48 protein-coding genes and 1 pseudogene (2 of these 49 only partly in view) are annotated in these 57,671 nt (G+C 66.0%); 30 read left to right on the top strand and 19 right to left on the bottom strand.

Annotated elements, in window-relative coordinates; all coding sequences use genetic code 11:
* From XH93_RS31025 to ligA, 17 genes and pseudogenes are all read left to right on the top strand, one after another.
* Positions 1–1,058: the 3' portion of a UDP-N-acetylmuramoyl-L-alanyl-D-glutamate--2,6-diaminopimelate ligase gene (locus XH93_RS31025; protein WP_194470371.1), read on the top strand. 400 nt of this gene lie to the left of the window's left edge; the window shows 1,058 of its 1,458 coding nt (coding positions 401–1,458); the start codon falls outside the window, past its left edge; it ends in the stop codon at positions 1,056–1,058.
* Positions 1,055–2,488 carry a UDP-N-acetylmuramoylalanyl-D-glutamyl-2,6-diaminopimelate--D-alanyl-D-alanine ligase gene (locus tag XH93_RS31020; RefSeq protein WP_194470370.1) on the top strand — a complete coding sequence of 478 codons (1,434 nt, stop codon included), beginning with the start codon at positions 1,055–1,057 and terminating at the stop codon, positions 2,486–2,488. Before XH93_RS31025 ends, XH93_RS31020 begins: the two co-directional genes overlap by 4 nt.
* A gap of 10 nt (positions 2,489–2,498) precedes the next feature.
* Positions 2,499–3,605 carry a phospho-N-acetylmuramoyl-pentapeptide-transferase gene (mraY, locus tag XH93_RS31015; RefSeq protein WP_139480077.1) on the top strand — a complete coding sequence of 369 codons (1,107 nt, stop codon included), beginning with the start codon at positions 2,499–2,501 and terminating at the stop codon, positions 3,603–3,605.
* Between the two features lie 145 nt (positions 3,606–3,750).
* Entirely contained in the window at positions 3,751–5,151 is a 1,401-nt protein-coding gene (gene murD / locus XH93_RS31010) for a UDP-N-acetylmuramoyl-L-alanine--D-glutamate ligase (RefSeq protein ID WP_194470369.1), read from the top strand.
* A 254-nt stretch (positions 5,152–5,405) separates the two neighbouring features.
* Positions 5,406–6,557 carry a putative lipid II flippase FtsW gene (gene ftsW, locus XH93_RS31005; RefSeq protein ID WP_139480079.1) on the top strand — a complete coding sequence of 384 codons (1,152 nt, stop codon included), beginning with the start codon at positions 5,406–5,408 and terminating at the stop codon, positions 6,555–6,557.
* A gap of 49 nt (positions 6,558–6,606) precedes the next feature.
* Positions 6,607–7,707 (top strand): undecaprenyldiphospho-muramoylpentapeptide beta-N-acetylglucosaminyltransferase, encoded by a 1,101-nt coding sequence (gene murG, locus XH93_RS31000; protein WP_139480081.1) that lies wholly within the window; start codon positions 6,607–6,609, stop codon positions 7,705–7,707.
* A 120-nt stretch (positions 7,708–7,827) separates the two neighbouring features.
* A complete protein-coding gene (gene murC, locus XH93_RS30995) occupies positions 7,828–9,231 on the top strand; it encodes a UDP-N-acetylmuramate--L-alanine ligase (RefSeq protein WP_194470368.1) in 1,404 nt (467 codons plus the stop codon).
* 271 nt (positions 9,232–9,502) lie between these two features.
* A complete protein-coding gene (gene murB / locus XH93_RS30990) occupies positions 9,503–10,426 on the top strand; it encodes a UDP-N-acetylmuramate dehydrogenase (protein WP_194470367.1) in 924 nt (307 codons plus the stop codon).
* Positions 10,426–11,418, top strand: a complete 993-nt coding sequence (locus XH93_RS30985; RefSeq protein WP_194470366.1) for a D-alanine--D-alanine ligase — start codon at positions 10,426–10,428, stop codon at positions 11,416–11,418. Before murB ends, XH93_RS30985 begins: the two co-directional genes overlap by 1 nt.
* Positions 11,419–11,528: 110 nt before the next feature.
* A pseudogene (locus XH93_RS42535) lies at positions 11,529–11,797 on the top strand (hypothetical protein); the annotation flags it as partial.
* Complete coding sequence (locus tag XH93_RS30980) at positions 11,737–12,744, top strand: cell division protein FtsQ/DivIB (protein ID WP_194470365.1); 1,008 nt, start codon at positions 11,737–11,739, stop codon at positions 12,742–12,744. The pseudogene XH93_RS42535 and the gene XH93_RS30980, both read left to right, overlap by 61 nt.
* Complete coding sequence (ftsA, locus tag XH93_RS30975) at positions 12,741–14,057, top strand: cell division protein FtsA (protein WP_139863592.1); 1,317 nt, start codon at positions 12,741–12,743, stop codon at positions 14,055–14,057. Before XH93_RS30980 ends, ftsA begins: the two co-directional genes overlap by 4 nt.
* 89 nt (positions 14,058–14,146) lie before the next feature.
* Positions 14,147–15,928: a cell division protein FtsZ gene (ftsZ, locus tag XH93_RS30970; protein WP_194470364.1), complete on the top strand. Its 1,782-nt coding sequence runs from the start codon at positions 14,147–14,149 to the stop codon at positions 15,926–15,928.
* A gap of 352 nt (positions 15,929–16,280) precedes the next feature.
* Positions 16,281–17,243, top strand: a complete 963-nt coding sequence (gene lpxC / locus XH93_RS30965; protein ID WP_139480092.1) for a UDP-3-O-acyl-N-acetylglucosamine deacetylase — start codon at positions 16,281–16,283, stop codon at positions 17,241–17,243.
* A 261-nt stretch (positions 17,244–17,504) separates the two neighbouring features.
* Positions 17,505–18,413: an outer membrane protein assembly factor BamD gene (locus XH93_RS30960; protein WP_244626777.1), complete on the top strand. Its 909-nt coding sequence runs from the start codon at positions 17,505–17,507 to the stop codon at positions 18,411–18,413.
* Between the two features lie 13 nt (positions 18,414–18,426).
* Positions 18,427–20,112: a DNA repair protein RecN gene (recN, locus tag XH93_RS30955; protein ID WP_194470363.1), complete on the top strand. Its 1,686-nt coding sequence runs from the start codon at positions 18,427–18,429 to the stop codon at positions 20,110–20,112.
* Positions 20,113–20,119: 7 nt separating this feature from the next.
* Positions 20,120–22,267, top strand: coding sequence for an NAD-dependent DNA ligase LigA (gene ligA / locus XH93_RS30950; RefSeq protein ID WP_194470362.1), 2,148 nt, complete (start codon positions 20,120–20,122; stop codon positions 22,265–22,267).
* Positions 22,268–22,525: 258 nt separating this feature from the next.
* Here the strand turns inward: ligA and XH93_RS30945 are convergent, their stop codons facing one another.
* A complete protein-coding gene (locus XH93_RS30945) occupies positions 22,526–23,803 on the bottom strand; it encodes a multidrug effflux MFS transporter (protein WP_194470361.1) in 1,278 nt (425 codons plus the stop codon).
* Between the two features lie 257 nt (positions 23,804–24,060).
* The gene (locus XH93_RS30940; RefSeq protein WP_194470360.1) at positions 24,061–25,887 is read right to left on the bottom strand and encodes an aminopeptidase P family protein; all 1,827 of its coding nucleotides are present in this window, start codon (positions 25,885–25,887) and stop codon (positions 24,061–24,063) included.
* Positions 25,888–26,126: 239 nt separating this feature from the next.
* On the opposite strand from XH93_RS30940, the gene XH93_RS30935 reads away from it, so the two are divergent.
* The gene (locus XH93_RS30935) at positions 26,127–26,309 is read left to right on the top strand and encodes a hypothetical protein (protein ID WP_139863586.1); all 183 of its coding nucleotides are present in this window, start codon (positions 26,127–26,129) and stop codon (positions 26,307–26,309) included.
* A 7-nt stretch (positions 26,310–26,316) separates the two neighbouring features.
* Here XH93_RS30935 and XH93_RS30930 read toward each other — a convergent pair whose 3' ends face one another.
* On the bottom strand, positions 26,317–26,823 hold the full coding sequence (locus XH93_RS30930; RefSeq protein ID WP_194470359.1) for a hypothetical protein: 507 nt from the start codon (positions 26,821–26,823) through the stop codon (positions 26,317–26,319).
* 87 nt (positions 26,824–26,910) lie between these two features.
* Complete coding sequence (locus XH93_RS30925; RefSeq protein WP_194470358.1) at positions 26,911–27,792, bottom strand: 50S ribosomal protein L11 methyltransferase; 882 nt, start codon at positions 27,790–27,792, stop codon at positions 26,911–26,913.
* 180 nt (positions 27,793–27,972) lie between these two features.
* On the opposite strand from XH93_RS30925, the gene XH93_RS30920 reads away from it, so the two are divergent.
* A complete protein-coding gene (locus XH93_RS30920; protein WP_139480104.1) occupies positions 27,973–28,137 on the top strand; it encodes a Flp family type IVb pilin in 165 nt (54 codons plus the stop codon).
* Positions 28,138–28,494: 357 nt separating this feature from the next.
* Here XH93_RS30920 and XH93_RS30915 read toward each other — a convergent pair whose 3' ends face one another.
* Complete coding sequence (locus tag XH93_RS30915) at positions 28,495–30,096, bottom strand: NAD(P)/FAD-dependent oxidoreductase (RefSeq protein ID WP_194470357.1); 1,602 nt, start codon at positions 30,094–30,096, stop codon at positions 28,495–28,497.
* Between the two features lie 230 nt (positions 30,097–30,326).
* Here XH93_RS30915 and XH93_RS30910 point away from each other — a divergent pair, with 230 nt between their 5' ends.
* Positions 30,327–32,588, top strand: coding sequence for a fused MFS/spermidine synthase (locus XH93_RS30910; RefSeq protein WP_194470356.1), 2,262 nt, complete (start codon positions 30,327–30,329; stop codon positions 32,586–32,588).
* A 94-nt stretch (positions 32,589–32,682) separates the two neighbouring features.
* Here XH93_RS30910 and XH93_RS30905 read toward each other — a convergent pair whose 3' ends face one another.
* Positions 32,683–33,270, bottom strand: a complete 588-nt coding sequence (locus tag XH93_RS30905; protein WP_194470355.1) for a TetR/AcrR family transcriptional regulator — start codon at positions 33,268–33,270, stop codon at positions 32,683–32,685.
* Positions 33,271–33,428: 158 nt separating this feature from the next.
* Here XH93_RS30905 and XH93_RS30900 point away from each other — a divergent pair, with 158 nt between their 5' ends.
* Positions 33,429–33,983, top strand: coding sequence for a DUF308 domain-containing protein (locus tag XH93_RS30900; protein WP_194470354.1), 555 nt, complete (start codon positions 33,429–33,431; stop codon positions 33,981–33,983).
* Positions 33,984–34,028: 45 nt separating this feature from the next.
* Here XH93_RS30900 and XH93_RS30895 read toward each other — a convergent pair whose 3' ends face one another.
* A complete protein-coding gene (locus tag XH93_RS30895) occupies positions 34,029–34,892 on the bottom strand; it encodes an alpha/beta hydrolase (protein ID WP_194470353.1) in 864 nt (287 codons plus the stop codon).
* A gap of 593 nt (positions 34,893–35,485) precedes the next feature.
* Complete coding sequence (locus tag XH93_RS30890) at positions 35,486–36,313, bottom strand: L,D-transpeptidase (RefSeq protein WP_194470352.1); 828 nt, start codon at positions 36,311–36,313, stop codon at positions 35,486–35,488.
* Between the two features lie 286 nt (positions 36,314–36,599).
* On the opposite strand from XH93_RS30890, the gene XH93_RS30885 reads away from it, so the two are divergent.
* The gene (locus XH93_RS30885; RefSeq protein ID WP_194470351.1) at positions 36,600–36,932 is read left to right on the top strand and encodes a hypothetical protein; all 333 of its coding nucleotides are present in this window, start codon (positions 36,600–36,602) and stop codon (positions 36,930–36,932) included.
* Between the two features lie 213 nt (positions 36,933–37,145).
* On the opposite strand, the gene XH93_RS30880 is transcribed toward XH93_RS30885, so the two are convergent.
* The 6 genes from XH93_RS30880 to XH93_RS30855 all read right to left on the bottom strand — a co-directional run bounded on the left by XH93_RS30880 (position 37,146) and on the right by XH93_RS30855 (position 44,077).
* Complete coding sequence (locus XH93_RS30880) at positions 37,146–37,889, bottom strand: methyltransferase domain-containing protein (protein ID WP_194470350.1); 744 nt, start codon at positions 37,887–37,889, stop codon at positions 37,146–37,148.
* Positions 37,890–38,399: 510 nt separating this feature from the next.
* Positions 38,400–39,161, bottom strand: a complete 762-nt coding sequence (locus XH93_RS30875) for an ABC transporter permease (RefSeq protein ID WP_139480115.1) — start codon at positions 39,159–39,161, stop codon at positions 38,400–38,402.
* Positions 39,158–40,081 (bottom strand): ABC transporter ATP-binding protein, encoded by a 924-nt coding sequence (locus tag XH93_RS30870; RefSeq protein WP_194470349.1) that lies wholly within the window; start codon positions 40,079–40,081, stop codon positions 39,158–39,160. The genes XH93_RS30875 and XH93_RS30870 overlap by 4 nt, the downstream gene beginning before the upstream one ends.
* 261 nt (positions 40,082–40,342) lie before the next feature.
* On the bottom strand, positions 40,343–41,017 hold the full coding sequence (locus XH93_RS30865) for an OmpA family protein (protein WP_194470348.1): 675 nt from the start codon (positions 41,015–41,017) through the stop codon (positions 40,343–40,345).
* Positions 41,017–41,430, bottom strand: a complete 414-nt coding sequence (locus XH93_RS30860; RefSeq protein WP_194470347.1) for a hypothetical protein — start codon at positions 41,428–41,430, stop codon at positions 41,017–41,019. The genes XH93_RS30865 and XH93_RS30860 overlap by 1 nt, the downstream gene beginning before the upstream one ends.
* A gap of 64 nt (positions 41,431–41,494) precedes the next feature.
* Positions 41,495–44,077 carry an ATP-dependent helicase gene (locus tag XH93_RS30855; RefSeq protein WP_194470346.1) on the bottom strand — a complete coding sequence of 861 codons (2,583 nt, stop codon included), beginning with the start codon at positions 44,075–44,077 and terminating at the stop codon, positions 41,495–41,497.
* 278 nt (positions 44,078–44,355) lie between these two features.
* Between XH93_RS30855 and XH93_RS30850 the strand changes: the two genes are divergently transcribed.
* Complete coding sequence (locus XH93_RS30850) at positions 44,356–44,529, top strand: DUF1328 domain-containing protein (protein WP_016846258.1); 174 nt, start codon at positions 44,356–44,358, stop codon at positions 44,527–44,529.
* A gap of 70 nt (positions 44,530–44,599) precedes the next feature.
* Here the strand turns inward: XH93_RS30850 and XH93_RS30845 are convergent, their stop codons facing one another.
* Positions 44,600–45,112, bottom strand: a complete 513-nt coding sequence (locus XH93_RS30845) for a thioesterase family protein (protein WP_194470345.1) — start codon at positions 45,110–45,112, stop codon at positions 44,600–44,602.
* Between the two features lie 132 nt (positions 45,113–45,244).
* On the opposite strand from XH93_RS30845, the gene XH93_RS30840 reads away from it, so the two are divergent.
* Complete coding sequence (locus tag XH93_RS30840) at positions 45,245–46,669, top strand: FAD-binding oxidoreductase (protein WP_194470344.1); 1,425 nt, start codon at positions 45,245–45,247, stop codon at positions 46,667–46,669.
* Between the two features lie 181 nt (positions 46,670–46,850).
* Here the strand turns inward: XH93_RS30840 and XH93_RS42530 are convergent, their stop codons facing one another.
* Positions 46,851–47,054 (bottom strand): hypothetical protein, encoded by a 204-nt coding sequence (locus XH93_RS42530; RefSeq protein ID WP_246799341.1) that lies wholly within the window; start codon positions 47,052–47,054, stop codon positions 46,851–46,853.
* Positions 47,055–47,093: 39 nt separating this feature from the next.
* On the opposite strand from XH93_RS42530, the gene XH93_RS30835 reads away from it, so the two are divergent.
* Together XH93_RS30835 and XH93_RS30830 are read left to right on the top strand one after the other, a co-directional pair.
* Positions 47,094–48,188, top strand: coding sequence for a Spy/CpxP family protein refolding chaperone (locus XH93_RS30835; RefSeq protein ID WP_244622081.1), 1,095 nt, complete (start codon positions 47,094–47,096; stop codon positions 48,186–48,188).
* 196 nt (positions 48,189–48,384) lie between these two features.
* The gene (locus XH93_RS30830; RefSeq protein WP_139480131.1) at positions 48,385–48,777 is read left to right on the top strand and encodes a hypothetical protein; all 393 of its coding nucleotides are present in this window, start codon (positions 48,385–48,387) and stop codon (positions 48,775–48,777) included.
* Positions 48,778–48,900: 123 nt separating this feature from the next.
* Here XH93_RS30830 and XH93_RS30825 read toward each other — a convergent pair whose 3' ends face one another.
* The 3 genes from XH93_RS30825 to XH93_RS30815 form a co-directional block, all read right to left on the bottom strand.
* The gene (locus XH93_RS30825) at positions 48,901–50,595 is read right to left on the bottom strand and encodes a SulP family inorganic anion transporter (protein ID WP_194470342.1); all 1,695 of its coding nucleotides are present in this window, start codon (positions 50,593–50,595) and stop codon (positions 48,901–48,903) included.
* A 202-nt stretch (positions 50,596–50,797) separates the two neighbouring features.
* A complete protein-coding gene (locus tag XH93_RS30820; RefSeq protein WP_139485632.1) occupies positions 50,798–51,529 on the bottom strand; it encodes a cytochrome c biogenesis CcdA family protein in 732 nt (243 codons plus the stop codon).
* Between the two features lie 569 nt (positions 51,530–52,098).
* Complete coding sequence (locus XH93_RS30815) at positions 52,099–52,842, bottom strand: FadR/GntR family transcriptional regulator (RefSeq protein WP_194470341.1); 744 nt, start codon at positions 52,840–52,842, stop codon at positions 52,099–52,101.
* A gap of 174 nt (positions 52,843–53,016) precedes the next feature.
* Between XH93_RS30815 and XH93_RS30810 the strand changes: the two genes are divergently transcribed.
* The 4 genes from XH93_RS30810 to XH93_RS30795 form a co-directional block, all read left to right on the top strand.
* A complete protein-coding gene (locus XH93_RS30810; RefSeq protein ID WP_194470340.1) occupies positions 53,017–54,048 on the top strand; it encodes a TRAP transporter substrate-binding protein in 1,032 nt (343 codons plus the stop codon).
* A 9-nt stretch (positions 54,049–54,057) separates the two neighbouring features.
* Positions 54,058–55,914 (top strand): TRAP transporter large permease subunit, encoded by a 1,857-nt coding sequence (locus XH93_RS30805; protein ID WP_194470339.1) that lies wholly within the window; start codon positions 54,058–54,060, stop codon positions 55,912–55,914.
* Between the two features lie 12 nt (positions 55,915–55,926).
* The gene (locus XH93_RS30800) at positions 55,927–56,904 is read left to right on the top strand and encodes an NAD(P)-dependent oxidoreductase (protein ID WP_194470338.1); all 978 of its coding nucleotides are present in this window, start codon (positions 55,927–55,929) and stop codon (positions 56,902–56,904) included.
* Between the two features lie 153 nt (positions 56,905–57,057).
* Positions 57,058–57,671 carry the start of an autotransporter domain-containing protein gene (locus tag XH93_RS30795; protein ID WP_246799340.1) on the top strand. 2,485 nt of this gene lie beyond the right edge of the window, so the window shows 614 of its 3,099 coding nt (coding positions 1–614); the start codon lies at positions 57,058–57,060; its stop codon lies off the right edge, out of view.

Here is a 57,671-nt window from a genome sequence, read left to right as displayed (position 1 = left end):
CCATCGGCCTCGTCTCGGACAAGCGCACCGTCTACGGCTCGCTGACCACGCCGGATCCGATCGCGCTGCATCGCCAGCTTGACGAGATCGCGGCTGACGGCGTCACCTATCTGGCGTTCGAGGCCTCGTCGCATGGTCTCGACCAGTATCGTCTCGACGGCGTGCGCATCGCCGCCGGCGGCTTTACCAACCTGTCGCGCGACCACATGGATTATCATCCCGATGTCGCGCATTACCTGAACGCCAAGCTCCGGCTGTTCCGCGATCTCGTCGCCGCCGGCGGCGCCGCCGTGATCTCCGCCGATCACGATTGCTCGGCAGAGGTGATCGCCGCGGCGCGGGCGCGAGGCCTCCGCATCATCGCGGTCGGACGCAACGCCGATGGTGGCGACGGCATCCGGCTCGCCGATGCCGCCATCGAGGGCTTTGCGCAGAAGCTCGTGATCGAACATCGCGGCCGCACGCACGCGATCAGGCTGCCGCTGGTCGGCGAATTCCAGATCGAGAATGCGTTGGTCGCGGCAGGCCTTGCCATCGGCACCGGCAGCGCGGCGGACGACGTGTTCGGCTGCCTCGAACATCTCGAAGGCGCTAAGGGCCGGCTGGAACTCGTCGGTGAGCGCAATGGTGCGCCGATCTTCGTCGATTACGCGCACAAGCCCGATGCGCTTGCGAAAGCGCTGCAGGCGCTGCGGCCTTACGCAAAACGCAGGCTTGTCGTGATCTTCGGCGCCGGTGGCGACCGCGACGCCGGCAAGCGCCCGATCATGGGCGCGATCGCGGCGGAGAACGCCGACAGCGTCATCGTCACCGACGACAATCCGCGCAGCGAAAGGCCGGAAGCGATCCGTGCCGCGATCCTGGCGACCGCCAAAGGCGCGCGCGAGATCGGCGATCGCGCCGCGGCGATCCGCGCCGGCATCGCCGGTCTCGAGCCGGGCGATGCGCTGGTGGTGGCCGGCAAGGGACACGAGGTCGGGCAGATCATCGGCAGCACGACGTTGCCGTTCAGCGATCATGAAGCAGTTGCCAAGGCATTGGCAGCGGAGGGCGCATGAGTATATTGCTATGGACGTCGGAAGCGATGACGAAGGCGATGCGCGCCGCGACGCAGGGCACGTTGCCGGAGGGTGTCACCGGCCTTTCCATTGACAGCCGCACGGTTGCGCCGGGCGAGGCGTACTTTGCGATCAAGGGCGACGTCCATGACGGCCACAGCTTTGTCGAGGCCGCGCTGAAGGCCGGCGCCGCGCTTGCCGTGGTCGAGGCCGCGCAGCGCGAAAAATTTCCCGCCGATGCGCCGCTGCTGGTGGTCGACGACGTGCTCGCCGGCCTCGGCGAGCTCGCGCTGGCCTCGCGCGCGCGGCTCGATGCGCGGATCATCGCGGTGACCGGATCGGTCGGCAAGACCTCGACCAAGGAGGCGCTGCGCCGCGTGCTGTCGGCGCAGGGCGAGACCCATGCCTCGGTGGCGTCGTTCAACAATCACTGGGGCGTGCCGCTGTCGCTGGCGCGCTGCCCGGCGAGCGCGCGCTTTGCGGTGTTCGAGATCGGCATGAACCATGCCGGCGAGATCACGCCGCTGGTCAGACTGGTGCGGCCGCATGTTGCCGTCATCACCACGGTCGAGCCGGTGCATCTGGAATTCTTCGCCGGCATCGAGGCGATCGCCGATGCCAAGGCGGAGATTTTTCTCGGCGTCGAGCCTGGCGGCGCGGTGGTGCTCAACCGCGACAATGCGCAGTTCGCGCGGCTGCAAAAGCACGCGAAGAAGGCCGGCATCTCCCGCATCGTCAGCTTCGGCGCCGACCAAAGCTGCGATGCGCGGCTGATCGACCTGTCGCTGCACGCGACCTGCTCGGCGGTGCATGCCGACATCCTCGATCACGACATCACCTATAAGATCGGGATGCCGGGCCGGCACATGGCGATGAATTCGCTCGCGGTGCTGGCCGGCGCGTCGCTGCTCGGCGCCGACATCGCGCGCGCTGCGCTGTCGCTGTCGCAGCTCGAGGCGCCGACCGGGCGCGGCTTCCGCCGCACGCTCGAGGTCGGCCATGGCGAGGCGACCCTGATCGACGAAAGCTACAACGCCAACCCGGCCTCGATGGGCGCCGCCCTCAACGTGCTCGGCCAGGCCCAGACCGGGCCGCATGGCCGGCGCATCGCGGTGCTCGGCGACATGCTCGAGCTCGGCCCGACCGGGCCCGACTTGCATCGCGGCCTGGCCGAGGTCGTGGCGGCCAATCGAATCGATCTCGTATATTGTTGTGGCCCGTTGATGCGGAATCTGTGGGATGCCCTTTCCACCGGCAAGCGGGGAGGCTATGCCGGGAACTCGGCAGACCTCGAAGCGCAGGCGGTCGCCGCGGTCCGCGCCGGTGACGTGATCATGGTGAAGGGATCGCTCGGATCGAAGATGAAGGTCATTGTCAGCGCGCTGGAAAAGCGCTTTCCCGACCGAGCCGCGCACGAAGAAGCGGTATAGGGCTTTTTGAATGTTCTACTGGTTGATCGAGCTGTCCAACACGGTGCCGGGCTTCGGCGTATTCCGCAGCGGCCTCAACGTCTTCCGCTACATAACTTTCCGCACCGGCGGGGCGATGGTGACAGGGGCGCTGTTCGTGTTCCTGTTCGGGCCCTGGATCATCGACCATTTAAGGCTGCGCCAGGGCAAGGGCCAGCCGATCCGCACCGACGGCCCGCAGTCGCATCTGATCTCCAAGAAGGGCACGCCGACCATGGGCGGGCTGATGATTCTGTCGGGGCTCGTGGTGTCGACGCTGCTCTGGGCCAATCCGATCAACCCCTACGTCTGGATCGTGCTGGCGGTGACGCTCGGTTTCGGCTTCGTCGGCTTCTATGACGATTATTTGAAGGTGACCAAGCAGTCGCACAGCGGCTTCGCCAGCAAGCTGCGGCTCCTGATCGAAGGAGTGATCGCGCTGGCCGCGACCTACGCGCTGGTCCGGCTCGGCCGCGACGTGTCCTCGACCTCGCTGGCGATCCCGTTCTTCAAGGATCTCGTGATCAATTTCGGCTGGTTCTTCGTGATCTTCGGCGCCTTCGTCATGGTCGGCTCCGGCAATGCGGTGAACCTGACCGACGGCCTCGACGGCCTCGCCATCGTGCCGGTCATGATCGCGGCGGCGAGCTTCGGCATGATCTCGTACCTCACCGGCAACGCCGTGTTCTCCGACTATCTGCAGATCAACTACGTCGCCGGCACCGGCGAGCTCGCTGTGCTGTGCGGCGCGGTGCTCGGCGCCGGCCTCGGCTTCCTCTGGTTCAACGCGCCGCCGGCCTCGATCTTCATGGGCGACACCGGCTCGCTGGCGCTCGGCGGCATGCTCGGCGCGGTCGCGGTCGCGGTGAAGCACGAGATCGTGCTCGCGGTGATCGGCGGCCTGTTCGTGCTGGAGGCGGTCTCGGTGATCGTGCAGGTCACCTCGTTCAAGCTCACCGGCAAGCGCGTGTTCCGGATGGCGCCGCTGCACCATCATTTCGAGCAGAAGGGCTGGACCGAGCCGCAGATCGTGATCCGGTTCTGGATCATCTCGGTGATGCTGGCGCTCGCCGGCCTCTCCACGCTGAAGCTGCGCTGATCATGGTAGATTCCAACCACTGTCGTTCCGGGGCTCGCGTAGCGAGAACCCGGAACCTCGAGATTCTCTGGTGCGCAATTGCGCACCATAGTTCGCGCGAAGTCGCGCGCCCCGGAATGACTGGGATCATGACTGCGAGGCAGTCATGATCCCAGTCACCTCCTTCGCCGGCAAGACGGTCGCGGTATTCGGCCTCGGCGGCTCCGGCCTTGCGAGCTGCCACGCGCTGAAGGCCGGCGGCGTCGAGGTGATCGCGGCCGACGACAATACCGACAATGTCGCGAAGGCGGCGCAGGCCGGCTTCACCACCGCCGACCTGCGCACGGTGTCCTGGGCGAATTTCGCCGCGCTGATCTTGACCCCCGGCGCGCCGCTGACCCATCCGGCACCGCACTGGAGCGTCACGAAGGCGCGCGAGGCCGGCGTCGAGGTGATCGGCGACATCGAGCTGTTCTGCCGCGAGCGGCGGCGGCACGCGCCGAACGCGCCGTTCGTCGCCATCACCGGCACCAACGGCAAGTCGACCACCACGGCGCTGATCGCGCATCTGATGAAGGTCGCCGGCTACGACACCCAGATGGGCGGCAATATCGGCACCGCGATCCTGTCGCTTGAGCCGCCGCGGATGGGCCGCGTCCATGTGATCGAGATGTCGTCCTACCAGATCGACCTCTGCCCGTCGCTCGATCCTTCCATCGGCATCCTGCTCAACGTCACCGAGGATCACATCGACCGCCACGGCACGCTGGCGCATTACGCCGCGGTGAAGGAGCGGCTGGTTGCCGGTGTGCAGGCCGGCGGCACCGCGATAACAGGCGTCGACGACGGCTGGTGCCGCGACATCGCCGATCGGCTCGACCGCGCCGGCAGGCGCGTGGTGCGGATCTCGGTGAAGAACCCGCTGCCCGACGGCCTCTATGTCGAGCACGAGACTATCGTGCGCGCGTCCGGCGCGGCGCGCAGCGAGGTGGCGCGGCTGGGCGGCATCGGCTCGCTGCGCGGGCTGCACAATGCGCAGAACGCGGCATGCGCCGCAGCCTCTGCGCTGGCGATGGGCATGTCGACCGACGTGCTGCAGAACGGTCTGCGCAGTTTTCCGGGCCTCGCGCACCGCATGGAGCAGGTCGGCCGCCGCGGCCATGTGTTGTTCGTCAACGACTCCAAGGGCACCAATGCGGACGCCGCCGCGCACGCGCTGTCGTCCTTTGCCGACATTTTCTGGATCGCCGGCGGCAAGCCGAAGGCCGGCGGCATCACCAGCCTGACCGGCTATTTCCCGCGCATCCGCAAGGCCTATCTGATCGGCGAGGCGGCGACTGAATTTGCCGGCACGCTCGGCGACCGCGTCCCGCACGAGATGTCCGGCACGCTCGATGTCGCGGTCGCCAGCGCCGCGCGCGACGCGGAGGCCTCGGGGCTCAAGGAAGCCGTCGTGCTGCTGTCGCCGGCCTGCGCCTCGTTCGACCAGTACCGCAATTTCGAAATCCGCGGCGCCGCCTTCCGCGACCTCGTCCAGGCGCTGCCCGGCGTCAAGCCGGTGGTGTAGCTGCAACTCGCGCAACACATTCAGTGTCGTCCCGGCGCAGGCCGGAACCCATAACCACCAATGCTCGCTATTGCGCAACGCTGCGACGACGAGTCTCGTTCACCACGTCCGCCGCGGCGTATGGGTCCCGGCCTTCGCCGGCACGACGACGGTATATGCCTAACCGCATCCCCCAAAAGTGATCCAACCCGTTAACCCCCTGGAAACCATCCTGGGCCACGAATGGACGTTACCTCTGCCATCTGGGGACGCCCATGCTCGCCCGTGACCAACGCACCCCGTTCTCGGACTGGTGGTGGACCGTCGACAAGCTGCTGCTGGTCGCGATCGCCGCGCTGATGCTGGCGGGCGTCATCCTGTCGCTGGCGGCGAGCCCGCCGGTGGCGACCCGGATCGGGCTCGATCCGTTCCACTTCTTCAACCGCCACGTCATGTTCCTGGTGCCGTCGCTGCTGGTGCTGATCGGGGTGTCGTTCATGACGCCGCGGCAGATCCGGCGCACCGCGCTGATCGTGCTCGCGGTGTCGATCGGGCTGATCGTGCTGACGCTGCTGGTCGGGCCCGAGGTCAAGGGCGCGCGGCGCTGGATCACGCTGCTCGGGGTCAACATCCAGGCCTCCGAATCCGCAAAACCCGCCTTCGTCGTCGTCGCGGCCTGGCTGTTCGCGGAATCCACCAAGCGGCCGGAGATGCCGGCGACCTCGATGGCGCTGGTGCTGCTGCTGACGCTGGTCTCGCTGCTGGTGATGGAGCCCGACTTCGGCCAGACCATGCTGATCCTGACGGTGTGGGGCGCGCTGTTCTTCATCGCCGGGATGCGGATGATCTGGGTGCTCGGGCTTGCCGGCGCGGCCGGCGCCGGCCTGTTCGGCGCCTATCTCTTGGTGCCGCACGTCGCGGGCCGCATCAAGCGCTTCATGAACCCGGCCTCCGGCGACACCTTTCAGGTCGACACCGCGATGGAAGCGTTCTGGAACGGCGGCTGGTTCGGCCTCGGGCCGGGCGAGGGCATCGCCAAACGCAGCCTGCCGGACAGCCACACCGACTTCGTGTTCGCGGTCGCGGCCGAAGAGTTCGGCATCATCCTCTGTTTGATGCTGGTCGCGCTGTTCGCCTTCATCGTGATCCGCACCCTGACGCGCGCCTACACCACCGAGGACATGTTCGCGCGCTTCGCCGCCTCCGGCCTTGCGATCCTGTTCGGCGTGCAGGCGACCATCAACATGGCGGTCAATCTGCAGCTGATCCCGGCCAAGGGCATGACGCTGCCGTTCATCTCCTATGGCGGCTCCTCGTTCGTCTCGCTCGCCTACGGCGTCGGCATGATGCTGGCGCTGACGAGGCAGCGGCCGCGCACCGAAATCGAATCGCAGGAAGGCGCCAGTTCCTTGCGCGCCTACGCGTAGTGACTGGGATGGCGGCGTCGGCTATCTGGATGCCATGCACTCGCAAGAATTGGATAACGCACCCCTGATCCTGCTGGCGGCCGGCGGCACCGGCGGCCATTTGTTCCCGGCCGAGGCGCTCGCCGTGGAATTGATCAAGCGCGGCCTGCGCGTGCGGCTCGCGACCGACGGCCGTGCGCTGCGCTATTCCGGCCTGTTCGGCCGGGAGAGCATCGACCTCGTGCCGAGCGCGACCGTGCGCAGCCGCAACCCGCTCTCGCTGGCCCGCACCATGCTGACGCTGGGCTATGGCATGCTGGTGGCGACCAATGTGGTGCGCCGGCTGAAGCCGTCGGCCGTCGTTGGCTTCGGTGGCTATCCGACCCTGCCGCCGCTGATGGCGGCGCGGCTGCTCGGCGTTCCCGGCATCATCCACGATGCCAATGCGGTGCTCGGCCGCGCCAACCGTTTCCTCTCCAGCCGCGTCAACGCGATCGCGACCTCGCTGCCCGGCGTGCTCGATCGCGATCCCGCGCTCGCAGCCAAGGCCACCACCGTCGGCACGCCGATGCGCCCGGCGATCCTGGCCGCGGCGGCCGTGCAATATGCATCGCCCGAGGCCGACGGCCCGCTGCGCCTGCTCGTGGTCGGTGGCAGCCAGGGCGCGCGGGTGATGAGCGACATCGTGCCGCCGGCGATCGAGAAGCTTGCGCCCGCGCTGTGGAGCCGCCTGATCATCACCCAGCAGGTGCGCGAAGAGGACATGGCGCGGGTGCGCGCGGTCTACGACCGGCTCAAGATCAATGCCGAGCTAGCGCCGTTCTTCGCTGATCTGCCGGCGCGGCTGGCCTCGAGCCAATTGGTGATCTCGCGCTCCGGCGCCGGCACCGTCGCCGAGCTCGGCGCGATCGGCCGGCCCTCGATCCTGGTGCCGCTGCCCGGTGCGATCGATCAGGACCAGTTCGCCAATGCCGGCGTGCTGTCGGAGGCCGGCGGTGCGCTGCGCATCAAGCAGACCGAATTCACGCCGGAGCGGCTGGCGGCCGAGATCACGACGTTTGCCGCCGAGCCCGGAAAATTGACCGCGATGGCGGATGCGGCGCGCGGCGTCGGCCGGCTCGATGCCGCGGAACGGCTGGCCGATCTGGTGACGAAAGTGGCGGGAATTTAGGCCGTTTTCGGGGAATTTTCGGCGGTGGAACGGCACGGCCGGGCTTGTCCCGGCCAGCCGCGTCTTTCATAAGTCGGAGAATTGCCGGCTGAGTCCGGACACGATGAAGGTGTTAGCAACATGAGACTGCCGCGCGAGATCGGACCCATTCATTTCGTCGGGATCGGCGGCATCGGCATGAGCGGCATCGCCGAGGTGCTGATCAATCTCGGCTACACCGTGCAGGGCTCGGATGCGTCGGACAATTACAATCTCGACCGGCTGCGCAAGAAGGGCGCAAAGGTTTCGGTCGGCCACACCGCCGAGAATGTCGACGGCGCCGACGTCGTCGTGGTCTCGACCGCGATCAAGCGCGACAATCCGGAATTGATGGAAGCGCGGGCGCGGCGCCTGCCGGTGGTGCGGCGCGCCGAGATGCTGGCGGAGCTGATGCGGCTGAAGAGCTGCGTCGCGATCGCCGGCACCCATGGCAAGACCACGACCACCACGATGGTGGCGACATTGCTCGACGCCGGCGGGCTCGATCCGACCGTAATCAATGGCGGCATCATCAATGCCTACGGCTCCAACGCGCGGCTCGGGGCCGGCGACTGGATGGTGGTCGAGGCCGACGAGAGCGACGGCACGTTCCTGAAGCTGCCGTCCGATGTCGTGATCGTCACCAACATCGACCCCGAGCATCTCGATCACTTCAAGACCTTCGAGGCGATCCAGGACGCGTTCCGCAGCTTTGTCGAGAACGTGCCGTTCTATGGCTTTGCCGTGATGTGCATCGATCATCCGGTGGTGCAGGGCCTGGTCGGCAAGATCGAGGATCGCCGCATCATCACCTATGGGCAAAATCCGCAGGCCGATGCGCAGCTCAAGGATCTGACGCCGATGGGCGGCGGCTCGAAGTTCACGGTCGCGATCCGCGATCGCAGCAGCGGCGCGGTGTACGAGATCGCCGACATCATGCTGCCGATGCCGGGCCGCCACAACGCCTCGAATGCGACGGCGGCGATCGCGGTCGCGCACGAGCTCGGCGTCTCCGACGACGTGATCCGCCAGGCGATGGCCGGCTTCGGCGGCGTCAAGCGGCGCTTCACCAAGACCGGCGAATGGAATGGCGTGGCCGTGATCGACGACTACGGGCATCACCCGGTCGAGATCGCGGCGGTGCTGAAGGCGGCGCGCGAATCCGTCAACGGCAAGATCGTCGCCGTGGTGCAGCCGCATCGCTTCACCCGCCTGCGATCGCTGTTCGAGGAATTCTGCACCTGCTTCAACGACGCCGACGCGGTCGTGGTCGCCGAGGTCTATCCGGCCGGCGAAGCGCCGATCGCGGGCATCGACCGCGACCATTTCGCCGCCGGGCTGCGCGCCCACGGCCATCGCAACGTGATCCCGCTGCCGGACGCCGGCGAGCTCGCGAAGATCGTGCACGGCCTGGCAAAACCCGGCGACCTCGTCGTCTGCCTCGGCGCCGGCAATATCACGCAATGGGCCTACGCGCTGCCGGATCAGTTGAAGGCGCTGGGGTGATGTTATTCATTGCTAGTTATCAGCACCACCCGTGTGGCTCACCCCTCTCCCTAACCCTCCCCCGCAAGGGGGGAGGGAACCCATCCGCCCGTGGCCTCCTGACTCTCTTAACGAGAGAGAGCGAAGCCGCGATGCACTGTAAGGTGAGCACGTCGGTCAGGCTCCCTCCCCCCTTGCGGGGGAGGGCTGGGGAGAGGGGTAAGCTCCGGGCGCTGAAACACAACGCAACGCGTTGCGCTCTCAACCTGCCTCGCATCTCGAGCGACGCCGCATGACCTTCCCCGACATCACGCCCGATCTGAAAGCCGCGATGCCGCAGCTGCGCGGGCGGCTGCTGGCCAACCAGTCGCTGGCCGAGTTGACCTGGTTTCGCGTCGGCGGCCCGGCGCAGGTGCTGTTCACGCCAGCGGATGAGGATGATCTGGCTTATTTCCTGAAACACCTGCCGAACGAGTTGCCGGTCTATGTCGTCGGTGTCGGCTCCAATCTGATCGTGCGCGACGGCGGCCTGCCTGGTGTCGTGATCCGACTCGCGCCGCGCGCTTTCGGCGAGACCAGCGCCGCCGATGACATCGTCACTGCGGGCGCCGCGGCGCTCGACAAGCGCGTGGCGGAGACCGCGGCGGCGGCCAATATCGGCGGCATGGAATTCTTCTTCGGCATTCCCGGCACCGTCGGCGGCGCGCTGCGGATGAATGCCGGCGCCAATGGCGGCGAGACCAAGGATGTGCTGGTCGAGGCCACTGGCATCGGCCGCGACGGAACGAGACACACCTTTGGCAATGCCGACATGAAGTTCGTCTACCGCAACAGCGGCGTCGATCCCTCGATCATTTTCACGTCGGCGCGCTTCCGCGGCAAAATTTCCGATCCCGAGGCGATCCGCGCCCGCATGACCGAGGTGCAGACCCATCGCGAGACCGCGCAGCCGATCCGCGAGAAGACCGGCGGCTCGACCTTCAAGAATCCGCCCGGCAACAGCGCCTGGAAGCTGATCGATGCCGCCGGCTGCCGCGGCCTCAGAATCGGCGGCGCGCAGGTCTCCGAGATGCACTGCAACTTTCTGATCAACACCGGCAACGCCACCGGGCACGACATCGAGACGCTCGGCGAGACCGTGCGTGAACGGGTGAAGCAGACCTCCGGAATTGAGCTGCACTGGGAAATCAAGCGGATCGGGATAGAGCAGAAATAATGCAGACCACCATTCTCTTCGGCGGCACCAGCAAGGAGCGCCTGGTTTCAGTGGCAAGCGCGCAGGCGCTGCATCGTGCGCTGCCCGAGGCCGAGCTGTGGTTCTGGGACGTCGACGATACCGTGCATGCGGTGAGGTCGGAGGCGCTGCTCAATCACGCCCGGCCGTTCGAGGTCGATTTCAAGCCTGGCGATCGCGGCGTCGCGCTCGACGCGGCGCTCGACAAGGCCGGCGCGGAAGGGCGCGTGCTGGTGCTCGGCCTGCATGGCGGCTGCGCCGAGAACGGCGAATTGCAGGCGATGTGCGAGCTGCGCGGCATCGCCTTCACCGGCTCCGGCTCGGCGTCGTCGCATCTCGCCTTCGACAAGCCGTCGGCAAAACGCTTTGCGGCGATCGCGGGCGTGAACGCGCCGCAGGGCATCGCCGTGGATGATATCGATCGAGCCTTCGCCGAGCACGGCAGACTGATCGCAAAGCCGGCGAAGGACGGATCGAGCTACGGGCTGATCTTCGTCAACGCGAAGCAGGACCTCGTCGCGGTTCGCACCGCGGCCGAGAAAGAAGAGTATCTGATCGAGCCGTTCGTCGCCGGCGTCGAGGCGACCTGCGGCGTGCTCGAGCAGTCCGATGGCGCGGTGTTCGCGCTGCCGCCGATCGAGATCGTGCCGGCGGAGGGCGGCTTCGACTACACCGCCAAATACCTCCTGAAATCGACCCAGGAGATTTGCCCCGGCCGTTTCGCGCCTGATATCAGCACCGCGATCATGGACCATGCGCTCAAGGCGCACCGCGCGCTGTCCTGCACCGGCTACTCGCGCAGCGACTTCATCGTCTCGGTGAAGGGGCCGGTCTATCTCGAGACCAACACGCTGCCCGGGCTCACCGCGGCATCTTTATACCCCAAGGCCTTGAAGGCGCAGGGCATTGGCTTCGCCGATTTCCTGCGCGACCAGATCGAAATCGCCCGGCGCCGCACCTCGAAGCGGGGCTGAAACCCGCGACTCGGGCCGGGGATGGAACCGGGCGCTGTTGCTAAAATGCTAACGAGTCCCCGGCAAACTACTCACAATGTTGATCAAAACCCACTCCAGCTGGGTAACATTTACCGTTTGTTTACCAGGAAGCCCGAAGGTTAACGCTGGCGGCGCATGTAGCGCTTGGCTGCCGGGGCGTGAGCTGTTGCGGATGACCGCTTCGAGGAACGCAACCAGGGAACAGGGGGTCACTCTATCCCACCGGTATCTGCTGAGGCGTCACGTGTGCCGGGACCCGCATGGGTTTGCGGGCGCAACATGTGACGAGCTCGTGCAATGGATGGTGCAGGACGCCTCACCCGATCGCTGCGATCGCTGGGGCCTCAAGCTGACCTGAGGGCAGCCGCTATTGGAGCGGTGGTGCTGCTGCGCGAGCACATCGGTGCCTGGCTCGCGCATCGCCGCCGCCGGCGTCCGGCCAAGCCGGCGGTGATCGACCGCGACCCGCCCAATCGCTACATCCTGATGATCGAGCGCTATCTGCCGCGCCGGGTCGGCGTCGCCGCGACGCTCGCGATCCTGTTCGGCAGCGCCGGCTTCGGCATCGTGCGCGGCGGCCATGTCGAGGAATTCACCACGGCGCTGAGCGACACCCGCAACGCGCTGGCCAATGCCGCGGGCTTCCGCATCACCACGGTCGGCATCAACGGCCGCAAGCAGCTGAGCCAGGACGAGGTGCTCGCGATCGGCGGCGTCACCGGCCGCTCCTCGCTGCTGTTCCTCGACGCCGAGACGGTGCGCGACCGGCTGAAGGCCAATCCCTGGATCGCCGACGCCACCATCCTGAAGCTTTATCCGGGCCGGCTGCAGATCGACATCGTCGAGCGCACCGCCTACGCGCTGTGGCAGGAGAACGGCCGGCTCTCGGTGATCGCCGCCGATGGCGCGGTGCTCGAGCCCTATGTTTCGCGCCGCTTCCTCAATCTGCCGCTGGTGGTGGGCAAGGGCGCGGCACCCCGCGCGCGGGATTTCCTCGCGCTGCTCGACCGCTACCCGCAGGTACGCTCAGTGACCAAGGCCGCGATCTTCGTCGGCGAGCGGCGCTGGAACCTGCGGCTGAAGGACGGCCTCGACATTCGCCTGCCCGAGAACGACGTCGGCAATGCGCTCGCCGCGCTGTCCAAGCTCGACAAGGACGAAAAACTGTTCTCGCGCGACATCGTCGCCGTCGACATGCGCCTGCCCGATCGGCTGGTGGTGCAATTGTCGGAGGAAGCCGGCAAGGCGCGCGATGAGCTGTTCAAGGACAAGAAGTCCAAGAAGAAGCCGGGTGACTCCGCATGACCGGCCTCGATCGCAATCTGACCCCGAAGACCCGCCCGATGCAGAAGCGCACCGCGCTGGTGGCTTCGCTCGACGTCGGCTCCAGCAAGATCGCCTGCATGATCGCGCGGCTGAAGCCGTCGCCGCCGAACGAGGCGCTGCGCGGCCGCACCCACGCGGTCGAGCTGATCGGCTACAGCCAGATCCAGTCGCGTGGCGTCAAGGCCGGCGCGATCGTCGATCTCGCCGAATGCGAGAAGGCGGTGCGCCATGCCGTGGCACTGGCCGAGCGCATGGCGAAGGTTCGCGTCGAGTCCGTGCTGCTGTCGTTGTCGGGCGGCCGGCTGCATGGCCAACTGGTTGAAGCCGCTGCAGATATCCGCGGCGGCTCGGTCACCTCAGACGATATCAGCCGGATCACCTCGGCCGGCATGCGCCACGCCACCGGCGCCGGCCGCACCGTGCTGCACGCGCTGCCGGTCGGCTACGCGCTCGACGGCGTCAAGGGCATCCGCGATCCCAAGGGCATGGTGGCGCGCCAGTTCGGCGTCGACATGAACGTGGTGACGTCGGACGCGACGGTCGCCAAGAACCTGATGCTCGTGGTCGAGCGCTGCCATCTCAATGTCGAGGCGATGGCATCGAGTCCTTATGTCGCAGGCCTCTCGGTGCTGACCGACGACGAGGCCGATCTCGGTGCCGCCGTGGTCGAAATGGGCGCGGGATCGACCACGATCGCGACTTATTCGGGCGGACGCTTCGTGCACGCCTCCGGATTTGCGCTCGGCGGGCAACACATCACGATGGATCTTGCGCGCGGCATCGGCGCGTGCATTGCGGATGCCGAGCGAATCAAGACTTTATACGGCACGGTGCTGACCGGCGGCTCTGATTCGCGCGAGCTGATGTCCGTTCCCACCGCAGGCGATGATCGGGAGACTCCGCAGATCGTATCCCGCGCCACGATCGCGAATATCGTCCGGCATCGCGCCGAGGAGATTTTTGAAATGGTCCGTGACCGGCTCGCGGATTCCCCCTTTGCGGCAGAGCCGAGGGCGCGAGTTGTGTTGAGCGGCGGTGCGTCGCAGCTCACCGGGACCGTCGAGCTTGCCACCCGCATCCTGAACCGCCAGGTCCGCATCGGCCGCCCGCTCGGCTTCGGCCGGCTGCCGAACGAGGCGAAGGGCGCCTCGTTCTCGGTGCCGACGGGCCTGCTCGTCTATCCGCAATACGCTCACCTTGAACATGTCGAACCGCGGCGCACGCGGCAGCTTAAGACAGGGACTGACGGTTACTTCGGAAAGGTCGGACGATGGCTTCGCGAGGGCTTCTGATGACCGCACCCCGGCTCACAGCATTTTCATCAACTCCCGCGGCCTGCGGCCGGGGCGAACCCACGCGCGCGTAATCGAGAGAGGCAACCATGGCACTCAATCTGACCCCCCCTGACATCAGCGAGCTGAAACCGCGGATCACCGTCTTCGGTGTCGGTGGCGCGGGTGGTAACGCCGTCAACAACATGATCACCGCCGGCCTGCAGGGTGTCGACTTCGTCGTCGCCAACACCGACGCGCAGGCACTGACCATGTCGAAGGCGCAGCGCATCATCCAGATGGGTACCGCCGTCACCCAGGGCCTCGGCGCCGGCTCGCAGCCGGACGTCGGTGCGGCCGCCGCGCAGGAGGTGATCGACGAGCTGCGCGATCATCTCACCGGCGCCAACATGGTGTTCGTCACCGCCGGCATGGGCGGCGGCACCGGCACCGGCGCCGCACCTGTGATCGCCCGGGCCGCCCGCGACATGGGCATCCTGACGGTCGGCGTGGTCACCAAGCCGTTCCACTTCGAGGGCCAGCGCCGTATGCGCACCGCCGAGTCCGGCATTGCCGAACTGCACAAGGTGGTCGACACGCTCCTGATCATCCCGAACCAGAACCTGTTCCGGGTCGCCAACGAGAAGACCACCTTCGCCGACGCCTTCGCGATGGCTGACCAGGTGCTCTATTCGGGCGTCGCCTGCATCACCGACCTGATGGTCAAGGAAGGCCTGATCAACCTCGACTTCGCCGACGTCCGCGCCGTGATGCGGGAAATGGGCAAGGCGATGATGGGCACCGGCGAGGCCACCGGCGAGAAGCGGGCGCTGACCGCCGCGGAAGCCGCGATCGCCAACCCGCTGATCGACGATAGCTCGATGAAGGGCGCCCGCGGCCTCCTGATCTCGATCACCGGCGGCAAGGACCTGACTCTGTTCGAGGTCGACGAAGCCGCGACCCGCATCCGCGAGGAAGTCGATCCCGACGCCAACATCATCGTCGGCGCCACCTTCGACGAATCGCTCGACGGCGTCATCCGCGTCTCGGTGGTCGCGACCGGCATCGAGCAGGCCGCGATCGCGTCCCGTGCCCAGGCGCCCGCCCAGCAGTCGGGCGGCTCGCCGGAGAGCCGGCTGGCCGACCTGACCGCCCGCCTGCGCGCCGACAACCAGCGCATGGCCGAGCGCGCCCAGAAGCTGGAACCGCCGACCGGCGTCACCGTTGCGCCGATTGCTGCGGCTCCGGCCGCCGCGCCCCAGCAGCGCCCCGCCGGCAATGTCGAGCGCGCCGCGCTGGCGGCGATTGCGGCTGCGGTCGCTCCGGAGAGCCCGGCCCAGGCGCCGATGCAGGTCGGGGCCTATGGCGACGTCACGGTGCGCCCGATCACGCAGAAGCCGACCCTGTTCCCGGACCACGACCTGACCAAGGTCGAGCAGCAGGAACCGATGCCGCCGGAAACCTTCATCCCGCAGGCGGCCGAGCGTTCGCCGGTCCGCACCCCGCGGATGCCGAAGTTCGAGGACCTGCCGATGCCGGCCCAGGCCGAGATCCGCCAGGCCCAGGGCACCGAGGAGGAACACCCGCAGAAGACCCGGCTGTCGCTGCTGCAGCGGCTCGCCAATGTTGGCCTCGGCCGCCGCGACGAAGAGACCGAGCCGCCGATCGCGGCCCGCGCCTCCGGTCCGGCGATGCCCGCGATGCCGGAACGCAAGCCGGCCCGCAGCGTCGCGCAGCAGATCGCGGCCAACGAAGCGCCGGTATCGGAATATGCAAAGCGGCCCGCGCCGCAGGGATTGGATGCCCATGGGCGCCCGGCACCTGTTGCCCAGACGCCACAGGGCGACGACCATCTTGATATCCCGGCCTTCCTGCGCCGGCAGGCAAACTGAAGTTTGTTACAAGCTTGGCGACCAACAAAGGCCCCGGCGGGAACCGCTGGGGCCTTTTCCTTTGGCCGGAAGAGATATCCAGGCAGCCAAACAAGCAACTGATTTTAAATGATTAATTATTCTTTTTGTGGTCGGATGGCGGTCCCGGAACGCCCTTGTGCGCTGCCGCAATTTGGTCGACCTTGGGCACCAATGCGGCAGAGATGGGGTAACAATCGGTAAAGAAGCGTGAGTTGGCGGGGTTTGGGGCAGTGACTATGGTCCTGCCGTGACTTGGGGAGCTCAAGCGAGTCGGCCTTGGGGAAAGTTTAGGCCTCTCGTTCTGAGTGAAGTCGGTAGTGGGCATTATCGAATGAAGTTCAGCCGTCAGACAACGCTTCGCGCGCAAGCCACCGTGACTGGCGTCGGCGTTCACTCTGGTCTTCCTGTTCATCTCACGCTCGGACCTGCGCCGGTTGATGCGGGCTTCATCTTCATCCGCACCGGTCTCGATGGTTCCGACCGTGAAATTACGGCCACCGCCGACGCCGTGATCGCAACCGACTTTGCGACGGTGCTGGGTGACCGCGAAGGGCCGCTGGTTTCCACCGCGGAACACGTGCTCGCCGCACTGCGGGGTATGGGTGTCGACAACGCCACCATCGAAGTCGACGGCCCCGAAGTTCCGATCATGGACGGCAGCGCCGCTGCGTTCGTCGCGGCGATCGATCAGGCCGGCATCGTCGCCCAGCCCGGCGTCCGCCGCTTCATCCAGGTCTTGAAGCCGGTGCAGGTCAAGATCGGCGATTCGGTCGGCGAGCTGCGTCCGTTTGCCGGCGGCTTCCGCGCCGAGGTCGAGATCGATTTCACCAACCCTGTGATCGGCCGCCAGAACTTCACCTTTGATCTTTCGCCGGAAGCTTTCCGCCGCGACGTCGCGCGGGCCCGGACCTTCGGCTGCATGAACGATGTGGCCCGGCTCTGGGGCGCGGGCTTCGCGCTCGGCGCCTCCTTCGACAATACCGTGGTGTTCGACGAGACCCGCCTGCTCAATACCGAAGGCCTGCGCTACGCCGACGAGTGCGCTCGCCACAAGGTTCTGGACGTGATCGGGGATCTCGCGCTGGCCGGCCTGCCGCTGCTCGGCAGCTTCCGTTCCTCCCGCGGCGGCCACAAGCTCAACAACGCCTTGCTGAAGGCCCTGATGACCGACCGCAGCGCCTGGCGGGTGGTCGAATCGGAGACCACGCGGCGGCCGTCCCGTGGCTATGCAGAAGCCGGCGCCGGCACGGTTGGCGGCCTGATCGCCCCGGCCTACGGCCCGGACGTGTCCTGATCGTCGCAGCCGGACGTCGTTCGTCCGGATTTTACCAGTCACGACCGCGACCCCGGGCGACACCCGGCCGCCTTAATCCGGGCGAAATGGCTGCGTATTCGGTTTTGCCAAGACCATTTTTCGGCTAAACGGGCCTGCGGCCACACGATACGGCGCCAACGGCACGGGACTACCGCGGGGAATATTAAGTCCATGATTGCGGTTCGTGGACGGAGTGGGCTTCGCCGTTAACCGCATCACAGGCGTCAGGTTCTATATTTCATGTCGGCAATGCGTATGGCGCTCGAACCACGCAATTCTTCTGATGTCTCCGGCCTCGCACGGGCCGCGCGCACGCTGCGTTTCGCGGCGGGCCTCGTCATGCTGGCGCTGCCGCTGAGCGGCTGCGGCACCGGCGCGCTGTGGGACAAGTTCATGGCCAAGGACGATACCTTCGTCGATGAGCCCGCGGACAAGCTCTACAATGAGGGCTTGTACATGATGAACCAGAAGAAGGACCTGAAGGCCGCCACCAAAAAGTTCGAGGAAGTCGACCGCCAGCACCCCTATTCGGACTGGGCGCGCAAGTCGCTGCTGATGTCGGCCTACGCCTCCTATCAGGCGGGTGACTACGACAGCTGCATCGGCTCGGCGACGCGCTACGTCACGCTGCATCCCGGCAGCCCGGACGCCTCCTACGCCCAGTACCTGATCGCCGCCTCGCATTTCGACCAGATCCCGGACATCTCGCGCGACCAGGGCCGCACCGAGAAGGCGATCGCGGCGCTGGAAGAGGTGGTGCGCAAATATCCGACCTCGGAATATTCGACCGAGGCCAAGGCCAAGATCGAAGCCGCGCGCGACCAACTCGCCGGAAAGGAGATGGCGGTCGGCCGCTATTACATGGGCCGGCGCGACTACACCGCCGCCATCAACCGCTTCAAGGCGGTGGTGACGCAGTACCAGACCACGCGCCATGTCGAAGAGGCGCTCTACCGGCTCACCGAAGCCTATATGTCGATCGGCATCGGACCCGAAGCCCAGACCGCGGCCGCCGTGCTCGGCCACAATTTTCCTGACAGCCGCTGGTACAAGGACGCCTATAATCTAGTAAAGTCCGGCGGTCTCGAGCCGAGCGAGAATCAGGGTTCCTGGATCAGCAGGACCTTCAAGAAGATGGGTCTCGGCTAGGAATTGTCCTCGCATGCTGGCGCGTCTGTCGATCCGTGACATCGTCCTGATCGAACGGCTCGATATCGAATTCTCCCGCGGCCTCGCCGTGCTGACCGGCGAAACCGGCGCCGGCAAATCCATCCTGCTCGATGCCTTCGCGCTCGCGCTCGGCGGCCGCGGCGATGCGACCCTGGTGCGGCATGGCGCCGAGCAGGGCCAGGTCACCGCTGTCTTCGACGTGCCGAAGGGGCACCCGGCGGCAAAGATCCTCGCCGAGAACGGGCTCGACGACACGAGTACTGAAGAAACTTGCGAGATGATCCTGCGCCGCGTGCAGCTTGCCGACGGCCGCACCCGGGCCTTCATCAACGATCAGGCGATCAGCGTGCAGACGCTGAAGGCGGTCGGCACGGCGCTGGTCGAAATCCACGGCCAGCATGACGAGCGCGCGCTGGTCGACGCGACAACCCATCGCCAACTGCTCGACGCCTTCGCCGGGCTCGAAAAGGACACCGCCGCGCTCGAAGCGCTGTGGGATATCAGACGCACCGCGACATCAGCGGTCGACGAGCATCGCGCCGGCATGGAACGCGCCGCGCGCGAGGCCGACTATCTGCGCCACGCCTCGCAGGAGCTGAAGACGCTGGCGCCGAAGGAGGGCGAGGAGACCGAGCTCGCGGGTCGCCGCACCACCATGATGCAGGGCGAGAAGATCGCGACCGATCTGCGCGAGGCGCAGGAGGCGATCGGCGGCTCGCATTCGCCGGTGGCCTCGCTCTCGGCCGCAGTGCGCCGGCTGGAGCGGCGCGCCGCCAACGCGCCTTCGCTGATCGAGCCGGCGGTGAAGGCGATCGATATTGCGATCAACGCGCTGGAGGAGGCCGACCAGCATCTGCACGCCGCGCTGGCCGCGACCGATTTCGACCCGGCCGAGCTCGAGCGCATCGAGGAGCGGCTGTTCGCGCTGCGCGCCGCCTCGCGCAAATATTCGACGCCGGTGGATCTGCTGGCGGCGCTGGCGACCCAATATGCCAACGACGTCGCGCTGATCGATGCCGGCGCCGAGCAATTGAAGCAGCTCGAAGCCGCTGCCGGCGAGGCCGACAAGCGCTATGCCGCCGCCGCAGCAAAGCTGTCGGCGGCGCGGGTCAAGTCGGCCGACAAGCTCAACAAGGCCGTCAATGCCGAGCTCGCGCCGCTCAAGCTCGAGCGCGCAAAGTTCATGACCCAGGTCGAATCAGACGCGGCGTCGCCGGGCCCGCAGGGCATCGACCGCGTCGAGTTTTGGGTGCAGACCAATCCCGGCACCAAGCCGGGGCCGATGATGAAGGTCGCCTCCGGCGGCGAGCTGTCGCGCTTCCTGCTGGCGCTCAAGGTCGTGCTGGCCGATCGCGGCTCGGCGCCCACGCTTGTGTTCGACGAAATCGATACCGGCGTCGGCGGTGCGGTGGCGGATGCGATCGGTTCGCGGCTGGCGCGGCTTGCCGGCAAGGTGCAGGTGATGGCGGTGACGCACGCGCCGCAGGTCGCGGCCCGCGCCGGCCAGCACCTCCTGATCTCCAAGGACGCCCTCGACCGCGGCAAGCGCGTCGCCACCCGCGTCAACGCGCTCGCCGCCGACCACCGCCGCGAGGAGATCGCGCGCATGCTGGCCGGCGCCGAGATCACCGCCGAGGCGAGGGCGGCCGCGGAACGGCTGCTGCGGGCGGCGAGTTAGTCGCTTCATGGCCACCAAAGCGAAGAAAGCGCTGGTCGACGTCGACAAGCTCACCAAGGCCCAGGCCAAGGTCGAGCTGACACGGCTTGCGCTCGAGCTCGAAGGCCACGACAAGCGCTACTACCAGGACGACGCGCCCAGCGTCACCGATGCCGAATACGACGCGCTGCGGCAGCGCTACAATGCGATCGAAAAACGCTTTCCCGAATTCGTCACCGCGGAGTCGCCGTCGCAGAAGGTCGGCGCGGCGCCGTCGGGACGGTTCAGGAAGGTGCGCCATTCGCTGCCGATGCTGTCGCTCGACAATGCGTTCGCGGAGGAAGACGTGGTCGACTTCGTTGGCCGCATCACGCGCTTCCTGAAGCTGCCGGACGACAAGATCGATTTCTCGGCCGAGCCGAAGATCGACGGGCTCTCGATGTCGCTGCGCTACGAGGGCGGCGAGCTCGTCACCGCCGCGACCCGCGGCGACGGCGCCGAGGGCGAGGACGTCACCGCCAATATCCGCACGCTGGAAGATGTGCCCGAGAGGCTGAAGGGCCGCAACGTGCCTGATATCTGCGAGGTGCGCGGCGAGGTCTACATGACCAAGAAGGCGTTCCTGGCGCTGAACGAGCGGCAGAAGGCCGCCGGCGACACCATCTTCGCCAATCCGCGCAATTCGGCGGCGGGCTCGCTGCGGCAGAAGGATCCTGGTATCACCGCCTCGCGCCCGCTCGGCTTCTTCGCCTATGCCTGGGGCCAGATGAGCGCGATGCCGGAAGGCACCCAGACCGGCATGATCCACTGGTTCGAGCGCTGCGGCTTCAAGACCAATCCGCTGACCAGACTGTGCCACTCGGTCGAGGAGCTGATCGCCTTCCATCGCAAGATCGAGGAGCAGCGCGCCGAGCTCGACTACGACATCGACGGCGTCGTCTACAAGGTCGACCGCATCGACTGGCAGGAGCGGCTCGGCTTCGTCTCGCGCACGCCGCGCTGGGCGATCGCGCACAAATTCCCGGCCGAGCGCGCCATGACCGTGCTGCGCGACATCGAGATCCAGGTCGGGCGCACCGGCTCGTTCACTCCGGTCGGCAAGCTCGAGCCGGTCGGCGTCGGCGGCGTCATCGTGCAGAACGTCACGCTGCACAATGAGGATTACATCAAGGGCATCGGCAACAAGGGCGAGGTGCTGCGCGAGGGCCGCGACATCAGGATCGGCGACACCGTCGTGATCCAGCGCGCCGGCGACGTGATCCCGCAGGTGGTCGACGTCATCATCGACAAGCGGCCGAAAAGCGCGAAGGAATTCCACTTCCCGAAGAAGTGCCCGTGCCCGCTGCACACCGACGTGGTGCGCGAGGAAACCGCGACCGGCGAGGAAGGTTCGCGGCTGCGCTGCAGCGGCGAGTTCGCCTGTCCGTTCCAGAAGGTCGAGCACCTGATCCTGTTCGTGTCGCGCCGCGCCTTCGACATCGACGGCCTCGGCCAGAAGCAGCTGCAGTACTTCTTCGACGAGGGCTGGGTGAAGGAGCCGGCCGACATCTTCACGCTGCCGAAGCGCAACGCGAAGCTGAAGCTGGAGGAGATCGAGGGCTACGGCGAAATCTCGGTGCGCAATCTGTTCGCCTCGATCGACAGTCGGCGCAGGATCGGGCTGGAGCGCTTCATCTACGCGCTCGGCATGCGCCATGTCGGCGAGACCACCGCGCTGGCGCTGGCCCGCGGCTACGGCTCGTGGGACGCCTTCCACGACGCCTGCCTCAAGGTCGCCAAGGGCGACGAGGAGGCGATCGCCGAAATGGACGCGCTCGACCAGATCGGCGACACCGTGATCAAGAGCATCGCCGACTATTTTGGCGAGAGCCACAATCGCGGCATCGTCGAGCGGCTGACCGGGGAGCTCACCGAGATCATCGACGCCGAGAAGCCGAAGAGCAACTCGGCGGTCGCCGGCAAGACCGTGGTGTTCACGGGATCGCTGGAGAAGATGACCCGCGACGAGGCCAAGGCCACCGCCGAGCGGCTGGGTGCCAAGGCGGCCGGCTCGGTCTCGAAGAAGACCGACTATGTGGTCGCAGGGCCGGGCGCCGGCTCCAAGCTTGCCGAAGCGCAGAAGCACGGCGTCACGGTGCTGACCGAGGACGAGTGGCTGAAGCTGATCGGGGAGTGAGCGACACTTTCTCCGTCATTGCGAGCAAAGCGAAGCAATCCATCCCTCCACTCGCGGCGCCATGGATTGCTTCGCTTCGCTCGCAATGACGGGATAGGGGAGTAGGGCGCGCGCTCTCCACATCTTCCGCTGTCGTCACCCGCGAAGGCGGGTGACCCAGTATTCCAGAGACGGCAGTGTTTCACTCGATAGGCCGCGGCGTACTGGGGCCCCCGCTTTCGCGGAGGACGACATCGGCGAGTGCGGCACGACCGCGCCTCACATCATTCCCGACTCTTCCTCTTCCGCCTTCTCGATCAGCTCCTCGCTGACCACCAGCTTCCGCCGCGGCACGATGAAGACCATGGTCGCGGCGCAGGCGAGCGAGATCGCAAAGATCGCTGCCATCAGCGGCAGCGTCGAGGTGGAGTGGCCGCCGAGATAGGCGCCGAATTGCGAGATCAGCGCGCCGATGCCCTGCTGCAGAAAGCCCATCGCGCCGGAGGCGGTGCCGGCGGCCTCGGGACGGACGCTGATTGCGCCGGCGGCCGAGTTGGCCATCACGAAGGCGTTGGCGACCATCACGATCATCTGGGTGCCGAACAGCCAAAGCGGTGTTTGGTTCAGCCCGGCAAAACTCCAGATCAGGTTCAGGAAGCTGCCGCCGAGCTGCAGCGCGAGGCCGAACCAGATCAGTTTCTCCAGCGAATGCCGCGGCGCGAACCGCACGCAGAGCAGATTGCCGACCAGATAGGCGAATCCGGTGCACGCGAACCACGCGCCGTATTCGGCGCTGCTGCGGCCCATCTGGGTCACCACGATGTAGGGGCCGCCGCCGGCGAAGGCGAAGATGATCTGCGAGGCCAGCACCTGGCACAGCATGTAGCCGACGAAGGCGCGGCTCGTCATCAGCCTGCCGAGGTCGCCGCGAAAGCTGGAGTTCTCGGTGCGGTCGCGCCGGGTTTCGGGCAGCGCCGCGGCGATGAAGATCGCGACCGCCAGCGATGCCGCGGTGATGAAATAGAGGATCGCATGCCAGCCGAACGCGGTCTCCAGGAGGCCGCCGGTCAGCGGGCTCAGCATCTGCGCGATCATCAGCGCGGCGACGACCAGGCTGATCATGGGACCGATCCGCTCGCGCGGATAGAGGTCGCGGATGATGGCGCGGCTGATCACCATGCCGCTGGCGCCGCCGAGCGCCTGGAAGAAGCGCGCGGCGATCAGCTGCGGCAGGGTTTGCGCGAACACCGAGCCGATGCCGGCTACGACCATCAGGCCGAGGCCGGCGAGCAGCACCGGGCGGCGGCCGAATTTGTCGGACAGCGGCCCCATGATCAGCTGCGACAGCGCGATGCCGACCATGTAGAGCGACACCGTCATCTGCGCGATCGAGATATCGCGGCCGAAATCGGTCGCGAGCACCGGCAGCGCCGGAACCAGCATGTAGAGCGAGATCGGCGCCACGCCCGTCATCACGACGAGCATCAGCAGCATGACCCTCGATGTCGCGATGTTGTCCTTTGCCGCGCCGGGCGGCTTGCCCATCACGCCGTGCATTCAGGTCCGTTTCCGCATTGTGAATCGACTGTAGTGATCTTGTCCGCGCGGAATACGTGTGTTTCGGCATGCGCCCATGCCGATTCCGGGAAGCGCGTGGGTGATATTTCGCCTAGCGCAACAAGCGCTGCCGTCGTCCTCCGCGAAAGCGGGGGACCCAGTATTCCAGAGGCAGTCGTTGTTAAGCCGATAGGCCGCGGCGTACTGGATCCCCCGCCTTCGCGGGGGATGACACCGAATATGTGGAACGTGTGCTACTACAACTTCGCGGTCGCCTCATCGAGCCACAGCTTGGTAGCGTCATCGTCGAGCTGCGGCCGCACCGTGCGATTCACGCGGGCGTGGTAATCGTTGAGCCACGCCAGTTCGCCTTCGCTCAACATGCCGACCTCGATCAGGCGGCGGTCGATCGGCGCCAGCGTCAGCGTCTCGAACGCGTTGACCGGCTTCTCGGCGCCGGCGATGTCGGTGCCGATCACGAGCTCGAGGTTCTCGATCCTGATCCCGTAAGCATCGGTCTTGTAGTAGCCGGGCTCGTTGGACAGGATCATGCCGCGCTTCAGCGGTGTAGTGCCGAGCTTCGAGATCCGCGCCGGCCCTTCGTGGACGCTGAGATAGCTGCCGACGCCGTGGCCGGTGCCGTGCTCGAAATCGACGCCGGCGGCCCACAGATATTGCCGCGCCAGCGTATCGAGCTGCGCGCCGGTGGTGCCGTCGGGAAAGATCGCGCGCGCGATCGCGATATGGCCGCGCAGCACGCGGGTGAAGCGGTCGCGCATCTCGGCGGTCGGCGTGCCGATCGCGATGGTGCGGGTGACGTCGGTGGTGCCGTCCTGATACTGCGCGCCGGAATCGATCAGCAGGAGATCGCCGGGCTCGATCCGGCGGTTGCTCTTGCGGGTGACGCGGTAATGCACGATGGCGCCGTTCGGCCCGGTGCCGGCGATGGTCGGGAACGAGACGTCCTTCAACGCCCCGGTCTCGCGGCGGAAGGTCTCCAGCGCCTCGACGGCGTCGATCTCGGTGAGCCCGCCGGACGGCGCCGAGCGATCGATCCAGGCGAGGAAGCGCGTCAGCGCCACCGCGTCGCGCTGGTGCGCGGTGCGGGTGCCCGCGATCTCGGTGCTGTTCTTCACCGCCTTCAAGAGGCTGACCGGATCGCTGCCGCGCACCGGCTTGCCGCCGGCGCTTGCAATCAGGCGGCTGAGCGCATCCGCCGCGGTCGCGCCATCGAGCGCGATCGAGGTGCCGCGTTTGGCGAGCTCGGTGAGCGTCGGCGACAGCGCCGCCGGCTCCTCGACATCGGCGGACTGCTGCAGATGGTCGCGGGTCGAATTCGACAGCTTGCGGTGATCGATGAACACCTTTGGCCGGCCGTCCTTGGGCACCAGCGCGTAGGACAGCGGAAGCGGCGTATGCGAGACGTCGGCGCCGCGGATGTTGAAGGTCCATGCCACCGCGTGGCTGTCGGACAGCACCAGCGCATCGACGCCGAGCTTGTTGATCTCGAGCTGGATGCGCTTGAGCTTTTCCGCCTCGATCTCGCCGGAATATTGCGCGCCGTGGATGGTGACCGGGCCGAGCGGCGGGGCCGGCCGTTCGCTCCAGATCGCATCGACCGGATTGCTCTCGACCGCAACCAGCTCGGCGCCGGCCTTGGCGCAGGCGGCGGCCAGTCGTTCCGCTGCCGAAGATGTGTGCAGCCAGGGATCAAATCCGAGGCGGTCGCCGGCGGAAAGATGTCGCGTCAGCCAGTGCTCCGGCGGCGGATCAACCAGCGGCTCGATCTGCCAGGCCTTGCGGTCGACCTGCTTGCCGGCCTGCAGCGTGTAGCGGCCGTCGACAAAGACGGCGGCTTCTTTGGCCAGCACGATCGCAAGCCCCGCCGATCCGGTGAAGCCGGTCAGCCAGGCGAGGCGCTCCTCGGACGGGGCGACATATTCGTTCTGCTGCTGGTCGGCGCGCGGAATCACGAACCCCGTCAGCTTGCGGCGCGCGAGCTCGGCACGGAACGCGCTCAGGCGCGCGGTCAGCGCCACGCCGCTCTCGGGTTCCTCGAATGTCTGGAAATGGGCTTCGAACATCGCCTTCGCACTCTCTTCGAATTGAACATCATCGCGTCAACGCGCCACTGAGGTCGCAAGTCGTCGCGATGCTCCACTTTCGCTGGACAAGTCCGCAATGCGGACGGCATGTCCATACTTTTGGCATAGCTTATGCTTGAATCGTGGCATAGTGGAAACGATCGAACGATGTCCACGCGTTCGTCAAGTGTACCGGGAGTGTCCAGGAGTGTCTCAACTCAACGGCGAGGAGATGCACCATGCCTGCATTCACGTTTGAGAAGATTTCGCCGCCGGAGCCCCGCGGCCCGAACCCGCCGGTCGAACCGAAGCCCCGCGGTGTGATCTTCCAGGTCCTGGACCGTCTGGCCGACGCGCGCACCCGCCGCAAGCTGAAGCAGAACGATGTCGCGGTCAGCCGCGATCCTGCGGCGCCCGAATAGAAGCGCGTTACTGTTCCAGATCGGACGCCCGCGCCACCGTCGCATTGACCACCCTGGTGCCTTCGAGCTCGCGCACGATCCGCTCGCCGGGGCCGACGATGCCGAGATCGAACTCGCGCTCTGCGGTCACCAGCGTCATGCGCTGGCCGACGATGACGACGACCATCATGTCGAGCGTTTCGCCGGATAGCGCCCATTCCCGCAGCTCGCTCCGGAACGGCTCCTTGCGCCACGCGTCGGGAAAGCCGGGATCGCAGCGGACCTCGAGGCCATCCTCCGACGTCGTCAGCACCAGCTTTGACTTGCTGGGCTTCCAGTGCTCTTCCAGCAGCTCATTGACCAGCCAGACGCAGCTGAAGCACCGGCATTCCGCCGGCCGGTCCGCGTAAATCCGGCAGCCACGTCCCGGCCTGCAGTGCGGACACCACGCGTTGGCCGGCTTCGCCAGTTCCTCGATCGCCATCACCTTGCAGCAGAGCGTGCAGTCGCCGCACTGTCTGCCGGTGGTATTCATTAGAGCATGGTCCGGAAAAGTGGGAACCGGTTTTCCGAAAAGACCATGCTCAAACAAGACAAGCTCATGATGTGATTCCTGATCGCATCATGAGCTTGCACGCAGCAGCAGGCTGCTCCAGCCCTCGATCCTGAGATGCCGTAGCGGCACCAGCCCGCGGGCGCGGTAGGCGGCGATCACCGCCGGCGCCTGGTGGGTCAACAGGCCCGACAGGATGACCTGCGCCGAGGAGGCGAGGTGCCGCGTCATCGGACCGGCCAGCTGCCGCAGCGGGTTGGCGAGGATGTTGGCGAGCACGAGGTCGAACGGGCCGTCCTCGGCAAAGCGCGGCGCGGCAAAGCCGGTGGCCTGGATCACGTCGACCAGATGTCCCGCGCCGTTGAGGTGGGCATTCTCCGCGGCGACCTTGACCGACGGCGGATCGATGTCGCTCGCCAGCACGCGGCCATGTAGTGCCTTGGCGGCGGCGATGGCTAACACCCCGGTACCGGTGCCGAGGTCGAGCACACGGCGCGGCTGATAGGCCTTCAGCACATGGTCGAGCAGCAGCAGGCAGCCGCGCGTGGTGCCGTGATGACCGGTGCCGAAGGCGAGTGCCGCCTCGATCTCGATGCCAAGCTTGTTCGGCGGAACCTTCTCGCGGTCATGCTGGCCGTGGACGACGAAGCGGCCGGCCGCGACCGGGACGAGGTCGTCCAGGCTGGCCTTGACCCAGTCCTTCGCCTCCACGGTGTCGAAAACTAGAGTAGATGCGACATCCTGCCGCACCTGTCCGACGAGGTCCCGAAGCAGCTCCTGGTCCGGCGCCTCGGCAAAATGAACGGTGACGTCCCAGCGGCCGTCGGGCCGCTCGAACGCGGCGAAGGCCGCCTGATCCTCGAAAAACGTCTCGGAAAGCACGTCGACCACCCGCTTTGCGGTCGATTCGTCCGGAAGGGTGAGGCTGGCGCGGTGCGTGGAGGGGGTCATCGAAGGGCCGGTAGCGCAGTTTTTGTTAAAATTTCAAGCCGGATTCATTCGAATATCGCGAGAATTGATAGGTTCCCGATTCAATCAACCTTAGATTTTTCCGGGCTATTACGGAATTGGAACGCGGAGTTCCATGGAGCTGGAAGTTCCAAGGGCATCACAACTTAGGGCAGGACTACAATGAAGGCATTTATCGTTAGATTTTTGCGGGATGAGTCCGGCGCCACGGCCATCGAATACGGCCTGATCGCGACCGGCATTGCGATCGCCATCATCGCTGCGGTGAACGGCGTCGGTAGCTCGCTGAGCGGCACCTTCAACTCGATCAGCAGCTCGCTCAAGTAACTGAGCTGCTGACGGCGTTCTCAGGCACCGGGTGATCTTTCGCCCGGTGCTTTCTTTTTGGCCGGTTGTCCACAGCCCGGCCCTCAATCATTCCACCGGATATCCAGCGCATCGTGGCGCGGTAGTCGGCGCGTCCTCCACAGCCCGTCCACCGTGGTTTCCACCGATTGTCCCGAAAGGGCTACGCGGTCTTTCCACGATCGATCCACCGCTTGTCCCCACGGCTTTCCACAGGTTGCAGCGAGGCGCGCCCCGCTAAAGCATGATCCGGAAAAGTGTGAAGCGGTTTTCCGGAAAGATCATGCTCAAAACAAAGAGCTAAAGCGCGATGATGATTCAACCCGATCTCATCGCGCTTTACGCGAACAGCGCGCGGTGGTCGGCGAGGATGGCGCGGGCGGCGTTGTGGCCGGGGGCGCCGGTGACGCCGCCGCCGGGATGGGCGCCGGAACCGCAATGGTAGAGGCCCTTGAGGGGCCCGCGGTAGTCGGCATGGCCGAGCATCGGCCGCGCCGAGAACAATTGGTTCAGCGTCAGCGCGCCATGAAAAATGTCGCCGCCGAGCAGGCCGAACTGCCGCTCGAGGTCGAGCGGCGACAGGATCTGGCGGCCGAGCACCGAGCCGGCGAAACCGGGGGCGTATTGATCGACGGTTGCGATCATGAGGTCGGCGACCTCCTCGCGATGATCATCCCAGGATTTGCCGTCCGGCAATTGCGGCGCGACATGCTGGCAGAACAGACTGGCGACATGCTGGCCGGGCGGACTCAGCGTGTCGTCGAGCGTCGAGGGAATCAGCATTTCCACCACCGGCGCGCGGCTCCAGCCGTGGTCGCAGGCATCGCGAAAGGCGCGATCCATGTAGCCGAGGCTCGGCGCAATGATGATGCCCGCGGTGAGGTGATCGCCTGCGCCCGATAGCGCGGTGAACGAGGGCAGGGCAGCGAGCGCGACGTTCATCCGGAACGTGCCGGAGCCGTTGCGCCAGCGCGCGATGCGCGCGAGGAAATCGCCCGCCAGCGCGCCGGCCGGCACCAGCCGCGTATAGAGCAGCTTTGGATTGACGTTCGAAGCGACGTATCTGGCGCGGATGGTCTCGCCATTGTCGAGCACGACGCCGACCGCGCGGTCCTTCTCGACGATCACCTCGCGCACCGCGGCGTCGGTCGCGATCTCGGCGCCGTGGCCGCGTGCGGCCCGCGCCATCGCCTGCGTGATCGCGCCCATGCCGCCGATGGCGTGGCCCCAGACGCCCTTCTTGCCGTTCACCTCGCCGAAGGCGTGGTGCAGCATCACATAGGCCGAGCCGGCCGCATACGGGCTGGCATAATTGCCGACGATGGCGTCGAAACCGAACAGCGCCTTGACGAGGTCGCTCTCGAAGCGCTCGTCAAGCATCTCGCCGGCCGAGCGCGTGAACAGGTCGAGCAGATTGCGCTGCTGCTCGAGCGACAGCCGCCGCAGGATGTTGGCGGTGCCGAGTGCGTTGACCGCCTCGCTCATCGCGCTGAGGCCAAAACCCTCGACGATGTTCGGCGGCGCCCGCAGGACGAATTGGCGCAGCACGTCGGCGATGGCTTCGAGTTCCTGTGAGAACGCGCCGATGGTTTCGGCGTCGCGCTGGCTCAATCGTGCGACCGAGTCGGCGGTGCGGCCTTCGCCGGTGAGCAGGTAGCTGCCATCCGGCGCCGGGAGAAAATTCTGGGCGCGGCGCTCGACGATCGTAAGGCCGTGCTCGGCGAGTTTCAGGTCAGAAACAATTTTCGGGTTGAGCAGGCTCACCGTGTAGGCGGCAACCGAATTGCGAAAACCCGGAACGAACTCTTCGGTGACTGCGGCGCCGCCGACCACCTTGCGGCGTTCCACAACCTTGACCCGCAGCCCGGCCATCGCGAGATAGGCCGCGCAGGTGAGGCCGTTATGCCCCGCACCGATGATGACGACGTCGGTTTCGTTCATGTCCGCTTCAAGAACCGTTGACTGGAGCATGATCCGGAAAAGTGGCGACCGGTTTCCAAAAGATCATGCTCAAAATGATCCAGCGTGCTGTCGCGCCGCAGCGGCGCTTCGTCAAGTGCATGTGATTGCGGTTTCTTGCCCACGATAGTGCCATATGCTCAACTCAAACCCTCCGGTGCGGTGCCGCCGGCCTCCCTTCCGGCGCCCGCCGGGTCCATGCCGGAGCTTTCATGAATTCTGAGCCGTCCGCCTCGCGAAACCGGCTGGTGCTGGTCGTCTACACCGCCGCGATCTTCGTCAGCGCGCTGCTGCTGTTCTCGGTGCAGCCGCTGTTCACCAAGATGGTGCTGCCGCGGCTCGGCGGCTCGCCGGCGGTGTGGTCGGTGGCGATGGTGTTCTTCCAGTCGCTGCTGCTCGGCGGCTATGCCTATGCGCATCTCCTGATGAAGCTGAAGCGCCGCGTCGTTCCGGTCGCGGTGCATCTCGTGCTGCTGGTGATCGCGCTGCTGACGCTGCCGCTGGCGATCAGGAGCGGCTGGGGCGAGCCGCCGCAGTCCGGCTATGCGGTCTGGCTGCTCGGCCTGTTCGCGGTCTCGATCGGGCTGCCGTTCTTCGCGCTCGCCGCCAACAATCCGCTGCTGCAGGCCTGGTTCGTGCGCACCGGCCACCCCGACGGCCCCGATCCGTATTTCCTCTACGCATCCTCCAACATCGGCAGCTTTCTCGCGCTGCTGTCCTACCCGGTGCTGCTGGAGCCGGTGTTCACCCTGCGCAGCCAGAACCTGATCTGGACCTGCGGCTACGGTCTCCTGATCGTGCTGATCGCGGGCTGCGGCCTGTTGCTGCTGCGCGCGCCGGCCAATGCGGCTGCGCTCAACATGCCGGCCGACGAGGCCAGCGCGCCGGCGCCGTCCTGGCTGCTGCGCGCGCGCTGGATCTTCCTCGCCGCGGTGCCGTCGGGCCTTTTGATCGCGGTGACGGCGCACATCTCGACCGACGTCGCGGCCGCGCCGCTGCTCTGGGTGCTGCCGCTGTCGCTGTATCTGTTGACCTGGGTGCTGGTGTTCCAGTCGCGGCCGCTGCTGCCGCACAAATGGATGCTGTTGGCGCAGCCGCTGGCGATCGCGGGCGTCGTGGTGCTGCTCGCGGTCGGCGGCGAGCAGAATTTGCTGCTGACGCTCGGCGGCCACCAGCTCTGCTTCTTCATCATCGCGATGGCCTGCCATGGCGAGCTCGCGCGGACGCGGCCCGCGGCAAAATATCTCACCGGCTTCTACGTCGCGCTGTCGTTCGGCGGCATGGTCGGCGGACTGTTCGCCGGATTGATCGCGCCGTTCAGCTTCTCCTGGGTCGCCGAATATCCGATCCTGCTGGCGCTGGCGGCGCTGTGCCGCCCGACCGGCACCGAGCGGCTGCCGCGCTGGAGCGCATGGTACTGGCCGTTCCTCGCCGTGCTGGCGGTGGCGCTGCTCGCGCCGAGCTATTTTGCCGGCGAGATCTTCAACTGGCTCGACGACCACAGGGTCCGGATGATCGGTGCCGTCGGCGTGCTGTCGGCACTGCTGGCGCTTGCGTTGAATGCGACGCGCTGGAAGATCTTTGCCACCGTGATCGTCGCGCTGGTGCTGCTGCGCGCCTATCCGTCCGACGACGGCCGGGTCGAAACCGTGCGCAGCTTCTTCGGCGTGCACAAGATCGTGGTGACGCCGAACGGGCAGTATCACGTGCTGATGCACGGCACCACGATCCACGGCGCCGAGAAGTTCAAGAACGACGACGGCACGCCGGTGACCGGGCGGCCCGAGCCGATCACCTATTATCACAAGGACGGCGGCATCGGCCGCGCGATCTCGGCGATCCGCGAGCGCAAGGGCGCGCCGCTGAAGGTCGCGGTGATCGGGCTCGGCTCGGGAACGCTGACCTGCGCGTCAGAGCGTGGTGAGGACTGGAAGTTCTTCGAGATCGACCAGTCGATGGTCGATACCGCGCGCGACCCAAAATACTTCACCTACATCCAGAATTGCGAGCCGAAGCTGAAGCCTGTGATCGGCGATGCGCGGCTGACCTTCGCCAAGGAGCCCGACGGCGTCTACGATCTCATCATCGTCGACGCCTATTCGTCGGACGCGATCCCGATCCACCTCGCGACCGAGGAGGCGATGGCGATCTACAAAGAGAAGCTGGCGCCGCAGGGCGCGGTGGTGATGCACGTCTCCAACCGGCATCTCGAGCTCGCCAGCGTCGTGGTCGGGATCGCCGACGCCAACGACCTGAAGAGCTGGGTCTACAGCGAGGATTCCGGCCGCGACAACGAGTACATCTTCTCGACCTCGGTCGTGGTCTCGGCGCGCGAGGAGGCCGATGTCGGCACGCTCGCATCATCGGATGTCTGGACCGAGACCGAGGCCAATGAGAAGCAGCGGGTCTGGACTGACGATTATTCGAACGTGCTCGGCGCGGTCTGGCGCCGCCTGCGCGACGGCGAGCAGTAGAGCTGCGTTGGATTTCTAGTTTGACGCGTTTTCTTCACGCAAATCCGCATCCGATCCGGATGAAGTTCAGAACAGGCTTTCGCTCGAACACGCTCTAGCGATCCTCCACCAGCAGCTTCGCAATCTGGGCGTTGACGATTGTAACGAACAGGTCGGGATCGTTGAACGCCCGCGCGGAGAGCATGGCGCCGTGAACCGAGGCCATCAGGATCTGGGCCTCGTCTTCCGGCCGCCCGTCCAACCGGAACAAGCGCTGCTCCGCGCCGGCCTGCAGCACTGCGGCGAGCCATCGCGCGAGCATATGGAAATACGCCTGCACGCGTGATGCAACTTCCGCCGGCAACATCGGCATCTCGCCGGCGAGCATGGCGCAGACGCAGAACGGCAGCGAGGCATCGCGAATGCACGTCTGCCAGAAGTTCAGATACGACTGCAGCTGGTCGGCCGGGCTTGCGAACTGCTCCTGGAGGGACTTGAGGCCGAGCTCGGCCTGCTGCCGGTAGCGATCCACCAGCGCCGCGACCAGCTCGGCCTTGGTCGGGAAGTGATGGTGAATGCTCGCCTTGCGGATGCCGATCGCCTCCGAAATGTCGGCATAGCTGAACGCGTTGTAGCCTCCCGCGACGATCAGGGACTGCGCAACGTCGAGGATTTTGTCTGCGGTCGAACTCATTGATCTCACGTCCGCCGCCTCGTGGCGGCTCGGTCTGAAACTGATTGCATCGCGGTGTCCTCACACGGACGTGTCCCACGTCCGGATTGACTCGGATCTTGTACCTTCCTACTAGTAGGTCGGTCATATCATCCTACTAGTAGATAGGCACAATAGGGAAACCGCCAATGCAAAGTCAAACCTCCCCAGTCAGCTGGCTGCGAACCTACTATTTCGGACGCGCCGTTTTCTCGATCGCCTGGATTGCGGCGGCCGTCCTGCTCCGCGGGCAGCCGGCCGTCGTCGCATTCCTGCTCGTGATCTATCCGGCATGGGACGCCGTTGCCAATCTGGCTGACGCCCGGGTCAATGGCGGCCTGATCGCCAATCCGTCCCAGACCTTGAACGTCGTGGTCAGCGCGGTGACGGCGCTCGCCGTGATCGCGGCGGTCGGCCACAGCCCCTACGCCGTGCTGGCGGTGTTCGGGGTTTGGGCGATCCTCGCGGGCCTGCTGCAACTCGCCACGGGGGCGAGGCGCTGGCGCCGCTATGGCGCGCAATGGGCGATGATCCTGAGCGGCGCGCAGTCTGCTCTCGCCGGCGGCTACATGATCAGCCAATCCATCGGCAGCGTTGCGCCGACGATCCTGGATATCGCGCCCTATGCGGGGTTCGGCGCGTTCTACTTCCTGCTATCGGCGATCTGGCTCGCCGCGACCGCCAATCGCAACGCGCACGCATAGGCGCCTCATCGCATCGACGCCGCGTCGGCCGGCTTCAATTGCCCGCTACTTCTTCTCGGCCGGCGCCGAGTCGACCGGGCCCGGCGCTGCGTTGGCCGGGCTCGGCGCCGCCGCTGTCAACAGCGGGATCGTCGACGGCGGCTCATCCTCATCGAGGAATTGCTGCACGGAGGTCTGGATCGACGACTTGACGCTGTCGGACCCGCGATCGCTGAGATCGTTGTGCTGAAACTCGGTCCTGACCACCTTGATGCCGGCCTTGGCGGCGGTGTCATCGTCGGGAACGACGCCGGGGTCGGCCTTGAAGTGCGGATCCTTGGAGCGGAACGACAGGATCTTGATCTTGCCGTCGGTGATGAAGGGGACGCGCAGATTGTCCAGCGTCACCACCTTCTTGACCAGCTCGGGATGCTGCTTGGCGAAGAACATCGAGATGTCGCCGCCGTTGGAATGGCCGATCAGGGTCAGGTGGCGAAAGTCCGCGTTGGGATAGCGCTTCTTGAGCTCATCGATCGCGCACATGATGTTGAAGGCGCCGCGGTTGTATTGCATGCGGCGGCCGACATATTCCTCGCCGACCTTGGTCACCATCGGCGCGTCGGTATCGAGATCATGCTGGATGCTGACGACGAGGTAGCCGCGCGAGGCGAAAACGTTGGTGAGGAACGAGTACTCGGTGTGCTTGACGGTGTTGCCGTGACTGAGGATCGCGACCGGCAGCTCGATCATGTCGGCCATCGCCTGCATCTCGCGGTCGCGCCGCACTGCGACCTCGACCGTCACGTTGCGGTCTTCGCGCAGGATGTCGTTGAAGGTCATCTCGGTGCGGCGGATGGCCCAGCGGTCTGCCGAGAAATAGGCCGCGATCGCCATGGCACACAGACAAAGGACGACGATGCCCCGTTTCATTGTGACCCCTGATCCTGCGTAACGTGGCTGCGCTCTGGCTCTGACATCATCAGGCACGTCGCGTGAAACGGCCCAAAGAGGCCGAGCGGGCGCTGTTCCGGCGAAATATCGGGCTAATTTTACAATCGGATGACGGCGCGACGACAAGCCCCGGTCCCGGAACCCGCCGGGGACCGGGAAGGGTCACAAACCGGTGAAGCGGGTTCGGAAGCGGATATCGGACAGCCGCGGGAGCGCTGTCCCGTTGGTTCAAGCGGGCGACGCGGTGAGGCGAGGTGCATCTCAGCGTGTAGCCCGGATGGAGCGCAGCGAAATCCGGGGGCGGTTTATCCGCGGAGAGACCGGCCTCGGATTGCGCTGCGCTCCATCCGGGCTCCCACCTCCCCTTGAAAAGGGGAGGTCGCTTTGCTCGCCAGAGCAAAGCGGGTGGGGATCTGCTCTCTCCACTTGGAGCGGAGCCTGCGGCTGACCCCCATCCCGACCTTCCCCCTTTCAGGGGGAAGGAGAAGACCTGTAGCCCGGATGAGCGGAGCGACATCCGGGGCGGCCCCGCATGTCGCTGCGCTTATGCGGGCTACGCAGTGAGATGGGATTCAGTTCTGATAGTAGCCGCGCGGCTGGTAATAGCTCCGCGGCTGCGGCTGGTAATATTGCGGCGCCGGCACGTAGCTGTCGTTGGTGTAATATGGCTGCTGGCCGTAGCCCTGCTGGCCGTAGCCCTGCTGGCCGTAGCCCTGCTGGCCGTAGCCTTGCTGACCATAACCTTGCGCGTCGTAGACGCGGCGGGTGGGGCGCGGCGCCGGATAGCGCTGGTCGCTCGAGCTGCCGTCGGCCGGATAGATGTAGCCGTCGTCGGCGCGGGCCTGCGCCGGATATTCGCGCGGCTGCGGCGTCAGCACGACGGGATCGCCGGCGGTGGCAGTTTGCTGATCGAGCTGCTGCGGCGCGCGGCGGGCCACTGCGGTGCCGCGCGGATTGCGCGCCAGCGCGACCTGCGACGAGCCGGTCAGCGTCACCGTAGTGTTGAGCACGCCTTCCTTCTGCACCAGCGCGTAGAGTGTCGAGGCGTTGGCGCGCGACAGCCGCACGCAGCCATGCGACGCCGGGGTGCCGAGCCGGTTCACCGAGTCGGTGCCGTGGATCGCATGCCCGATCTTGGTGAAGAAGATCGAGTGCGGCATCGGCGCGTCGTCGAATTCCTTGGAGTAGTGATCCTCTTCCATGCGGAAGGCGCGGAAGGTGCCGTTCGGCGTTTCACGCGACGGGATGCCGCTGGAGACCGGCCAGTGATAGCGCGCGACGCCGTCGACCGCGACGGTCATCTGCTGGTTGTCCTTGTCGATGGTGATATCGACCTTGGCCTGCGCGGCACCGGCGGTGAAAAGCATCACGGACGTGAGAGCAACGAGGAACGAACGCATTTTACCCTTGGCCTCCAGGCCTGATCGCAACGCCGCGGCTCTCCGTCCCCGGCAACCACTATGCATGGAATCGGAACTTGGTTCCAGTGGCGGACCCGGCCATCGTTAATCGGGGCCGCGGCGCAAACAAGGCCGAAGCCGGGCGCGCCGGGCGCCGGGTCCTGACTTTTTCGCGAGCAGGCCTCAATTGGCCGTCACCACGCAACCATTTGGCCGCATGGGCGTTTCACAATCCCGCCGGGCGGCGCGTTCGCGCCGCGTTTGCGCCGCGTTTCAAGGAATCGAGATGAACAATACCAAGGTTAAGACCGCGGCCGTGCCTCCCGCCGGCCTTTCCGCGCGGCTCCTGCTTGCGGCCGCAGCGCTGGCGCTCGCGCTGCTGGCGATACCTCATGCCGGCCACACCCAGGGTATCGTCCGCGGCGCGCAGGAAGGCGCCTATGAAGGTAACCGGGCCGCCGGTCCGGTCGGCGGTGTGGTCGGCGGCGCCATCGGCGCCGGCGTCGGCGGTGCCGTCGGCGCGGTCAAGGGTGTGTTCGGGATTCCGGATCGCGGCTGGCGCCGCGGCCACCGCTGCCGCGGCTATTACCGCCACGGGCATTTCTACTGCTATCGGTAGCGCGCACCCGTAGCCGGATGAAGAGAAGCGAAATCCGGGGCCGCGCTATCCGCGGATGGACCTTCCCGGATTGCGCTTCGCTGCTGGCAAGGCGCGTGGATGGCATCTTCCTGTCCGACTTCGAGCAGGGCGAGATCGGGCCGGACAACCAGTTGTAACCTTCATCCTCCCAGTAGCCGCCGGTATGGTTGTTGAGCACGCCCGATGACGTGCTTAGGAAGCGGCTCTTCCGAGCCGCCGGTTGGCCAGTCTTTTGATTGCGGGTGGAAGTTCGCGCAGCAGGTATCTGATTCCGGGCGGGTGCTTCCATCCATACAACTCAGGGTGCATGACGTTGAGCATCTCCGAGGGTTGCAGACCCTTCATCGTGCTAGCGAGTTTCTTACTCACATAGAAAAGCATGTTTTGACGATACCACGGCTCAACCGTCGCATTGTTCCACACTCTTGGTCGGACAACGTCATAAGGATAAAACTCGTGAGCGCGAAACTTTTCCGCCCAATAACCCTGCCATTGCTCATTGATGTGCCCGCTGCCGCCTTGGCCCGGAATAGCTGCGCTGAAGAGGACGACGTCAGAGAGGGCGCAAAGATCGTTGACAAGAGATGTCGATCTTTTTTCCGGCAGGTGCTCGGCAACTTCCGTACATAGTGCCAAGTCGTACCGTGCCGGGAGATCTGGTGGCAGTACAATATAGGAATCTAGTTCGCAAACGTTGACAGTCAGGTTGCCGGGCTCTGTCGTAACATCCTTGACCCAAGCGCCCTCGACTCCGATTAATGTCGTAACGCCCAGATCGCCTGCTACGGAAAGCCAAGTACCGACGCCGCAGCCGACATCGACGAGCGTCTTGGGTTTAACGAAGTCGAATACTATCGGTAGGATGACGCTTGCGCTCGCGCGTGAGCCAGCGCGCTGACGAGCGTAGTAGCTATCTTGGTAAAATCTGGTAGCCATTCTGTTACTTCCAGAACGATAAGGCTACTGCGTGCTGTTACCTTCCCGTACAAATGAGGCCGCTACGCGGCGTCTTCCATTTTCAATGAGTTTGATTATTCCTTCACGACTGCAGCCGGACGTGGTTCGCTCAATCCCGGGGGATTTCTCGGGAGGCATTGACTCTGTACGTAGCGCGCCCCGAACGCGCCTCAGCCCACTCGCGCCGGATCACTCCGCCGCCTCCTGCATGTCGGTGGTCGGCGCGATGCGGTCGGCAGCGCATCGAGTTCGGGCGTGCCGCCGCCGTAGCGGCGGATCAGCGCTTCCTTGGTGCGGCAGTAGGAGCGCGATTTCCAGCCGATGCCAGACTGCTTCTGCAATATCTATTGCACGCCGTCGCTGATAACCCGCCGGTTCTCGTCCAGCACGGCGACGACCCCATCCCCACCCGCTTTGCTCTGGCGAGCAAAGCGACCTCCCCTTTTCAAGGGGAGGTAAGAGCCCGTTACCCATCGGCGCTTTCGCAAATCAATTCTTCAGGCGGTATCCGGTCCTGAAGATCCACGCCACAATGAACATGCAGACCACCAGGAAGCCGATGGTCATGCCGAAGCTCACCGCGACGCTGACGTCGGCGATCTCGAAGAAGCTCCAGCGGAAGCCGGAGATCAGATAGACCACCGGGTTGAACAGCGTGATGGTGCGCCAGCCCGACGGCAGCATGTTCACCGAGTAGAAGCTGCCGCCGAGGAAGGTCAGCGGCGTCACCACCAGCATCGGGATCATCTGCAGCTTCTCGAAACCGTCGGCCCAGATGCCGATGATGAAGCCGAACAGGCTGAAGGTGACCGCGGTCAGCACCAGGAAGGTCAGCATCCAGACCGGATGATTAATGTGCAACGGAACAAAGAGTCCGGCAGTCGCCAGGATGATCAGGCCGAGGATGATCGACTTGGTGGCGGCGGCGCCGACATAGCCGATCACGATCTCCAGATAGGAGATCGGCGCCGACAGGATCTCGTAGATCGTGCCGGCGAATTTGGGGAAGTAGATACCGAACGAGGCGTTGGCGATGCTCTGGGTCAAGACCGACAGCATCACGAGGCCAGGCACGATGAAGGTGCCATAGCTGACGCCCTCGACCTCGGTGATGCGCGAGCCGATCGCGGCGCCGAACACCACGAAATACAGCGAGGTTGAGACCACCGGCGAGACGATGCTCTGCAGCAGCGTACGCCAGGTGCGCGCCATTTCGAACAGATAGATGGCCCGGATTGCGCGGTAGTTCATGGCGCCCTCACGAGGCTGACGAAGATATCCTCGAGTGAGGACTGCGTAGTGTCCAAATCTGAAATCCGGATGCCGGCATTGCGGAGATCGTTGAGCAGGCTGGTGATGCCGGTGCGGTCGCCCTTGGTGTCGTAGTCATAGGTCACGGCGCGGCCGTCGCCGGACAGCTCCAACTTGTAGACGGCCAGCGCCTCGGGGATCGCATCGAGCTTGTGCTGCAGCTGCAAGGTCAGGTGCTTCTTGCCGAGCTTCTGCATCAAGGTCGCCTTGTCCTCGATCAGGATGATCTCGCCCTTGTTGATGACGCCGATGCGGTCGGCCATCTCCTCGGCTTCCTCGATGTAATGCGTGGTCAGGATGATGGTGACGCCGGAGGCCTGCAGCGTGCGCACAACCTCCCACATGCCCTTGCGCAGCTCGACGTCGACGCCGGCGGTGGGTTCGTCCAGGAACAGGATCTGCGGCTCGTGCGACAGCGCTTTCGCGATCATCACGCGGCGCTTCATGCCGCCGGACAGCGTGATGATCTTGTTGTCCTTCTTGTCCCACAGCGACAGGTCCTTCAAGACCTTCTCGATATGGGCCGGGTTCTTCGGCTTGCCGAACAGGCCGCGGCTGAAGCTCACGGTGGCCCAGACCGACTCGAAGGCGTCGGTGTGCAGCTCCTGCGGAACCAGCCCGATCATCGAGCGCGCCGCGCGATAATCCTTGATGATGTCGTGGCCGCCGATCGAGATGCTGCCCTGGCTCGGATTGGCGATGCCGCAGATGATGCTGATCAGCGTGGTCTTGCCGGCCCCGTTCGGTCCGAGCAGCGCAAAGATCTCGCCGCGGTTGATCCCGAGATTGATGTTGTTCAGCGCCTTGAACCCGGAGCCGTAGGTCTTCGAAAGATTGGAAACGGAGATGATCGGCGACATGCAGGGTCGATAGCCGTAAGGGATGGGGCGCGCGGAACTGAGCCCGGCGGGGCGGGAAATGGGGGCCAAGCGCAGATAGGGACGCTCAATCCATTCTGCAATCGCCCCGCGGGGCAGAAAAATCATTCTGCGCCGACCGCCACCGGCTACTTTGCATGGGGTTGTTTTTCATGTTTTGGCAGCGCCCCCTGCGACGGGCCCGAAAGCGGGCGAGGGGACGTAGTTCCGACGTCGCCGCTTATCAACCTAAATCTACTGTGCTCAGTGCTTCTTCTTCGCCGGCTTCTTGGCGGCCGCGGCGGGGGCCGGGTGCGCGGGCGGCTCGGCGTCGGCGACCTTGGCGACCGTCAGGAACTGGGTCTGCGCATTGGCCGGGCCGTTGGGGCGGGCGGGGTCGAGCAGTTGCTCTTCGCCGAGCCCGACCGGGTGCAGCCGCTTGGTCGCGATCTTGAAGGTGTTGACCAGAATGTCGCGGACCGCGTCGGCGCGCCGCTGGCTCAGCAGCGCGGCGTTGTCGCGCCGGCCGCCGGATTCGACATGGCCGACGATCAGGAAGGTGTAGGGCAGCAGCGACGAATGGGTCAGCGCGTCGGCGATCCGCCCGATGGTCTGGTAGGACTCCGGCAGCACGATCGGCGTGTCGACGTCGAACTTGATGTCGACGTCGAACGCCGGCAGCTTGGTCAGGTCGGGGGCGATCGGCGGCCGCTTCTGCGGCGGCGGCTCGTTCTTGCCGCGCGAGCGCGAGCGTTCGAGCACCTGCTGGCGCAGCGCCGGCACGTCGATCTCGGCCGGCGTCTCGAAATGATTGAGTTTTGCGATGACGTCGTCACGCGTGACGGCGGCGGTCTGCGTCTGCGCTCGCGCGAGCGGCGCCGCTAGCAGCAGCGCGCCGATGAGACCGGCGCCGCACAGCGCTCGCGTCAGGCTACGCATCACTGATACCCCGCGTCGGTGATGGCCTGCGCGCAGTTGCGGCTGACGCCCTTGGCGGTGACGAGGCAGGGCACCGACTTGCTGGTCTCCTTGGTCGAGCCGCCGCACACCTTGACGATCTCGCGGGTGCAGGCATTGGCCACGGTGACGCGTGCCGCGATCCGCTTCTGGATCGCGTCCAGCGTCGAGAGATAGCCTTCCTTGCACTGCGGCGACATCACGTCGCGGTTGCGCGACAGGCACTCCTTGAGGCGGTTGGAGTCGAGGTTGACGCCGCGGCAATTGGCGGTGATGTCGGCGCCGCAGATCCTGGCGAGCTGCGCTGCGGCATCGCCAAAGCTCATCGTCTCCGCCGCCGCGAACGACGGCGCAGTGAGCGCGACGACAAAAAGGAAAAGACGTCCCCGGACCATGGGGCCATCTGAACCCATGAATTTAGCTGGGGTCAAGTGCCACGAGGCAGGGAATTCCACTCTGTCACACCCGCTCCACAAAGCTGTCGACAACCTTCTTCTCGCCGGCCTTCTCGAACGCGATGGTGAGCTTGTTGCCGTCGATCTTCACCACATGGCCGTAGCCGAACTTCTGGTGAAACACGCGATCGTCGAGCGAGAATTCCGACACCGTACCGGTGGATTTCGCCACCAGCTCGCCCTCGATCACCAGCGGGCCGCGCTTGCCGTGACCGGATGAAAACGACGACTGCCGCTCCTCGAAACCGCCGCTGCGCCCGCCGCCGCCGCGGTTGCGGTTGGCCTGGGCGCGCTGCCAGCCCGGAGTGGAGTAGCTCGAGCCGAAGGATTCCAGGTTGTCGAAGCGCGAGGCGCCATAGCCGCCGCTGCCGCCCCAGCCCGAGCCGCCCTTGGATTCGGTGATCTCGACATTGTGCGCCGGCAGCTCGTCGAGGAAGCGCGAGGGGATCGTGGTCGACCAGGTGCCATGGATGCGGCGGTTGGTGGCGAAATAGATTTTTGCGCGGCGGCGCGCCCGGGTCAGGCCGACATGGGCGAGGCGGCGTTCCTCCTCGAGCCCGGCGCGGCCCTGTTCGTCGAGCGTGCGCTGGCTGGGGAACAGGCCTTCCTCCCAGCCCGGCAGGAATACGTTGTCGAATTCGAGACCCTTGGCGGAGTGCAGCGTCATCAGCGACACCGCTTCCTCGCCGGCCTCGCCGTCGCGGTCCATCACCAGCGAGATGTGTTCGAGGAAGCCTTGCAGGTTCTCGAACTCCTCCATCGAGCGGACCAGTTCTTTCAAATTGTCCAGCCGGCCGGCGGCATCCGCCGAGCGGTCCTTCTGCCACATCTCGGTGTAGCCGCTCTCGTCGAGCACGATCTCGGCCAATTCGGTATGCGACGTCACCTCGCTCTGCGCCCGCCAGCGGTCGAACTGCATCACGAGATCGCGCAACGAGCCGCGCGCCTTCGGCTTCAGCTCGTCGGTCTCGACCACCGCGCGCGCCGCCTCGAACAAGGGAATGCGGCGCTTGCGGGCGTGGTCGTGCAGCATCTGCACGGTGGCGTCGCCGAGCCCGCGCTTCGGCACGTTGACGATGCGCTCGAAGGCGAGATCGTCGGCCGGCGAATTGATGGTGCGCAAATAAGCCAGCGCGTCGCGGATCTCGGCGCGCTCATAGAATCTGGGACCGCCGATCACGCGATAGGGCAGGCCGAGGGTGACAAAACGGTCTTCGAACTCGCGCATCTGGAACGAGGCGCGCAGCAGGATGGCGACGTCGTTGAGGTTCTCGCCGGCGCGCTGCAGCTCCTCGAGCTCCTCGCCGATCGCGCGCGCTTCTTCTTCGGAGTCCCAGGAGCCGGTGACGGTAACCTTTTCGCCGTCGACGTCTTCGGTGCGCAGCGTCTTGCCGAGCCGTCCCTCATTGTGCGCGATCAGATGCGAGGCGGCGGCGAGGATGTGGCCGGTGGAACGGTAGTTGCGCTCCAGACGGATGACTTTTGCGCCGGGAAAATCGTGCTCGAAGCGCAGGATGTTGTCGACCTCGGCACCGCGCCAGCCATAGATCGACTGGTCGTCGTCGCCGACGCAGCAGATGTTTTTGGGTGGACTCTTCTCCCTCTCCCCGTCCTTTACGGGGAGAGGGTCGGGGTGAGGGGCTGCCTCCGCGAGCTCAGTCTGCGGAGACTCCCCCTCACCCGGCGCGCTCTGCGCGCCGACCTCTCCCCGCAAGCGGGGCGAGGTGACATCTCCCGGAATCACCTCAGACAGCGCACGGCCCGGCCGCGACGGCGCCTGTGACAACAGCCGCAGCCACAGATACTGCGCGACGTTGGTGTCCTGATATTCGTCGACCAGGATGAACTTGAAGCGGTTCTGATAACCCCGCAGCACATCCGGGTTCTCGCGGAACAGGCGGATGTTCTCCAGCAGCAGGTCGCCGAAGTCGGCGGCGTTGAGAATCTTGAGCCGCTCCTGATAGGTCGCGTAGATTTTGCCGCCCTTGCCGTTGCCGAACGAGGCGGCCTCGCCCGAGGGCACCTGCTGTGGTAGCAGCCCGCGGTTCTTCCAGCTGTCGATCAGCCCGGCCAGCATCCGCGCCGGCCAGCGCTTGTCGTCGATGTTCTCCGCCTGCAGCAGCTGCTTGAGCAGCCGCACCTGGTCGTCGACATCGAGCACGGTGAAATTGGATTTCAGCTGCACCAGCTCGGCATGGGTGCGCAGGATGCGGCCGCCGATCGAGTGGAAGGTGCCGAGCCACGGCATGCCCTCGACCGCCTGGCCCAGCATCTGGCCGAGCCGCAGCTTCATCTCGCGCGCCGCCTTGTTGGTGAAGGTCACCGACAGGATCTCGTGCGGGCGGGCGCGGCCCTGGCTCAGGATGTGCGCGATGCGCGTGGTCAGCACCCGCGTCTTGCCGGTGCCGGCGCCGGCGAGCACCAGCACCGGGCCGTCGAGCGTCTCGACCGCCTCGCGCTGCTCCGGATTGAGCCCGTTCAGATATTGCGGAGCACCGGCCGCCGCCCGCGCACGCGCGGCGATGCCGCCAGCCTGTGGCTGGTGCTCGGGAACGCCGCGATGGGGCAATTTGCTCGGCTCGGTCATAGGCGAATCGTTGTGGCCCACGATGGCACCGCGGGACGGTGAAGGGGAGCCTTCTTAACAGGGATTGCAGGCCATATAGGGCCTGATCGGCCGTTTTGACAGGTTTATCGCGCGCGACAGGAACGATCCTCGCAGCAATCCACAGCGCGCCCGGTTCCGGAAATCGGCGAAAATTTCGCGGTTTCGCGGCCAGGAACCTGCGTTTCCCCGCCGGATTGTCTCAGCAGATACGGCGCCGGGCTGCGGCCCGCGCACGGCAACGAGACAGAGGTTGGATCATGCTGAGCTGGGTCGTCACGTTTCTGGTCATCGCCCTGATCGCGGGCATTTTGGGTTTTGGCGGCATCGCCGGCGCCTCGGTCGAAATCGCCAAGGCGATCTTCTTCATCGCCGTCATCCTGTTCCTGGTGTCGGCGGTGGTCGGATTGGTGCGCGGCCGCACACGGGTCTAGCGAAGCGCTCCTGTTCTGACGCGTTTTCTTCACGCGAACCGGGAACCACTTCGCTCGAAAACGCTACGGGCTATTTCGATGGCATCGCCACGCTGCGGCCGATGCCCTCGGGCCGGGGCACGCCCGCGTAGCTGTCGACGATCGCCGTCACGCGGGCGCGGATGTCAGGCGGAAACGGTGCCACCTTGCGCGCCTGCATGTCGACATGCAGCGTCAGGTTTTCCGAGGTCGCCGACAGCCAGCCCTCCTCGGCGTGGCGCAGCTCCTCGAACGTATGCAGCCGCTTCTCGTCGGCGCCGAGCAGGAACACCGAAACCTGCACGGGATCGCCGAGATGGATCTCCCGCAAATAGCGCACATGGCATTCGCCGGTGAAGGTCGAGCAGTGCCGCGCCTTCATGTAGGCCGGGCCGATGCCGAGCTGCAGCCACATCTCGTCGATGGCGCGGTCGAACATCACGTTGTAATAGGCCATGTTGAGATGGCCGTTATAGTCGATCCATTGCGGCTCGATCTGCATGATCGAGGACTTGAACGGGGCGGGCGGAAGCGGCAGTTCGCTGGCGGCAGTCACTGAGGTCATGGTCTATCCCGGTTCGCTGGCGTTCGAGCATGAGCTTTTCTGCGACCGCATCGCCGCCTTTTTCAAGTCAGGCTCTCTTGACCCCTTATACAAGCTTTGCCACGGTCGGCTAAATCCGGGAGGAATTTTGACGTGGCGACGACGATTTCGAGCAATGTGACGCGACCCGAACCGCAGGCCCTGAAAAGCGCGGTCGACGCGCTGGCGGCGCGGTTCGGCAACCGGCTCGTCACATCGCAGGCGGTGCGTGAACAGCACGCCCATACCACCACCTGGCTGCCAAACCAGCCGCCGGACGCGGTGGTGATGGCGCAGGAAACCGCCGACATCCAGGACGTGGTGCGGATCTGCGCAAGACATCGCGTGCCGGTGATCGCGTTCGGCACCGGAACCTCGCTCGAGGGCCAGGTCAACGCGCCGGGCGGCGGCGTCTGCATCGATCTGCGCGACATGAACAAGGTGCTCGCGGTCCATGCCGAGGACCTCGACTGCGTGATCCAGCCCGGCGTGACGCGCAAGGCGCTCAACGAGCATCTGCGCGACCAGGGCCTGTTCTTCCCGATCGATCCCGGCGCCGACGCCTCGCTCGGCGGCATGACCTCGACCCGCGCCTCCGGCACCAACGCGGTGCGCTACGGCACCATGCGCGAGAACGTGCTGGCGCTCAAAGTGGTGCGCGGCGACGGCGAGATCATCACGACCGGCACGCGGGCCAAGAAGTCGTCGGCCGGCTATGATCTGACCCATCTGTTCGTTGGCGCCGAGGGCACGCTCGGAATCATCTCCGAGCTCACGATCCGCCTGCGCGGCATCCCCGACACCATCGCCGCGGCGGCTTGCTCCTTCGACACCGTGCGCGGCGCCTGCCAGGCCACCATCCTCGCGATCCAGACCGGCATCCCGCTCGCGCGGATCGAGCTGCTCAACGCCGAGCAGGTCAAGGCCTGCAACAATTATTCGAAGCTGTCGCTGCCGGAGACGCCGCTGCTGCTGCTGGAATTCCACGGCAGCGAGGTCGAGGTCGCCGAGCAGTCGAAGAATTTTCGCGACATCGCCGCCGAATGCGGCGGCGGTGACTTCTCCTGGACCACCAAGCCGGAGGACCGCACAAAGCTCTGGCAGGCGCGGCACGACGCCTATTGGTCGGTGAAGGCGCTGCGCCCCGGCGACAGCATCGGCGTGGTCGCCACCGACGTCTGCGTGCCGATCTCGCGGCTCGCCGACTGCGTCACCGAGACCGAGGACGATCTGAAGCGGCTCAATCTGCTGTCGCCGATCGTCGGCCATGTCGGCGACGGCAATTTCCACTGCTCGCTGGTCTGCGACATCGACAACAGGGACGAGATGGCGCGCGGCGAGGAGTTCATGCACCGTTTGGTCGAGCGCGCCCAGGCGATGGGCGGCACCTGCACCGGCGAGCACGGCATCGGCCAGGGCAAGCAGAAATATCTGCAGGCCGAGCTCGGCCCCGAGGCGCTCGACGCGATGCGGGCGCTGAAGCAGGCGCTCGATCCGCAGAACATTTTCAATCCCGGAAAGATCGTCCCCGCGGCCTGAAGCGCCGCCAATTTCCGCGCAATTTGCGCCCGCCGGCCGCGCGTGTAGCGGCTGGCCCATGGAACTTTTCCGTTCGCGCGACGTCTGTCTTGTGCCGCAGTGTGAGCGGCGCAGCGCCAGGGAGAGCACCGTGGTCAGACGGGCAATTGGAATTGCGGTCATTGTCCTCGCGTTGGCCCTCTCAGGCACCGCACTCGGCAAGGGTGGCGGCGGAGGTCACGGAGGGGGCCATGGTGGTGGTCATGGCGGAGGTCACGGTGGCGGCCATGGGCATGGAGGGCACGGATTTGGCGGGCACGGCGGCGGCCGCATGCATTTCGGCGGCGGACATCATGGCGGGTTCGCCCGTTCGCACGCGATCCGGCGCTCGGGCTTTGCCGGCCATCGATCCTTCGCAACGCGCGGTGGCGCGAATTTCGGCCAGATGCGAAATGCCGCGATCAGATCCGGCAATCTGCACGCCGGCAACGTGCACAACGCGTTCAATTCGCTGTCGCGCTCGGGCGCATTGCGAAACGGCCGATTGCTGAGCAATCCGGCGGCGCGCGCGCAGATGGCGGCCGCTGCGGCGCTTGGCGGCTGGCACGGTGGCGCGGCCGCAAGCGGCTGGTGGCAGCATGCCGGCGGCGGCTATGGATGGGTCGGCCCGCTGTTCTGGCCGTTCGCCTACAACGACATCTATGACTACGCCATCTGGGGCGACGACATCGGCTTCTGGGGCTATGGCTATCCGGACATCTATGCCGGCATCTTCGCGCCCTATGGCTATGACGACCTCAGGGGCTATTTCGTCGAACCCAGGCCGGGCCGGCGCAGCCGCGGTGGCGGGCGGATCGAGCAGATGTGCGGCAACGACAGCCGCTCGCTTGCGGGCCTGCCGATCGATCAGATCGCGGCTGCGGTGCAGCCGACCGCGGCGCAGGGCGCTGCGCTCGACGAACTCGGAAATGCCTCGATCGCCGCGGCGCAGAGCATTCGTGCGGCATGTCCTACGCAGGTGATGTTGACGGCGCCGAGCCGCCTTGCCGCCATGCAGCAGCGGATCGAGGCGATGATCGCAGCCGCCGCCACCGTGCAGCCGCCGCTGGAGAAGTTCTACGGCCTGCTCGACGACGAACAGAAGGCGCGGCTGAACGCGTTGGCCGAGGATCAGCGCAAGGCATCGGCCGCGGGTGCAAGCAGTGCGCCGTCTGCCGACAATTGTTCGGCGGCACAACCGGCGGTGCAGCAATGGCCGACCGGCGAGATCGACGCCCGGCTGCATTTGAACGACACCCAGCGCGCCGCGCTGGGTGTGCTGCAGAACGCCAGCGCCGATGCCGCGCAAAGGCTGCAAGCTGCGTGCAAGGCGAGCGATGCCATGACGCCGCCGGCGCGGCTTGCTGCCATCGCCAAACGACTCGATACCATGCTGCAGGCCGTCAAGGACGTACGCGCCGCGCTCGAGGCGTTCTACGCCACCCTCGACGACGAGCAAAAGGCGCAGTTCGAGGCGATCGGACCAAGGCGATCGGCGTAGCTGCTTGACCCGAACGGGAATCCGCTTCGCGGGAAAGCCATGGAGCCGGCGATTTTGACGCTTAGCCCGTTCGCGGTAGCCCGAAGGGTGTGGCGGCCGCGCCATAGTGATGCCTCATCACTCTTCGTTACGAAGACTCTACGGTTCACAGGCTGCGTGAAGGCCAGCTATGCTTGCCGGCGTTTGAGGTGCGGCGATGTGGTGGTTCAGCAAGGCCAGGCAAAAGGAGATTTGGGACGATCCCGTCGAGCAGCCGCACGGCGACATCGAGGCGGTGAACATCATCCGCGCGATCTGCCGCGATGCAGCCGACAGCGCCGAGAAGCTGGGCCGGCCGGAGGGCCGTGCGGCGAAGAATCAGGAGATCGAGCGCGACCGCTACGAGCGCGCCGCCAGGCTCGCGATGGAGATCGCGATGAAGATTTCCGACGAGTTGATGCGCGACTCCGCCGTGCGCGAGATCATCGGCCTCTGCATGAAGGCCAACAACATCAAGACCGCACGGGCCCTGTACCGCGCCATCCACGCCGGCTCGATCAAGGCCGAGGTGTTGCAGGAGCATCCGACGCTCGAGGGTGAGCAGGGGTAGCCGTTCCGGCGGTCCCGTAGCCCGTAGCCCGGATGGAGCGCAGCGCAATCCGGGGCCAGTCTATCCGCGGAGAGAATCCCGGATTGCGCTTCGCTCCATCCGGGCTGCGCAGCGGCGATTGCATCAGATTGACGTCTGTCCGCCCAACGCGCGCACCGCTTCATCGACGCTGCGGAAGATGCGGTCGTTCGGCAGCACCTCGTAAAGCTTGAACCGTTCGAACGCGGCATGGGCGCGGGCGGATTCCAGCCGCGCCACCGCGACCGTCACGCCTTGCTCGCGGCATTCGCGGAACAGGCCGCGCAGCTCCTGCGCCGCGGTGAAATCGATCTCGATCAGGCCGCTGGCCTCGATCACCACGAGATGCGGTTTTGGCGTCGCGGTGCCGATCACCTTCAGCACGTCGCTGTGAAACCCTTCGGCATTGAGGAATGACAGCGGCGCCTGCATGCCGAGCACGGCGATGCCCGGCCTGCGCTCGCCGGAGACGTTGGGGCCCGCCGGCCACCAGATCGTGGTGCCGGGGACGTGGACGAATTCGACCAGGCGCCCGCGCGTCGTGGTCCAGATGCCGTGCAGCAATGACAGCGCGATGCCGAGCGCGACGCCTTGCTCGATCGGCAGCACGATGATCGCCGCCGCGGTCGCCACCACCAGCGGGAATTCGTAGAACGACTGCCGGAAGATCGCGACGATCTGGCCGATGCGGATGATACGCAGCGCGACGAACAGCAGCACGCCGCCGAGCGCCGCGTCGGGTACGTGCTGCAGCAGCGTCGCGCCGAATGCCAATAGCGCCAGTACGATCGCCGCGGCAACCAGCCCGGCGAGCTGGGTTCGGCCGCCGGTCTCCGACACGATCCCGGTGCGCGGCGGCGAGGCGTTGACCGGAAAGGCGCCGAACAGGCCGGCGAGCAGGCTGCCGGCGCCGACGCCGAGGAAGTCGCGGTCGACATCCGCCGGCTTGTCCGGGTCCGACAGGAACGAGCGCGTCGTGGCCGCGGTCTGCACCATGACGACGACCGCGATCAGGAATGCCAGCGACAGTAGTTTTATCCATTTCTCCGGCGCGATCTCCGGAAACGACGGCGTCGGCAGCGTGCCCGGCACCGCGCCGACCACCCTGACGCCCTTGCTCTCGAGGTGCCCGGCGATCACGGCGACCGTGGCTACGACGAGAGCGATCAGCGCGCCGGGAATCCGCGCGCTGATCCTCTCCGATCCGGCAACCAGCGCCAGCACGCCGAGGCCGATCGCGAGCGTATGGAAGTTGGTCTGGCCGATGTGCTCGGCGAGCACGACGAGCTTGTAGAGCGTCGGCCCGTCCGGCGCGGCGAGGCCGAGCACGCCTGATAGTTGCGAGACCAGGATGTGCACGGAGATGCCGGCGAGGAAGCCGACCGTCACTGGCGTCGACAGCAAATTGGCGATCCAGCCGAGCCGAAACAAGCTGCCGGCGATCATGATCGCGCCGACCAGCACCGCCAGCGCCATCGCCAGCGCCTGGTAGTCGTGTGTGCCCGCGGTCGCCATCAGCGCCAGCCCGCCGGCGAAGATCGGCGTGATCGTGGAGTCGGCGCCGCAGGACAAAAAGCGGTTGGCGCCGAACATCGCAAAGCCGATCGAGCCGGCGAGGAAGGCGAAGAAGCCGATCTGCGGCGAGAAGCCGCCGAGCCGCGCGGTGGCCATCTGCTCGGGGATCGCGATCGCGGCCAGCGTCAGCCCCGCGATCAGGTCACCCGGCAGGTCGCTCGGCCGGAAGCGGGCGAGCGAACGGAAGATCGGCCAGTTGGCGCGTGATGGTTGGTCCTGGCCCATCGGCTCTTGCTACTCCCAGCGGCTGCCGGGAAATCATCGGACAAGGCGCGGCCAAAAGCCAGCGGTTGGTCTGTGTGCAATCGCGAAGGGCGGTGACCTCGAAGGTTCGCTCCACGTCATTGCGAGCGCAGCGAAGCAAACCATCGTGCCGCATGCGCGGAAGCATGGATTGCTTCGCTGCGCTCGCAATGACGGGGTAGATCTACCCAATATTCTGCAGCGCCGGAAACGTCTCCAGCAGCCAGACGCTGACGTTGGAGACGGCGCCGGTCAGGAAGCCGATGCCGGTCACCACCATCAACACGCCCATCACCCGCTCGACGGTGTCGAGATGGCGCTTCATCCGCGCGAATAGCGAGGAGAAGTGCTTGATCATGAAGGCGGCGAGCAGGAACGGGATGCCGAGCCCTGCGGAATACACCGCGAGCAGGCCGGCGCCTTTCGTGACCGTGGCCTCGGCGGCGGCGATCGAGAGGATCGCGGCCAGGATCGGCCCGATGCACGGCGTCCAGCCGAACGCGAAGGCGAGCCCCATCACATAGGCGCCCCACAGCCCGACCGGCTTTGGCGCGGTCATTCGCCCCTCGCGCATCAGCAGGCCGATCCGGGTGATGCCGAGGAAGTGCAGGCCCATGATGATGATGACGATGCCGGCCAGGATCGACAGCTCGGCCGACCAGGCCCGCACCAGGCCGCCGACAAACGACGCGCTGGCGCCGAGCGCGACGAACACGGTGGAGAAGCCGAGCACGAACATCAGCGCAGCCATCATCACCGCGCGCTTGGAGGCGGGGCTGGCGCCGTCCTGGTTGACCTGCTCGATGGTCGCACCGGTCAGATAGATCAGATAGGGCGGCACCAGCGGCAGCACGCAGGGCGACAGGAAGCTGACAAGGCCGGCAATCAAGGCCGCCGGGATCGAGACGTCGTGCATCAATGAACCTTCGAGGATAACTGTCCTGTCATGGCGTCTACGCCCTAAACAATCCAGAAGTTTCCGCGCCGGCGCATTCAACTATGGTCACAGGCCCGTGTGCTGGGCGGTGCCGCAAGGCTCGATGTCTCGGCGTGGATGTGAGGTGACCACGCCAGTCAGGCTCCCTCTCCCCTTGCGGGAGAGGGTGGGGAGAGGGGTGCCCCGGGCGGGATGATGGACGGAGTCACTGCTTTCGCAACGCCGTCTCGTTCGTGTCGACACGCAAGATGGAGAGAGTACGCCGTGTGGCACCCCTCTCCCTAACGCTCTCCCGCAAGGGGAGAAGGAACCCTGGTCGCGTGCTCACCTCACTTGCGTCTGGTGGTGCCGCTCGCACCTCAGGGCGACGGGACTAACGGCCGTGCCACACACTCGCTGTCGTTCCTGCGAAAGCAGGGACCCATAACCACAAATGCTGATGGTCTTGCTGCGTTGGAATGACGAGTCCCGCCGGCAAAATCCGCCGCGGAGTATGGGTCCCGGCCTTCGCCGGGACGACGATGGGGAGAGCTGCGCGCTCCTCGCCCTCAGCGCTTCCGTGCCGGCCGCGCCGGGGTCTCGAACTCGCGGCCTCGGATCCGCACCAGGTCGTCGGCGGAATGCTTCAGCAGCACCACCGTCGCCTGTCGTGCCGCCTCGGCGTCGCCGGCGGCGATGGCGTCGAGCACGGCGCGATGCTCGATCAGGGCCCGCGGCCGGTGCGAGCCGGGGGCTGCGATGGTAAAGCTCTGGCGCAGCGTGATCTCGAACATCTGCGCGATCGGCCAGAAGAACTCGTTGCGGGTGGCGAAATAGATCGACTGGTGGAAGGCGATATCGGCGGCGACGAACGCCTCGTTGGTCGTGGCCGCATCCATGCCGTCGCAGCCGGCGCGGATGCGGGCGATGTCGTCGTCGCCGGCGTGCAGCGCCGCCAGCGCCGCGGCGGCGGGCTCGACCGCGGTGCGCAGCTGGAACAGCTTTGCCAGATAGCGGTCGATGTCGGCGGCCTCGAGCCGCCAGCGCAGGACGTCGGGATCGAGCTGGTTCCACTGCTCGGGCGGCCGCACCCGCGTGCCGCTCTTGGGCCGCGATTCGATCAGGCCCTTGCCGGTCAGCGTGCGCATCGCCTCGCGCACCACGGTGCGGCTGACATCCATCATCGCGCAGATCTGCATCTCCGGCGGCAGCGTCTCGCCGACGCCGATCTCGCCGCGCACGATGCTGGTACCGACGCGGTCGGCGACCTGGCTGTGCACGTTCCGGCGCAACGCGGTGGAGCTTTGGAACACGAAACGCCTCGCTGGTTTGGTTGCCGGCGCCGATCGGCGCGGCGCATTTGCGCAACCCGGCTACGCCCTTGCGTAGCCCTACCTCTTTTGTCATACATTACGACAAATATTCTGCCAAGCGCGCCGCAGTCAACGCGGCGGGCAACAACGAAGCGTTCCCGGGGAGAAGCCATCATGACATCGAAGCGCGTCAGCCGCCGTCTTGTGTTGCAGTCGTCGGTCGCAGCGTCCGCGTGGCTTGCCGCCGGGCCGGCGCTGATCGGCCGCGCCGAGGCCGCGGTGATGAAGATGCGCTGCTCGTCGTCGCTGCCCAACGATCCGAAATACGCCAACGGCCGGGTCTACTACGACAACCTCGTCAAGCAGCTCAAAGCAGCCGGGCTCGGCGAGCAGATCGACGTCACCTTCTTCCCCGACAACCAGCTCGGCCAGGAGATCGACGTCATCAACTCGGTGAAGCTAGGCGTCATCGACCTGATGGTGTCGGGCTCCTCGATCTCGGCCAATCTGGTGCCGCTGGTCGGCACCTTCGACCTCGGCTATCTCTTCACCAGCTTTCAGCAGCAGACCAAGGCGTTCGACGCCGGCGCGGCCAAGCCGATCGAGGATGCACTGCTCAAGGGCGGCAACATCCGCATCATCGCCTGGGCCTATAATTTCGGCGCGCGCAGCGTGCTGGCGAAGAAGCCGGTGAAGACGCCGGAGGATCTCGCCGGCCTGAAGATCCGCACGCTGCCCAACCCGATCATCACCGAATGCCTGCGCCTGATGGGCGCGGCGGCGACCCCGCTGGCGTTCGGCGAGATCTACACCGCGCTGCAGGCCGGCGTGCTCGACGGCCTCGAGCACGATCCGCCGACCATTCTGGCCAGCAAGTTCTACGAGACCTCGAAGCACTACGCGCTGACCCAGCATAACTTCTCGCCGCTCGCGATCTATTTCAGCGACACCACCTTCAACCGCATGGACCCCAAGCTGCGCGAGGGTTTCCTCGACGCCGCCAAGAAGGCTGCGGCCGACAGCCGCGCCCACGGCCTCGCGGTCGAGAAGGAGGCGCAGACCACGCTGGCGGAGAAGGGCGTGACCGTCGTCGAATGCGACAAGGAGGCGTTCCGCAAGCGCGTGCTGCCGCAGACCGACAATTTCATCAAGGCACGGCCGGAGGCGAAAGCCGTCGTCGAGATAATCCGCGCCACCCAGGCCTGAGGCCCTCGCATGTCAGTTGCCGCAGTCGCGGAGGGCCGCAGCACCGGCCGGATCACGGCGCCGCTGGTCGCCGTCAGCGATACGATCGCCGCGGTCCTGCTCGCCGCTGACCTGGTCGTGGTCTGCGTCTCGGTGCTGGCCCGCTTCCTGTTCAATGCTCCGGTCGAATGGTCCGACGACGTCGCCCGGGGGCTGATGGTCGGCTCGAGCTTCTTCGGCGCGGCGAGCGCGCTGGCGCGCAGCGAAAATCTCGGCGTCGCCTTCTTCGTCGACATGCTGCCACCGGGCGTGCGGCGCGTCGTCGACGCCGTCGGCGCGCTGCTGGTCACCATCATCTCGTTCTATGTCGCGTTCAACGCCATCAAGATGGGCTGGCTGACCACCGGCCAGACCTCGGGCTCCGGCCTGCCGCTGGAATGGACGTTCTATCCGATGGGCGTCGGCGCGGCGTTCATGACGATCTTCGCGCTGGAGACGTTCTGCGGCCGTCCGCTGCGCGACATGATCGCGGGCATCGTTGCCACGGCCGCGATCGCCGGGCTCTATCTGGTCTGGGATGCGCTGGCGCCGGCGTCGGTTCCGTCATCGCAGACGCTGATGCTGGTCGGCTTCTTCCTCACCCTGTTCGGCGGCCTGCCGATCGGCTTTGCGCTGGCGCTGGCGGCGCTGATCTTCATCTGGGTCGAGGGCACGCTGCCCGGCGTGATCTTCGCCCAGCAGATGGCGCGCGGCATCGACAATTTCGTGCTGCTGGCGATCCCGTTCTTCATCCTGGTCGGCTATTTGATGGAAGCCAACGGCATGTCGGTGCGGCTGATCGAGCTGTTGCAGCGCGCCGTCGGCAAGATGCGCGGCGGGCTCAACGTCGTGATGGTGCTGTCGATGGTGCTGTTCTCCGGCATCTCGGGCTCGAAGATGGCCGACGTCGCCGCGGTCGGCTCGGTCTTGATCCCGGCGGCACGCCGCTCGCGGCAGAACCCGGGCGGCGCGGTGGCGCTGCTCGCCGCATCCGCCGTGATGGCGGAAACGATTCCGCCCTGCATCAACCTGATCATCCTCGGCTTCGTCGCCAACCTCTCGATCGGCGGGCTATTCGTCGCCGGCATGCTGCCGGCCGCGCTGATGGCGCTGGCGCTGGTCGCGGTGTCGATCATTTTCGGCAAGCGCCCCGCCGCGAGCGGCGAGGCCGAGCCGCGCGCGGCGGTCTCCGGCCTGTGGACCGGCGCGATCGCCTCGTTCGGGCTGATCTTCATGATCTTCTTCGGCTTCAAGAGCGGTTTTGCCACTGCCACCGAGATTTCCGCGTTTGCCGCGGTCTACGCCATCGCGGTCGGCAGCCTGCTGTTCCGCGAGCTCGGCGTGAAGAACCTCGCGCACTGCTTCGTGCAATCGGCGACGCGCTCAGGCCTCGTGTTGTTCATCGTCGCCGCCGCGCAGTCGCTGGCCTTCATCCTGACCTTGCAGCAGGTGCCGCATGAGGTCGGCGACTTCATGCTGTCGATCTCCGGCAGCCACGGCGTCTGGCTGTTCATGCTGCTGTCGATCGTGGTGCTGGTGGTGATGGGCTCGGTGCTCGAGGGCGCCGCGGCGCTGATCATCTTCGGGCCGCTGCTGTTGCCGGTCGCGGTCAAGCTCGGCATCGATCCGCTGCATTTCGGCGTCGTGCTTGTCATCTCGATGGGACTCGGGCTGTTTGCGCCGCCGCTCGGCCTCGGGCTCTATGGCGCCTGCCTGATCGGCAACGTGCCGATCGAGCAGACCATCAAGCCGATCATGAGCTATCTCGGCCTGCTGCTGCTGTGCTTGCTGGTGATCGCCTTCGTGCCCGTCATCAGCACGGCGTTGCCGCATGCGATGGGCTACTAGGGGGAGGGGACCGTGAGAGTGCTGCTCGCCCACACCCCGCAGATGCGCCGCGACTATTATGGCGAGCGCAGCCTGAGCGGCCTGCGCGCGGTCGCCGACGTCAAGCTGCACGAGGGCGATGACGCGCTCGATGCCGCCGCGCTGGTCAGGGCCGCTGATGACGTCGACATCATCGTTGCCGACCGCATGACCGCCGGCCCGGGCGAGATCTTTCCGCTTTTGCCAAAGCTGCGCGCCTTCGTGCGTTGCGCGGTCGATATCCGCAACATCGACGTGAGCGCGGCCTCCGCCGCCGGCGTGCTGGTGACGCAGGCGAGCGCGGGTTTCGTGCAATCGGTTGCCGAGCTCGCGCTCGGCTTCATGGTCGATTTTTCGCGCGGCATCTCGCGAACCACTGCGGATTATCATGCAGGCCGCAAGCCTGAGGTCGTGATGGGCCGCCAGCTTGCCGGTAGCACGATCGGCATCATCGGCTATGGCAGCATCGGGCGCTATCTCGCCGGGATCGCAAAGGTGCTCGGCATGGAGGTGCTGGTCGCCGATCCCTTCGTCACGATCGAGGACCCTGCGATCCGGCATCTGCCGCTCGACGATCTGCTGGCGCGCGCCGATTATGTCGTCTGCCTCGCGGTCGCCAATGAGCAGACCGAGAATTTGATCGGGCAGGCGGCGCTGGCGCGGATGCAGCGGCACGCCGTCTTCATCAACCTGTCGCGCGGCAACCTCGTCGATGAAGCTGCGCTCGCGGCGGCGCTGCGCGAGGGACGTATCGCCGGCGCGGCGATGGATGTCGGCCGCGCGCCGGACCAGATGCCGTCGCCGGAACTCGCCAGGCTTTTTAATGTGATCGCAACGCCGCATGTCGGCGGCCTGACGCCGCAGGCAATCGAACATCAATCGTCGGAGACGGTGCGCCAGGTCGCAAAAATCGTCGCCGGCGAAATTCCCGTTGGTGCCGTCAATGCCGATCGTTGGAGGCGGCGGCCGTAGATCCAGACTTCGGCAGGCGCATCAGCGCGTGGCGTGTTGCAGAAACATCACGAGCGCTGACAATGCGACCGATCGTCACTGCGCTGTCATGCCCGAATGTTTGTTTCGCCCTGTTTCCGGGGGCGGAAAAACATTGCTGTTGGGGGTCTGACCATGCGCGCCGTAAGATTATCATCGCTTGCCGCCGTCTTTGTCGCGACCTCGTCGCACCTCGCCCTGGCCCAGACGCAAACCATCGCGACGCCGCTGAACGCCAATGCGATCAACGTCTTGATGCCGCTGAGCACGCTGCTCGGCACGACCACGATCTCGCAGAATCTGACCAATGCGGTGTCGATCAACAACAATTCGACCGCCGCGCAGCGGGCGCAGGCGCTAATCGACAACACCATCACCACCGACAACGGCGTGGTGCTGTCCGACGGCCTCGGCACCAAGCTGGGCGCGATCTGGAACGCCAACAACAGCCAGGCGGCGAACGGCACGACCACGACGTTCTCGCCCAATCTGCTGACCCTGTTCCGGCAGATCAACGCGATCTCGCAGGACGATTCCGGCAAGGCGAAGAACTTCTTCGCCGACGGGTCGGCGAACGGCACCGTGTTCGTCAGCAACGCCAATCTGTCGCTCGGCAAGACCGCGACCTCGAACACCCCGATCGTCGGCATCTCGCTGCCGGCGAACGGCACCTTCAACGTCTACGACAAGTCCTATGCGCCGATCGTGCAGCAGAACCGGACCGGCAACTCCCGCCCGATCCAGGTCAA

The sequence above is a fragment of the Bradyrhizobium sp. CCBAU 51753 genome (assembly GCF_015291565.1).
Taxonomy (GTDB): Bacteria; Pseudomonadota; Alphaproteobacteria; order Rhizobiales; family Xanthobacteraceae; genus Bradyrhizobium; species Bradyrhizobium ivorense.
This window is presented reverse-complemented; position numbering and strand designations above follow the sequence as displayed.

Coding starts and splice junctions, on each gene's coding strand:
- XH93_RS31020 (WP_194470370.1), top strand. CDS start 1,055: ATGAGTATATTGCTATGGACGTCGGAAGCGATGACGAAGGCGATGCGC.
- mraY (WP_139480077.1), top strand. CDS start 2,499: ATGTTCTACTGGTTGATCGAGCTGTCCAACACGGTGCCGGGCTTCGGC.
- murD (WP_194470369.1), top strand. CDS start 3,751: ATGATCCCAGTCACCTCCTTCGCCGGCAAGACGGTCGCGGTATTCGGC.
- ftsW (WP_139480079.1), top strand. CDS start 5,406: ATGCTCGCCCGTGACCAACGCACCCCGTTCTCGGACTGGTGGTGGACC.
- murC (WP_194470368.1), top strand. CDS start 7,828: ATGAGACTGCCGCGCGAGATCGGACCCATTCATTTCGTCGGGATCGGC.
- murB (WP_194470367.1), top strand. CDS start 9,503: ATGACCTTCCCCGACATCACGCCCGATCTGAAAGCCGCGATGCCGCAG.
- XH93_RS30985 (WP_194470366.1), top strand. CDS start 10,426: ATGCAGACCACCATTCTCTTCGGCGGCACCAGCAAGGAGCGCCTGGTT.
- XH93_RS30980 (WP_194470365.1), top strand. CDS start 11,737: ATGGATGGTGCAGGACGCCTCACCCGATCGCTGCGATCGCTGGGGCCT.
- ftsA (WP_139863592.1), top strand. CDS start 12,741: ATGACCGGCCTCGATCGCAATCTGACCCCGAAGACCCGCCCGATGCAG.
- ftsZ (WP_194470364.1), top strand. CDS start 14,147: ATGGCACTCAATCTGACCCCCCCTGACATCAGCGAGCTGAAACCGCGG.
- lpxC (WP_139480092.1), top strand. CDS start 16,281: ATGAAGTTCAGCCGTCAGACAACGCTTCGCGCGCAAGCCACCGTGACT.
- XH93_RS30960 (WP_244626777.1), top strand. CDS start 17,505: ATGTCGGCAATGCGTATGGCGCTCGAACCACGCAATTCTTCTGATGTC.
- recN (WP_194470363.1), top strand. CDS start 18,427: ATGCTGGCGCGTCTGTCGATCCGTGACATCGTCCTGATCGAACGGCTC.
- ligA (WP_194470362.1), top strand. CDS start 20,120: ATGGCCACCAAAGCGAAGAAAGCGCTGGTCGACGTCGACAAGCTCACC.
- XH93_RS30945 (WP_194470361.1), bottom strand. CDS start 23,803: ATGCACGGCGTGATGGGCAAGCCGCCCGGCGCGGCAAAGGACAACATC.
- XH93_RS30940 (WP_194470360.1), bottom strand. CDS start 25,887: ATGTTCGAAGCCCATTTCCAGACATTCGAGGAACCCGAGAGCGGCGTG.
- XH93_RS30935 (WP_139863586.1), top strand. CDS start 26,127: ATGCCTGCATTCACGTTTGAGAAGATTTCGCCGCCGGAGCCCCGCGGC.
- XH93_RS30930 (WP_194470359.1), bottom strand. CDS start 26,823: ATGAATACCACCGGCAGACAGTGCGGCGACTGCACGCTCTGCTGCAAG.
- XH93_RS30925 (WP_194470358.1), bottom strand. CDS start 27,792: ATGACCCCCTCCACGCACCGCGCCAGCCTCACCCTTCCGGACGAATCG.
- XH93_RS30920 (WP_139480104.1), top strand. CDS start 27,973: ATGAAGGCATTTATCGTTAGATTTTTGCGGGATGAGTCCGGCGCCACG.
- XH93_RS30915 (WP_194470357.1), bottom strand. CDS start 30,096: ATGAACGAAACCGACGTCGTCATCATCGGTGCGGGGCATAACGGCCTC.
- XH93_RS30910 (WP_194470356.1), top strand. CDS start 30,327: ATGAATTCTGAGCCGTCCGCCTCGCGAAACCGGCTGGTGCTGGTCGTC.
- XH93_RS30900 (WP_194470354.1), top strand. CDS start 33,429: ATGCAAAGTCAAACCTCCCCAGTCAGCTGGCTGCGAACCTACTATTTC.
- XH93_RS30895 (WP_194470353.1), bottom strand. CDS start 34,892: ATGAAACGGGGCATCGTCGTCCTTTGTCTGTGTGCCATGGCGATCGCG.
- XH93_RS30890 (WP_194470352.1), bottom strand. CDS start 36,313: ATGCGTTCGTTCCTCGTTGCTCTCACGTCCGTGATGCTTTTCACCGCC.
- XH93_RS30885 (WP_194470351.1), top strand. CDS start 36,600: ATGAACAATACCAAGGTTAAGACCGCGGCCGTGCCTCCCGCCGGCCTT.
- XH93_RS30880 (WP_194470350.1), bottom strand. CDS start 37,889: ATGGCTACCAGATTTTACCAAGATAGCTACTACGCTCGTCAGCGCGCT.
- XH93_RS30875 (WP_139480115.1), bottom strand. CDS start 39,161: ATGAACTACCGCGCAATCCGGGCCATCTATCTGTTCGAAATGGCGCGC.
- XH93_RS30870 (WP_194470349.1), bottom strand. CDS start 40,081: ATGTCGCCGATCATCTCCGTTTCCAATCTTTCGAAGACCTACGGCTCC.
- XH93_RS30865 (WP_194470348.1), bottom strand. CDS start 41,017: ATGCGTAGCCTGACGCGAGCGCTGTGCGGCGCCGGTCTCATCGGCGCG.
- XH93_RS30860 (WP_194470347.1), bottom strand. CDS start 41,430: ATGGTCCGGGGACGTCTTTTCCTTTTTGTCGTCGCGCTCACTGCGCCG.
- XH93_RS30855 (WP_194470346.1), bottom strand. CDS start 44,077: ATGACCGAGCCGAGCAAATTGCCCCATCGCGGCGTTCCCGAGCACCAG.
- XH93_RS30850 (WP_016846258.1), top strand. CDS start 44,356: ATGCTGAGCTGGGTCGTCACGTTTCTGGTCATCGCCCTGATCGCGGGC.
- XH93_RS30845 (WP_194470345.1), bottom strand. CDS start 45,112: ATGACCTCAGTGACTGCCGCCAGCGAACTGCCGCTTCCGCCCGCCCCG.
- XH93_RS42530 (WP_246799341.1), bottom strand. CDS start 47,054: ATGGCCGGCAAAGCCCGAGCGCCGGATCGCGTGCGAACGGGCGAACCC.
- XH93_RS30835 (WP_244622081.1), top strand. CDS start 47,094: ATGCGAAATGCCGCGATCAGATCCGGCAATCTGCACGCCGGCAACGTG.
- XH93_RS30830 (WP_139480131.1), top strand. CDS start 48,385: ATGTGGTGGTTCAGCAAGGCCAGGCAAAAGGAGATTTGGGACGATCCC.
- XH93_RS30825 (WP_194470342.1), bottom strand. CDS start 50,595: ATGGGCCAGGACCAACCATCACGCGCCAACTGGCCGATCTTCCGTTCG.
- XH93_RS30820 (WP_139485632.1), bottom strand. CDS start 51,529: ATGCACGACGTCTCGATCCCGGCGGCCTTGATTGCCGGCCTTGTCAGC.
- XH93_RS30810 (WP_194470340.1), top strand. CDS start 53,017: ATGACATCGAAGCGCGTCAGCCGCCGTCTTGTGTTGCAGTCGTCGGTC.
- XH93_RS30805 (WP_194470339.1), top strand. CDS start 54,058: ATGTCAGTTGCCGCAGTCGCGGAGGGCCGCAGCACCGGCCGGATCACG.